The organism is Streptomyces sp. NPDC002623 (assembly GCF_053592635.1).
In genome coordinates this window covers 56,087-112,969 of the sequence record NZ_JBSFWB010000012.1, presented here as the reverse complement: position 1 = coordinate 112,969, position 56,883 = coordinate 56,087, and the positions used below count along the sequence as shown (strand labels likewise).

Sequence of the window (56,883 nt, the reverse complement as noted above, 5' to 3'; positions counted from 1 at the left end):
ACGGAGCACGCGGCCGCGATCGCGGCCCTGTTGTCGCTGGCGAACGACGGTCTTCGGACCGCGTCCGACTCCACCGAGTACATCTATCTTCTGGAAGCCGTACTGAGCTTCGAAGGCGTGGAGGGCTGGGGCGAGGATCTGGCCTGGGGGCTGGTGAACGAGGAGTATCAGGTTTCCTGCCCCGGCTGTGAAACAGATCTGTTCATCGTCATCGGTGAACGCGGTTACTTCGCCTGCAGTGCCGACTACGCGTTGGCGGACGACGACGAAGACGTCGAGAGCAGGCCCCTGCGCCCGGCGAACCCCGCGGAGCTGGACGGCATCGGTCGTCGCCTCCACGATGTCGCCCTCGCCGACGGTCAGCACGAGGTCGCCGGCGCGCTGACCTACGTCTTCGGTGACGGGACATGCCCTGATTGCGAGGCGGACTTCTCGGTGGCCGCGCAGATCGGTGAGCACTGGTAGGTCTAGGTCGTCCAGGAGTTCCACAAACGGTTCCACAACCGTTCCACGCGCGGATCCGTATGTCGAACCCATGTTCGATTCCGTGCGCTGATCGCCGGGATCGTCCGGTGTGCGTGCTGATGCGAGTTGTGAGGGGTGTGTCTACCGTGGCTCGCATGGGCGATGCGGTGGAACTGGAAGTGGCCGGCCGGACGGTACGGCTGTCCAGCCCCGACAAGGTCTTCTTCCCGGAGCGTGGCTTCACCAAGCTGGACCTCGCCCGCTACTACCAGGCGGTCGCCCCCGGCATCCTGCGCGCCCTGCGCAACCGCCCCACCACCCTGGAGCGCTACCCGGACGGCGTGACCGGCGAGTCCTTCTTCCAGAAACGGGCGCCGAAGAACATGCCCGACTGGATTCCCACCGCCCACATCACCTTCCCCAGCGGACGCAGCGCCGACGAGATGTGCCCGACAGAACAGGCGGCCGTTCTGTGGGCCGCCCAGTTCGGCACCCTCACCTTCCACCCCTGGCCGGTGCGCCGCACCGACGTCGACCGCCCCGACGAACTGCGCATCGACCTCGACCCGCAGCCCGGCACCGACTTCGACGACGCCGTCCGCGCCGCACACGAACTACGCGCCGTCCTCGACGAGTTCGGCGGACTGCGCGGCTGGCCCAAGACCTCCGGCGGCCGCGGTCTGCACGTCTTCGTGCCCATCGAACCCCGCTGGACCTTCACCCAGGTCCGGCGCGCCGCCATCGCCGTCGGCCGGGAGATGGAACGGCGGATGCCGGAGCGGGTGACGATCAAGTGGTGGAAGGAGGAACGCGGCGAGCGGATCTTCCTCGACTACAACCAGACCGCCCGTGACCGCACCATCGCCTCCGCCTACTCCGTGCGCCCCCGCCCGCACGCCCCCGTCTCGGCGCCGCTGCGCTGGGAGGAGGTCGGTGCGGCCCACCCGCGCGACTTCGACCTCGCCACCATGCCGACGCGCTTCGCCGAACTCGGCGATGTGCACGCCGACATGGACGACCACGCCTTCTCCCTCGACGCCCTTCTCGACCTCGCCCGACGCGACGAACACGAACACGGCCTGGGCGATCTGCCGTATCCGCCGGAGTACCCGAAGATGCCGGGTGAGCCCAAGCGGGTGCAGCCGAGCCGGGCCCGGCACGAGAAGTCCCCGGATGAGCCGGAGGCGTCCTAGGGCCGCCCGCCCCTGGAGGGCGGTCGCCTCGGACGCCTCCGGCCTCGCTCACAGTTCCTTGATCCGGATGTCCCGGTACGAGACGACGTCCGTCGTGCCGTGCACCTGGAGTCCGATGTAGCCGGAGGCGAACCGCCGCCCGTCCGTGCCGGGGTCGTCCGCGCGTGGCGGGGTGAACGCCTGGCCGCCGGTGTTGTCGAACTCGTTGATCAGTACGCCGTTGCGGTAGACCGAGTAGTGCTGGTCGACGACCCTGATCTCGTAGTCGTTCCAGGTGCCCTTCTGCGTGACGCCGGCCCCGGCGAGCCCGACGCGGTCGAAGCCGTACACCGACCCCGTCTTGTACATGTCGCCGTCGGGCCGGTCCAGGACCTGCACCTCGTGCCCGTACTTGATGGCGACCCACTCGGGCCGGGACTCCTCGGGGTGGTCATGGACCCACGGGAAGCGCACGAACACACCGGAGTTGGCGTTGCCGGTGCCCGGAGCGTCGTCGCGCCACTGGAGCTTCAGCGAGAAGTCGCCGTACTTGCGCTGCGGGAACCAGAGCATGCCCAGGCCCTGTTGTGTGGTGCCGCTGGTGATCGACCCGTCGGGGTTCAGTCCGAACGAACCGCCGCCCACCTGCTGCCACTTGGCGAACGAGGTCGCGCTGCCGTCGAGGATCGTGCGGTAGCCCTCGGTCTGGCCGGGCCTGCCGATCCCGGACTCCCCGGCGGCCTCCTGGATCGCGTCGTACTCGCGCTGGTCGACGATCCCCTCGTCGAACAGCTTGTCCAGGACCGTCCTCACATGCTTGAGGAACAGGGCGTGGGATGTCCACTCCTTCTCGTCTTCGATCAACTCGTTGATCCGGCACCGGCTGTCGGTCAACCGGTTCCGCACCCCCGAGTCGACCGTGCCGACGATCACCGTCAACCGCTCGTCGTACTCAGGGCAGTTGGGGGCCGGGACCTGGCTCGACACCACGGTGAAGGTCACCGTGCGCGCGGCGGAGGTGTTGCCCGCCTTGTCGACGGCACGGTAGGCGAGGGTGTGCGCCCCCGAACGGTCGACGACCACCGGAAGGCTGTATGCAATATACGGTCCACCGTCGAGTGAATACTCGATCCGGTCGACACCCGACCCGCCCCCGTCGGTCGCGCTCACGGCAACCTTGGCGTTGCCGACATACGCCCCGTCGGAGTTCCTGGTGCCCTCGACGCTGACGCCGGTCACCGGCGGGGTCGTGTCCTGCGGGGTCGCCGCGACCACGGTGAACCGGGCGGTCTTCTCCGGGGACGCGTTGCCCGCCTTGTCGGTGGCCCGGTACCGCACGGTGTGCGTGCCGACCTGGTGCACCATTACGGGTGCGGTGTACGGCTGCCAGGCCCCCGTGTCGACGGCGTACTCGATGGTGTTGACCCCGGATCCGGTGTCGGAGGCCGACACGGTGACCGTCGCCATGTCGATGTACGTCCCGTCGGGGTTCTGCTCGCCGGTCACCGTCGCGGAGGTCTCCGGCGCCGTCGTGTCGTCGGAGGGTGGGGCGACGACCGTGAACTCGGCGCTCCTCTCGGCCGAGACGTTGCCGGCCTTGTCGAACGCCCGGTAGCGGATCTTGTGGGTGCCGACCTGGTCGACGACGACCGGCGTGGTGTACGGGATCCAGTCGCCCGACCCGCCTGCACTGTCGACCGCATACTGAATACGGTCGACGCCCGACCCGCCGCCCTCGTCCGTTGCGCTGATCGCGACACTCGCCGAGCCGACGTACTCGCCCTTCGCGTTCTGCGCGCCGGTGACCTGCGCGGTTGCCGCGGGCGCAGTCGTGTCCTCGCCGGTGCCCTCGGTCACCACGAGGATGCCCTGCATCTGCCCGTGACCGGGGATCGTGCAGTGGTAGAAGTAGCGGCCCGGGGTCAGGGTGACCTCGGCGGTGTGGCGGCCGCCCATGTCGTCGTTCGGGTTGGCCAGGATGTTCAGTTCGACGTCGTCGTTGAACTCGGGATCGCTGGTCACGAACGTCAATGTGTGCGGCATGCCGATGGTGTTGCCGGTCGCCACGCTGTTCTCGAAGACGATCGTCGCCTGACCCGCCACCGCCGTCGTGGGCGCCGACACGTACTTGGTGATGTCGTCGCCCGCGGTCCACGTGAGGACCTGGGCCGCCTGGGCCGCGCCGGCCTGTTCGGGCTGCGCCGCGCTGGGTGCCGCCTGCAGCCCGAGCATCATCAGCACGGCGGCCAACAGGGCCGTCAGGACTCTTCGTTGCCGTGTCACTCGCCCTGCCACTCGCGGTGTCACCTGCCGTGTCACCTGCCGTGTCACCTGTCGTGTCGCCGACCGGATCGCCTGCCGTCTCACTGGGTCCCCCTCGCCAGCAGTCCGACCGCCGGGGTCGGGCCGCCGCCCGTGTAAGTGACCTTCCACAGCGCCGACTTGGCGTCCGAGGTGAAGAAACCGCGGCCGTAGTCGAGGACGTACAGGGCGCCGTCGGGTCCGAACTTCCAGTCCATGAGGTTCTTGATGCCGTCGTTGCCGACCGGCACGATCTTCTTCAGCGACTCCGAGTGCACGGGCAGACCGCCCGTGCCTTGCGTCTTCGGGTCCATGACCACCGCGTTGCGCGGCTGGTCGGCGTCGTAGAAGTCGCCGACGAACCACTTGCCGTCCCAGTACGCGGGCCACTTGGCCGCGCTCGCGGTCGTGGCGTCGTAGCGGTAGACCGGCCCGTTCATCGCCGCCTGGCCGCCGCCCTTGAGCCACGGCAGCCGGTAGGTGGCCTGGTCCTTCCGGTAGGAGGGGACGCCGTTCGCATCGCGCGGGTAGTCGGGCGCGCCGCCCTGCGGTGAGTACCAGATGTTGTTGCCGGTGACCGGCGGCAGGTTGACCAGGCCGTCGTTGTTCGGCGACTCGTTCTTCGGGTGGTCGCAGTCGTACCAGCCCAGCGGCTGCGTCGGGTCCGGCAGATTGCGGTCCCGGTAGGGCTGCTTGTTGCCCATGCAGTAGGGCCAACCCCGGTTGCCCGCCTGGGTGATGACGGCGAAGGTGTCGTACTTCGCCGGTCCCCACGTCGTCGACGGCTCGCTCGCGTCCGGGCCGACCCAGCCCGCGTACAGGGCGTCGGTCGTGCGGTCGACGAAGATGCGCGCGGGGTTGCGGACGCCCATCACATAGATCTCGCCGCGGGTCTTGCCACCGCCCTCCTCGGTCTCCCGGCCCGTGAAGAGGTTCCCGGCCGGAAGCGTGTACGTGCCGTCTGCTTCCGGATGGATGCGCAGGATCTTGCCGTTGAGGTTGTTGGTGTTTCCGGCGGTGCGGCGCGCATCGGCGAAGGAGACGCCCTTGAAGTTCGGCTGCGGGTTGTTGCCGGAGTAACCGCCGCTGAAACCACTGGAGTTGTTGTCACCGGTCGCGATGTACAGGTTGCCCTTGGAGTCCCAGGCCATCCCGCCGCCCGCGTGACAGCAACTGTGCACCTGAACCGGCCACTTGAGCAGCACCTTCTCGCTGTTGAGGTCGAGCCGGTTCGTGGCGGGGTCGAGCGTGAAGCGCGAGACGCGCCGCTCGGCCATCCGGGTCTCGCGGTTGACGCCCGAGTGCGGCGTGTAGTGCAGGTACACCCAGCCGTTCTGTGCGAAGCGCGGATCGAGCTCGATGCCGAGGAGCCCCTCCTCGACCTTGATGAGCTCGTCGCCCCCGCCCTTGTTGCCGAAGACACTCAACTCCCCTGCGAGAGTCACCTTCTTGGTCGCCGGGTCGTAGACGTGGAGCTGTCCCTTGCCCTTGCCGACGTCCGGGTTGTTCCAGTCGGTGACGACCGGCTGGGAGGAGTCGGCGCCGCCCCGGCCGATGTACAGGACGCGACCGTCCGGCGCGGTGACCAGGCCGTGCGGTTCGCCGATCTGGTCGTTCCTGCCCGGCTGGTTGGCGGGGGTCAGGCGCTCGGCCTTGTAGTTCCCGGTGATGGTCGCCTTGCAGTCGGCCTGCACCAGCCGGGTCGTCCACAGCAGGGCGCCGCGCAGATGCGCACGGAAGTCCGTCTCGTCGTACGACGACACCGTGCCGCCCATGCCGGTGTAGAACGAGCGGCCGCCGTCGTAGTCGCGGCACCAACTCACCGGGTGGTCCCAGCCGTTGGCGCTCGCACCCGGCTGGTACGTGGACTCGCGCACCCGGGCGACGGTGTGCACCTCGCCGGACGGGTTCTTCACCCAGTTCGACCACACGTCCGGGCGCTTCCATTCCAGCGGCAGCTCCTTGGTGGCCGGATGCTGTCGGTCGCCGATCTCAACGGTCGCCCGCTGGACGGTCGTCGGGCTCGACGCGGCCGGACGGGCGCCGATCAGACCGGTGAACCAGTCCGAGTACGGCTCGGCGCGAGCCGCGTCATGGAGGCCGACGAATCCGCCGCCGGCCTCCATATAGGCCTCCAGGCCCGCCTCCTGCTCCGGATCGAGGACGTCGCCGCCCCCGGTCAGGAACACGACGGCGTTGTAACTGCCCAGTCTCGTCGCGCTGGTGAAGACCGAGGCGTCGTCCGTGGCCTCGACCTCGAAGCGCTGGGCGGTCGGACCGGACAGACCGATCCGCTCGACGGCCTCGATGCCGGCGTTGACGACCGGCGACTCGTCCCCGGCCGCGGCCGACCCGTGGAAGACCAGGACGCGTACATCGGCACTGCCCGGCGGCGACTTGACGGACATCGTTGTCAGGGGTGGTTCCGGGACAGGGCGTGCGTCCGCGGCAGGGCCGGACAGCAGTCCGGCGACGAGCGTCCCGCACGCCACGGTCGTCACCCGGATTCGTCTTCTCGTGCTCAATCCTCGTAAGTGCATGGGCACCTCCTCGGTCACGGCGGCAGCGCCAAGGAAGCTAGACGTCTTTGCGCGGCCCGCCAATACCTATGACCGCAATGGCACGAACTTTGTCCTGGGTGTGGAGAAACAGCGGAACGACCGGTACCGTCGCACAGGTTCATCACAGGCTCGATCACGGGCTCGTCTTCTTCATCGTCGCAAATTCCGTACCAGGGTGGGGAGTTCGGCATGGATAGACGCGGGTTCAACCGGCGAGTGCTGCTGGGCGGCGCCGCGGTCGCGACATCGTTGTCCCTGGGGCCGGAGGCGGTGAGCGCCGAGGAGCCGGCGAAGACCGCGCCGGCCGGGGGAGCGGTCAGGCACCTCAAGCTGTACGCCGAGAAGCTTGCCGACGGGCAGTTCGGCTACGGCTTCGAGAAGGGGACGGCCTCGATCCCCGGGCCGCTGATCGAACTCGACGAGGGCGACACCGTGCACATCGAGTTCGAGAACACCCTGGACGTGGCCGCGAGTCTGCACGTTCACGGCCTGGACTACGAAGTGTCCAGCGACGGAACGAAGTTGAACCGCAGCGACGTCGAGCCCGGCGGCACCCGCACCTACACCTGGCGCACCCATGCCCCCGGCCGCCGCGCCGACGGCACCTGGCGGGCGGGCAGCGCGGGCTACTGGCACTACCACGACCACGTCGTGGGGACGGAACACGGCACGGGCGGCATCCGCAAGGGCCTGTACGGCCCGGTGATCGTCCGGCGCAAGGGCGACGTCCTGCCCGACGTCACCCATACGATCGTCTTCAATGACATGACGATCAACAACAGGCCCGCCCACTCGGGCCACCAGGGCCCCGACTTCGAGGCGACCGTGGGCGACCGGGTCGAGTTCGTGATGATCACGCACGGGGAGTACTACCACACCTTCCATATGCACGGTCATCGCTGGGCCGACAACCGCACCGGTATGCTCACCGGCCCCGACGACCCCAGCCAGGTCATCGACAACAAGATCGTCGGCCCGGCCGACTCCTTCGGCTTCCAAGTCCTCGCGGGGGAAGGCGTGGGCGCCGGCGCTTGGATGTACCACTGCCATGTGCAGAGCCACTCCGACATGGGCATGGTCGGCCTGTTCCTGGTGAAGAAGCCCGACGGCACGATCCCCGGCTACGAGCCGCACGAGCCGCATGAGGCGAGCGAGACGAGCGAGATCGACGAGACGAACGAGACTCACGAGCGCTGAGGGCGCTTCTCTGCGGTGAGAGCGCTCTCACCGCCTGTCTCCTCCGGAGTTATCCTGAGCCGCAGTCGGCCAGGAGGAGCTCTGCAGTGACCGAGACAGCGTCGCGCCCCACGTTGGAGGCCGTGGCCGCGCGGGCCGGGGTCTCACGGGCGACCGTGTCGCGGGTCGTCAACGGCGGGGACGGTGTCCGGGAGCCGCTCGTCGAGCGGGTCAGGAGGGCTGTGGAGGAGCTGGGCTACGTCCCGAACCAGGCCGCGCGCAGCCTGGTGACGAAGCGGCACGACGCCGTCGCCGTCGTCATCGCCGAACCGGAGACGCGGGTCTTCGCCGACCCCTTCTTCGCGCTCCAACTGCGCGGTATCAGCAAGGAACTGACCGCCCGTGACAACCAGCTCGTGCTGCTGCTCACCGAGGGCCGCGACGACCACGCCCGCGTCGCCCGTTATCTCGCCGGCGGCCATGTCGACGGGGCCCTGGTCTTCTCGCTGCACCTCGACGACCCGCTCCCCGGCCTGATCCAGGGCGCCGGTGTCCCCACCGTGTTCGGCGGCCGTCCCGGCTGGAGCGACGGCACCCGGGACGTGGTCTACGTCGACAGCGACAACCGCGGCGGCGCCCGCGAGGCCGTGCGCCACCTGGCAGGCCTCGGCCGCACCCGTATCGCGCACATCACCGGGCCCCTCGACCAGACCTCCGCGGCGGACCGGCTCGACGGCTACCGGGAGGTCATGGGCGACACCGACCCAAAGCTCGTCGTCGAGAGCGACTTCACTCCCGGCGGCGGCGAGCGGGCGATGCGGGAACTCCTCGGCCGCTGCCCGGACCTCGACGCCGTGTTCGCCGCCAACGACCTCACGGCCTCGGGCGCGCTGCGCGTCCTGCGCGAACACGGACGGCGGGTCCCCGAGGACGTCGCCGTGGTCGGCTTCGACGACATGCTGCCCGTCGCCGAACAGACCGATCCGCCGCTGACGACGATCCGTCAGGACATCGAGGAGATGGGTCGCATCATGGCCCGCCTCCTGCTGCGCCGCCTCGACCGACGCATCGCCGACGACGAGGCCGGCGGCGTGGTCCTGCCGACCACCCTGGTGCGCCGGGCCTCCGCCTAGAGGTCTTCCGGCTGCGCGCTCTTGATCACCGCGAAGCGTGCCCCGTAGGGGTCGGCGAGTTTGGCGATGCGGCCGACGCTCTCGACGTCCGTGGCGGGCATCCGCACTCTGCCGCCCAGCTCCTGCGCCTTGCCGACGACCGTGTCCACGTCGGTGACCTCGAAGTACGGCAGCCAGTACGCCCCCGTCTCGGCCTCCGTGGGATCGTCGGCCAGCGGCACCATCCCGCCGAACATCGCGTCCTCCCCGGCGTCGGCCGGGTTGACGCAGGTGTACGTGCCGCCGGGGAAGGAGACGGCCGAGGTCTCCAGGCCCAGGGTCTTGTTGTAGAAGGCGGCCGCGGCGGCGATGTCCGGTGTGTACAGCTCGACCCAGCACAGCGAGCCGGGGTCGCCCGCCACGTCCACGCCCTTGGTCTGCGCGGGCTCCCAGAGGCCGAACCCGACGCCCGCCTGGTCGGCGAGGATCGCCATCGTGCCCTGGCCCATCACGTCCATCGGGGCGTAGAGCATCCTGCCGTGCGCCTGCTCGGCCGCCTTGGCCGTGGCCTGCGCGTCCGACGTCCGGAAGTACACCGTCCACGAGGGCGGGCCCTGCTCGGGCGTGGTCTGCATGCCGCCCGCCACGGTCTTCCCGTCCAGCTGGAAGAAGCCGTAGCCGCCGGCGTCGGGGCCCGCCGACTCGAACCGCCAGCCGAAGAGTGCGCCGTAGAAGGAGCCGGCGCCGTCGATGTCGGACGTGCCGACGTCGATCCAGTTCGGAGCGCCGTCGACGAAACGGGTGGTGAGCATGATGGCCCTCCTCGAAGGGGTCCCGTCCTCTGCCTCTGCTCTGCACTGCTCTGCCGAGTCTTGCACCGACCACTGACAATCGCTGCCGGAGCACGCCGACGGCCGCGAGCCGCCCGCACGGTCACTGTCGGTGACTGTTGGACACCGGTGCGGTGCAGGGTCGTCGATCGCGTCGCGTCTTCCGCGCGCCGCCGTGCGTCGCGGTGCCCGCCGGGGTCATCATCGAGGCGGTCGGGGCCCCGGTGCGTTCGCACGTATATCCGGCGTTGATCGAACGTTTTTCGCCGCCGGGCACGATTCTCGCCATGTACACCGACACGATTCCCACGCCCGAGCTCACCTGGCAGCGAGAGGCGTTGTGCGCACAGACAGGGGCGGAGTTCTTCTTCCCCGAGCCCGGCAGCTCGGTGCGGGAGGCGAAGCGCATCTGCGGCATGTGCGAGATGCGCCCCGCCTGCCTGGAGTACGCCCTGGCCAACGACGAGCGCTTCGGCGTCTGGGGCGGCCTGTCCGAGAAGGAGCGCCTACAGATCAGACGCACGGCGAACTGACCGTCGAAGTCGCGCTGTTCCTCGGATAATTCAGACGACCGCGTCGCGGGGGTGCGGTTAGGATCCGGGGGCGCGTCCGGACGTAGCGCAGAGGCAGGCGCATCGCCCTGTCAAGGCGAACAACGCCGGTTCGAATCCGGCCGTCCGGATGCGTGCGCGGTCCCGTAGAGCAGTGGCAGACTCGCCACCTTCTCAGGGTGGATACGCCGGTTCGATTCCGGCCGGGACCACAGTTCGACGAGGGCGGGGCGGGGACGCATGGGCGAGGAGAACCAGGGGGCGGCGGTCACCTCGCCGGTCACCGAGGCGGAGTTGGCCGCCTTCCACGAGGTCGTGGGCAAGCTGCGCACCCTGCCCGTCGACGATCCCGTACGACTGCGGGCCGAGCATGTCGCCGCGTCCTTCGCACGCGACGGACGACTGCGGCGGCGCAGGGCCCGAGGCGTCGAGGCGTCGGCCGCCGACGCGGCGACGATGGCCGCGACCGCGACCGGCGCCCTGGACCGGCGCGAGGACGCAGCCCTGGCGGACGGCGGCCGAGGCGGCGCCTTCCGTCGGCCGCGGAGCTGCTACGTCTGCAAGACGCCCTATCGAGAAGTCGACACCTTCTACCACCGCCTGTGCCCGGAGTGCGCCGCCGACAACACGCGCCGCCGCTCCCTGAGCACCGACCTCGGCGGACGCCGGGTCCTGCTGACCGGCGGCCGGGTGAAGATCGGCTTCCGGCTGGCGCTGATGATGCTGCGCGACGGTGCGGAGACCGTCGTCACCTCACGCTTCCCGCATGACACCGTCCGTCGCTTCCGCGCCGAGCCGGGCAGTGCGCAATGGCTGGACCGGCTCACCGTGCTCGCCGTCGACCTGCGCGACCCGCGCCAGGTGCTCGGCCTGTGCGAGGAACTGCGCCAGGAGGGCGAGCCGTTCGACATCCTCGTCAACAACGCGGCGCAGACCGTGCGCCGTCCGCCGCAGTCGTACGCCCTGCTGGCCGCCGGAGAGCACGACGCGCTGCCCGAGGGCGCGCGCCGGGCACCCGGGTTCACCTCGATGCGGATGCTGGAGGGGCTCGGGGGTTCCGTCTCCGCGCTGCCCGCCGCCCTGCGCGAGGCCGACGAGGCGGGCCTGCTGCCCGACCCCTCCCCGGCGAACTCCTGGTCGGCGCGGCTCGGCGCGCTCGACCCGGCCGAGGTGCTGGAGACCCAGCTCGTCAACGCCCTCGCCCCCGCGCTGCTCTGCGACCGTCTGCTGCCGCTGCTGCTCGCCTCCCCGCATCCGCGCCGGTACGTGGTCAACGTGACCGCCGTCGAGGGCCGGTTCGCCGTGCGCAACAAGATGCCCGGGCATCCGCACACCAACATGGCCAAGGCCGCCCTCAACATGCTCACCCGGACCAGCGCCGCCGCCCTCGCCGAGCAGGGCGTGCACATGTGCGCCGTGGACACCGGCTGGATCACCGACGAGAACCCGGCGCCGAAGAAGGCCCGGATGGCGGGCGCGGGGTTCCGTACCCCGCTGGACATCGTGGACGGCGCGGCACGCGTGTACGACCCGATCGTGCGCGGCGAGGCCGGGCATCCGGTGTCGGGCGTGTTCCTCAAGGACTACCAGGAGGCCCAGTGGTGAGCGAGGGGACCGAGGCCGCAGCCGGGCCGGCCGGTTTCGCCGGAGTGCCGCACGTCGCCCCGCGCCCCCTCGCCGATCTCGCCCCGCTGCTCGACTGGCTGCGGGCCGGGCGCCCGGCGGGTGAGCGGCTGGACTTCGCCGCGGGGAGTGCGCTGCCCGACGGACGGCTGGACCTGTGCAAACAGGGACTCGGGGCGGCGGGCGCGGCCCTGGTCGCCGAGGCGCTGGCCGCCGGGCCCTCGCCCGTACGGCATCTGCTGCTGGGCACCGACGCCCTCGGGGACGACGGCGCCGTCGCCGTCGCGGGTACGGACGCGCCCGTCGAGACGCTCTACCTCGGCTGCAACGGCATCACGGCGGGCGGCGCCTGCCGTATCGCCGACCAGCTTCGGGCCTCGCCGCAGGTCGTCACCGGAGTCTGGCTCAAGCGCAACCCGCTGGGCGGGGGAGGGGGCCGGGCGGCAGCCGAACTCGTCGAGTCGGCGCGGACGTTGCGCACCCTCGACCTCGTCCAGACCGGGCTCGACGGGGCCGGCGCGACCGTGCTCGCCGACGCGCTGCTCGCCGCCGCGGACGAAGGGCGGCGCGTGGAGCGGCTGTTCGTGGGCGGCAACCCGCTGGGGGAGCGGGGCGCGGAGGCGCTCGCGGCCGTGGTCGCGGCCGGTGCGATCGACGAACTGTACGTGTCCGCCGCCCGGTTGGGCGACGCGGGCGCGCACCGGCTCGCCGACGCCCTGGAGCGGGCGGCGTACGGGCGGCTCGCTCGGCTGTCGGTGGCGAGCAACGGCATCGGGCCCTCGGCCGCCGCCCGGCTGGTCGGCGCCGCCACCGCCGCCGGCGTCACGCTGCTGGACCTCGGCCGGGTCAGGGCCGCGGCCGTGCTCGGCGCGGCGGACAACCGGCTGGACCTGGCCGCCGCCGAGACCGTCGGGCGGACGTTGGCGGCCGCCGAGCATCGTCTCGCCCATCTGGTCCTGCGCCACACCGGCCTGCACAGCCGCGAGGCCCATCGCCTCCTCGACCACGCGCCCCGCGCGGTCACGGCCACCCGCTTCGTCCTCGGCCAGGGCGTCGCCGCCAGCGTCAAACAGCGTCTGGCGGCACTCAGCGCCCATGTGCCGGCCTTGACCGTGCCTTCCGACGTGGCGGCCGTACGCAGTGTGCACCGCTAGCCGACGCGGCCGGCGCGGGCCGGGCTACCCTCTGCGGCAAGGGCGGGGTCGTAGCGCAGAGGCAGGCGCGCCGGGTCTCCAAAACCGGGTCACGCTGGTTCGAATCCAGCCGCCCCGCCCCCTGCGCCGGGCGCGATCAGCCCGCGGCGCGCGCGGCCATGCGGGCCTTGCGCGTGGCCAGCTTCTCGTCGAACTTCGAGGCCTCCGAGTCCAGACCGCCCATGTACAGGCCGATCTCCTCCTGCGCCTTCTGTCCCTCGGGGCCGAGACCGTCGATCTCCATGACCTTCAGGAAGCGCAGCACGGGCTGGATGACGTCGTCGTGGTGGATGCGCAGGTTGTAGACCTCGCCGATCGCCATCTGCGCGGCGAACCGCTCGAAGCCGGGCATGCCGTGACCGGGCATGCGGAAGTTGACGAGGACGTCGCGCACGGCCTGCATGGTGAGGTCGGGGGCGAGCTCGAAGGCGGCCTTCAGCAGGTTGCGGTAGAAGACCATGTGGAGGTTCTCGTCGGTCGCGATACGGGCCAGCATGCGGTCGCAGACCGGGTCGCCCGACTGGTGGCCGGTGTTGCGGTGCGAGACGCGGGTGGCCAGCTCCTGGAAGGCGACGTACGCGACCGAGTGCAGCATCGAGTGCCGGTTGTCCGACTCGAAGCCCTCGCTCATGTGCTGCATCCGGAACGCTTCCAGCTTGTCCGGGTCCACCGCGCGCGAGGCGAGGAGGTAGTCGCGCATCACGATGCCGTGGCGGCCCTCCTCGGCGGTCCAGCGGTGCACCCAGGTGCCCCATGCGCCGTCGCGGCCGAAGAGGGAGGCGATCTCGTGGTGGTAGCTGGGCAGGTTGTCCTCGGTGAGCAGGTTCACGACGAGCGCGATCCGGCCGATCTCGGTGACCTTGGACTGGCCCTTCTCCCAGGCCTCGCCGTCCTCGAAGAAGCCGGGGAAATTGCGGCCGTCGCTCCACGGCACATACTCATGGGGCATCCAGTCCTTGGTGACCTTGAGATGCCGGTTGAGTTCCGTCTCGACCACTTCCTCCAGGGCGTACAGCAGCTTGGCGTCGGTCCAGACGGCGGGGCTGCCGAGGTGCGGGGAGGTGATCGTCACGGGAACTCCAGAGGGGACGTGAAGCGGAGTGGAACAATCCGGCGAGCGAGGCCGGCAACTTACGGGATCGTAGGCTACGTACCCGTAGGTTACGAAGCCGTAGGTTAAGTTCCCTGTAAAGATCGCTGATCAGCCGCGTTTCGTCGGGCAATTCGGGGCATGCCGAGCAGCCCCGGGATCCGCAGGTCCCAGGGCTGAAGAGGTGATCGGTTCACCCGGTCAGGCGTACAGTTCACGCAGTCGGACCGAGAGGCATGTCACACAGCCTTCGAGTTTCTCGAACTCGCTGATGTCGACCACGACGGGCTCATGACCGAGATCGGCGAGCATTTCCGCCGTCTTGGGCGCGCTGGCCGCGATGAGGACGTGCGGGCCGCCGAGCAGCACCACGTGCGAGCCGGCCTCCTCGGGCACCGACAGGAAGCGCGGGAACAGCGACGGCCGGTCCACCTTGGGGATGTGGCCGATCACCGTGCCGTCGGGCAGCGCCGTGACCGCCGACTTCAGGTGCAGCACCTTGCTCACCGGCACGGCCACGACCTGCGCCCCCAGCGGCTCGAAGGCGGCCCGCACCTGCTGCACGCCGGCCGCGTTGGTCCGTCCGCCCCGGCCGACGTAGATCGTGTCGCCGATCTTGAGCACATCGCCGCCGTCCAGCGTGCCCGGCTCCCAGATCCAGTTCACCGAGCAGCCCAGGCGGGCCACGGCCTCCTCGACCCCGATGGTCTCGTCGCGCCGGGACTCGGCGCCGGAGCGCGCGATCAGGGCGACGTTCTTGTACATCACCACCGTGTCCTCGACGAACACGGAGTCGGGGCAGTCGTCGGCCGGATCGACCTCGACGGTCTCCCAGCCGTGCGTCCGCAGCGTGTCGGCGTACGTCTCCCACTGCTCCTGGGCGAGCTCGACGTCGACCTTCTCCCGCTCGACGTGCGTCACCAGGCCTTCGGCGAGGCGCGGGCTGGGGCGGCGGATGAGGGCCTTCTTGCTGGGCACGTCCAGGTCTCCGAATCGGGTGGCACAACCGGCGCCTCGGACGCGGCGCCGGTCAGCCATCATGCAGGGCGCGACCATGAGCACAAAACCCCGCAGTAACAATGTGCCCTTCCTGAGACCCGCGCCGTACGCCGGGCCCGGCGCACGGCGCTATGCCGGATCCGCCACCTCCGCCGCCGTCGTCTCGCGCAGTTCCCCGTCCAGCAGCAGCCACCGGGTGATGCCGATCGACTCCAGGAACGGCAGGTCGTGACTGGCCACGATCAGGGCGCCCTCGTACGACTCCAGGGCCGTGGTGAGCCGGCGCACGCTCGCCATGTCCAGGTTGTTGGTCGGCTCGTCCAGCATCAGCAGCTGCGGCGCGGGCTCGGCCAGCATCAGGGCCGCCAGGGTCGCCCGGAAGCGCTCCCCGCCGGAGAGCGTCGCCGCCTTCTGGTCGGCGCGGGCGCCCCGGAACAGGAAGCGGGCCAGCCGGGCCCGGATCCGGTTGTTGGTGGCGCTCGGCGCGAACCGTGCCACGTTCTCGGCGACCGTGCGCTCGTCGTCGAGGACGTCGAGGCGCTGGGGCAGGAAACGCAGCGGCACGTGCGCGTGCGCCTCGCCCTCCTCGGGCGCCAGCTCCCCGGCGATCGTGCGCAGCAGCGTCGTCTTGCCCGCGCCGTTGCGCCCGACCAGCGCCACCCGTTCCGGACCGCGCAGGTCGAAACCGCCCGCCACGCGCGTGCCGTACGCGAGCCGGAGGTCCTGGAGCGTCAGAACCTCCCGCCCCGGGGGTACGGCCGTGTACGGCAGGTCGATGCGGATCTCGTCGTCGTCCCGGACGGCCTCCGCGGCGTCGTCGAGCCGCTCCCTGGCCTCGGCGAGCTTCTCCTCGTGCATGATCCGGTGCTTGCCCGCCGACTCCTGCGCCGCGCGCTTGCGCGCCCCCATGACGATCTTCGGCTCGCGTTTCTGGTCGAACATCTTCTGCCCGTACCGCTTGCGGCGGGCCAGCTTGACCTGGGCGTCGACCAGTTCGCGCTTCTGCTTCTTCAGATCGGCCTCCGCGACGCGCATCATGCGCTCGGCCGCCTCCTGCTCGGTGGCCAGGGCCTCCTCGTAGGCGGAGAAGTTGCCGCCGTACCAGCTGATCCCGCCGCCGTGCAGGTCGGCGATCTGGTCGACGAGGTCCAGCAGCTCCCGGTCGTGGCTGACCACGACCAGCACGCCGGGCCAGGACTCGACGGCCGCGTAGAGCCGCCGTCGGGCGTACAGGTCGAGGTTGTTGGTCGGCTCGTCCAGCAGCAGGATGTCCGGCCGGCGCAGCAGCAGTGCGGCCAGTCGCAGCAGGACCGACTCGCCGCCCGACACCTCGCCGATGGTGCGGTCGAGGTCGACATGGCCGAGCCCGAGCTCGCCGAGGGTGGCCAGGGCGCGCTCCTCGACGTCCCAGTCGTCGCCCAGGGTCTCGAAGTGCGCCTCGGACGCGTCTCCCGCCTCGATGGCGTGCAGGGCGGCCCGCCGCGCGGCGATGCCGAGCGCGTCGTCGACCCGCAGGGCGGTGTCCAGGGTGACGTTCTGCGGGAGGTGGCCGACCTCGCCCGCGAGGCGCACGGCGCCGTCGGCGGGGGCGAGTTCGCCGGCGATCAGTTTCAGCAAGGTCGACTTTCCGGAGCCGTTGACGCCGACGAGTCCGGTCCGGCCGGAGCCGAAGGCGACGTCGAGCTCTTCGAAGACGGCGGTGCCGTCGGGCCAGGAGTAGGCGAGGGAGGTACAGGTGATGGAGTGGGTCAAGGCGGGCCTCGCGGTTGCGTGTGCGGTCAGGGCGACACGTGTCGAGACACCGCAGGACGGCGACCACCGCGGCGGCGCGAGGGCATGAAGAAGGCCCTGCTCCGCAAGGACGGCATGGACGGCTCGAAGGCCGAGGTCGCACGCGACGCACACACCTGACAGGTGTGGCGCGGTGTCTCAGGACCTCAGACGAGCAACGTCCTTCTCCAATCGGCGGCAACAGAACCGCTTCACACCGTAGGAGGGCCCGGGAGAGCCGTCAAAGGATTAAACGGATCGGCAGACCTCGGCAGACCTCAGCAGGCGTCGCGCATCAACTCCGCCAGATCGTGGTCGAGGTCGAGCTGCAGGTGCTCGGTCCCGACCGGCACCAGCGCGCTCGAGGCCTGCAGGAAGCGGCGGATGTCCGCCGAGTGCACGTGCACGACGGCGGTGCCCTCGGGCGCGTGGAACTCCAGCACCGTGCGGTCGTACCCGTAGGGGCGCACCCGGACGTCGCCGTGGCCCTCGGCCGTGTGCTGGCCCGCGGCGAGCAGCTCGCGGGCGAAGGTCCAGCAGACCTCGACGCCCTCCAGGGTGGCCGGAGCGGGGAAGGTCATACGGACGGCGAAGGGATCCCGGCGGTCGTAGTGCAGTGTGGCGGGGATGTTCGGCATCCGTGGCGCGGCGGCGACAAGACGGGCCTCTACGGGCTGCTCGATGACGATGGACAACGCCTTGCTCCCTCGTGACGGCGGGACGAACTTCCGGGCGGTGGGTCCGGACACTGGAAGAGACGCCGGAACCGGTCGATCCGTGCACACCGATTTCGAGTGACCTCGGTCACCGCGATTCATGCACGGGAGTGACTCAGCTCTCCTCCCGTGCCCCTAGGAGCAGTTGAGGAGATCGAGGGCGTCTGGACGCCACCGAGAGCCGTGGGCTAGCTTCCCCCGCCATGAGGCGCTTGGGGAAGACGCGACGCACGGTACGAAACACACGGGGGAGCGGGCGAGTGGCGGCGGCGGTCTGCGGGGCGGCGCTCGCCGTCCTCACCGCCCTGCCCGCCCAGGCCCACACACAGCGGCCCGCGGCGCCGCGCTGGGACCTCAAGGACACCGGCGCCGCCGCCGTACGGTTCCGTGGCCTCGCGGCCGTCGACCGTGACACCGCGTGGGTGGCGGGCAGTCAGGGCACCGTCCTGCGCACCGCCGACGGGGGCGAGAGCTGGCGGGACGTCTCGCCGCCCGGCGCGGCCGACCTGCAGTTCCGGGACATCGAGGCGTTCGACGGGCGCCGCGCCGTGGCGCTGGCCATCGGCGAGGGCGAGGCCTCGCGCGTGTACCGCACCGAGGACGGCGGCAAGACCTGGACGGAGGCCTTCCGCAACACCGACTCCCGCGCCTTCTACGACTGCATGACCTTCTTCGACCGCCGCCACGGCCTCGCCATGAGCGACCCGGTGGACGGAAAGTTCCGCATCCTGTCGACCAGCGACGCGGGCCGCTCCTGGAAGGTGCTGCCCGACGCGGGGATGCCGGCCGCCCTGGCGGGCGAGGCGGGCTTCGCCGCAAGCGGCCAGTGCCTGGTCGCCGCCGGGGCGAAGGACGTCTGGCTGGCGACCGGCGGGGCCGCACGCGCGCGTGTGCTGCACTCGTCCGACCGTGGACTGACCTGGACGGCCACCGACGCCCCGATCCCCGCGGGGGACCCCGCGCGCGGGGTCTTCGCCCTCGCCTTCCGCGACCGCGCCCACGGCCTCGCCGTCGGCGGCGACTACCGCGCCGACCAGCCGTCCCCGCAGGCCGCCGCCACGACCGGCGACGGCGGCCGCACCTGGCGGACCGCAGCCACACCGCCGCCCGCCTACCGCTCCGGCGTCGCCTGGCTCCCGCACAGCCGCACCGCGGCCCTCGCGGTCGGTCCCACCGGCACCGACCTGACCACCGACGCCGGACGCACCTGGCGCACCCTCGACACCGGCTCGTACGACACCGTGGACTGCACCCCCGACCTCGGCTGCTGGGCGGCCGGCGAACAGGGCCGGGTGGCCCGCCTGGAGAGCTGAACCGTCTGCGGGGTACCCGGCGGGGCGCGGCGCGAAAGGAGGCTCCGGCGCGCCCTGGACCCGCCGGACGAGCCGACGCGAGTCGTACGCTCGTCCCCACCATGACGATCGTGAACATTCCCGCGGGCTGGCCCGCGACCGAGGAAGAGGCCTGCGCCGTCCAGGACGAACTGCGGACGCGAGCCGTGCTCGACGAGCCGGGGCCGCCGCCCGGGACGGGCTGGGTGACCGGCGTGGACGTCGCCTACGACGACGAGCGGGACGTCGTCGCCGCGGCGGCCGTCGTGCTGGACGCGGCGAGCCTCGAAGTCGTCGCCGAGGCCACCGCCGTCGGGCGGATCTCCTTCCCGTACGTCCCCGGACTGCTGGCCTTCCGCGAGATCCCCACCGTGCTGGCCGCCCTGGACGCCCTGCCCCGCCCGCCGGGCCTGGTCGTCTGCGACGGCTACGGCGTGGCCCACCCGCGCCGCTTCGGCCTCGCCAGCCACCTGGGGGTCCTCACCGGGCTGCCCACGATCGGCGTCGCCAAGAACCCCTTCACCTTCACGTACGACGACCCGGACGCCCCGCGCGGATCGGCGTCCCCGCTGCTGGCGGGCGACGAGGAGGTGGGGCGTGCGCTGCGCACCCGCGCGGGGGTGAAGCCGGTCTTCGTGTCCGTCGGCCATCGCGTCGCCCTGGACACCGCCTGCGCCCACACCCTCGCCCTCACCCCGCGGTTCCGCCTTCCGGAGACGACCCGCAGGGCGGACTCACTGTGCCGCAGGGCGCTTCAGGAGGCGCTTGAGGAGACGCCTCCTGAAGCGCCTCCGGAGGCGACGATCCGCCACTGACCCACTTCCTTGTACGCGGAGTCGTAGACCGCCGAACCGTCCCCGGCCTCCAGGGCGTAGTGCTTCAGAGTGCCTCCCCAGTACCGCAGGATCCGCCCCAGCTCACCCACCCGGTCCTGGGTCGACGCGCCCTCGTCCACCGTGACTTCGAGAACGAACTTCATGCTGCTCCCCTTCCCCTCCGGTTCCGCTTCGGTCCTGTTCCGATCAGGTGCTTCAATCGTTTCATTGAATTGCTTCTTGGCACTTGGGAGCGCCTGGGAGCGCCTGGGAGCAGGGAATGAGCGCCGGGCGGCACCGAAAGTCCCCAATGGGGGGCAAGGGGACCGGCCGGCGGCGGGCGCGCGCCTGAGTACGTCGTCTGAGTACCTGTACGGATGTGCGCCCGGCGGCCCGCTCGGCAGGCTGGGCCGCATGACCACGCACCGTGCTCCGAAGCCCCTCGCCGACCCGAACCGATCCGTCGAGCGTGCCGTGAACGCCGCGCTGATCCTCGCCGTCCTGGCGGGGCTCGGCTGGATCGTCGGGATGATCTACACGCTCGTGCAGTGGCCGGTCTGAGGCCGCAGCCGCAGCCGAAGCCGCAGCCGAGGCCGGGGGACGGTCAGCGGCGGGCCGCGACGCGGAAACGGAGGCCCGCCCGGATCAGCCGCTCGGTCAGCGCGGCGCCCATCGCCACCGCCGTCGTGACCTGCCCCGCGGTCGGCGGAAGGTCGTCGCAGGCCAGGGCGAGCGCCGCCTCGGCGAACATCTTCGCCGTCTCGTCGTAGCCGGGGTCGCCGCCCGAGACCTCGGTGCACACCCGTCGGCCGCCGCCCTCGCCGACGAACCGGACGGAGAACCAGCTCCGCGCCCGCTTGTCGGCGCTCGGCCCCTCCCCGGGCTTGAGCCGGTCCGACAGCCAGCGCCGGGCGGGCGGCAGTTGGGCCGCCGCGACGAGGGCGCCGACCGCCGCGATCCCGCCCACGGCGACGGGCAGCCGCCGTACGGCCGCGTAGTGCCGGTAGCGGAAGTCGGGCCCGTAGCGCTGCAGCGACCTCGCCGAGCGGAGCACGATCTGCGGGTCGATGGTCGGCAGCGGCAGCGCCCAGGCGCCGACCTCCGGGGCGAACCGGGGCGCTCCCAGCGGCGCGGCGGCCCGGCGGCCCATGAGCCGCGGTTCGTGCCGTCCTCGCTCCCGCGCGGCGGACGCCATCTGCCGGCCGCGGGCGAACTGGCCCAGGGCGGAGGCGAAGGTGCCGCCCGAGAAGGTGGCGTCGGCGGTCACGAAGCCGTCCACGGCCAGCGGCACGCCCTCCGGGAGCTGCTGGACGGTGAAGTACACGCCCAGGTCGTGCGGGACGGAGTCGAAGCCGCACGCGTGGAGCAGCCGCGCACCCGTCTCACGCGCGCGTGCGTCGTGCCGGACGTACATCAGGTCCACGAACTCCGGCTCGCCGGTGAGGTCGAGGTAGTCGGCGCCGGTGTCCGCGCAGGCCGCCACGAGTTCCTCGCCGTACGTCACATAGGGGCCCACGGTCGTGGCCACCACGCGTGCGTGCTCCGCGAGGGCGCGCAGCGACGCCGGGTCCGAGGAGTCGGCCCGCAGCACCCCGACGTCCACGCCGAGCCGTTCGCGCAGCTCTTCCAGCTTCTTCTCGTCGCGGCCGGCGATCGCCCAGCGCAGCTCGGCGGGCGCATGCGCGGCGAGGTACTCCGCGGTGAGCGTTCCGACGAAGCCCGTGGCCCCGAAGAGCACGATGTCGTACGGACGGTCCGACCTTTTCAGCCTGCTCATGACATCCCTTCGCCCTGCAGCCCGCGCCGCTGTCGGTGGCTGAGGCTAGCGTGAGGAGTGCGGAGGCCGACGACGAGCCCGGAGGCAGCAGGTGACCGTGGACAGGAACGCCCTGAGGAAATGGGAGAAAGTGCGCGAGTTCGCGCTCGGACTGCCCGGCGTGACCGAGGAGTTCCCCTGGGGCGAGACGGTGGCCAAGGTCGACAAGAAGGTGTTCGTCTTCCTCGGCGTCGACGACGGCAGTCACCCGCTGGGCGTCACTCTCAAGCTCGCGGAGGAGACGGCGCACGCCCATGCGCTGGCCGCGCCGGGAGCCGAGCCCGCCGGATACGGCCTGGGCAGGTCGGGCTGGGTGAGCCTGCCGCTGGAGGAGAAGGGCGCTCCCGGGGCCGAGCTGCTCTGCGACTGGGTGGAGGAGAGCTACCGCACGATCGCTCCCAAGCGGTTCATAGCGGAGCTGGAAGCGCGCTGAGCCGGTCCGGCGACGGCGGAACGGCGCTACGGCGACCGGCGGTACGACGGGCGGCGGTGCGGGCATACTGGCTAAGCGCTTGCTTGTTCTGCTCTTGTGTCCACCGGAACGTGTTCCTAACATCACTGGTGTTACATCGGTTGTGTCACAGCAAGGGGGCTGGATGACAACGGGACGGACGACCGGGCAGGGCCCGCTGACCGGCGTGCGCGTGGTGGAGCTCGCCGGGATCGGCCCCGGCCCCTTCGCGGGCATGCTCCTGGCCGACCTCGGCGCCGATGTCGTCCGCGTGGACCGCCCCGGCGGCTCGGTCCTCGGCGTCGACCCCGCCCATGACGTCACCAACCGCAACAAGCGCTCGGTGATCGTCGACCTCAAGTCGCCGGACGGCCCCGCGCGCGTGCTCGACCTGGCCGCCCGCGCCGACGTGCTCATCGAGGGCAACCGGCCGGGCGTCGCCGAGCGCCTCGGCGTCGGCCCCGAGGCCTGCCACGCCCGCAACCCCCGACTGGTCTACGGCCGGATGACCGGCTGGGGCCAGCAGGGCCCCCTGGCCCACCGCTCCGGCCACGACGTCTCCTACCTCGCCGTCACCGGCGCCCTCGGCATGATCGGCGCCCCGGACCGGCCGCCGCCCGCCCCCGCCAACCTCCTCGGCGACTACGCGGGCGGCTCCCTCTACCTCGTCGTCGGCGTCCTCGCCGCCCTCCACCACGCGCGCGTGAGCGGCGCCGGCCAGGTCGTCGACGCGGCCATCGTCGACGGCGCAGCCCACCTCTCCGCGATGATCCACGGCATGCTCGCCGCCGGCGGCTGGCAGGACCGGCGCGCCGCCAACCTCCTCGACGGCGGCTGCCCGTACTACGGCACCTACGAGACCGCCGACGGCGGGTACATGGCCGTCGGCGCCCTGGAGCCGCAGTTCTACGACGAGTTCGTCGACCTGCTGGGCGTTGCGGAGTTCCGGGACGCCCGCAAGGACCGGACGCGCTGGGGCGAGCTGCGCGAGGCCGTCGCCGCCCGCTTCAGGTCCCGCACCCGCGACGAGTGGACGGCCCTGTTCGAGGGCTCCGACGCGTGTGTCGCGCCCGTGCTGTCGCTGCGCGAGGCCCCGCACCATCCGCACCTCGCCGCCCGCGGCACCTTCACCGACCACGGCGGCATCACCCAGCCGGCCCCGGCGCCCCGCTTCTCCGAGACGCCCACCGCCGTGCGCACCGGGCCCGCGCGACCCGGCGCCGACACGCGCGAAGTGGCCCGCGACTGGGACATACCGGGGCTCGTGACGGATCTTGTGAAGACCCCCGAGAGCACTCTCGCGCCCGAGACCGCTTTCGCGCCCCGGAACGACTTCCCGTCCCGGAACGACCTCCCGCACCAGGGCGACTGACCCCGCCCCGCTCGGCCCACCTCCCGAAAGGCCTGCCAGTGAGCACCGAAGCGTACGTGTACGACGCGATCCGCACCCCACGCGGCCGCGGCAAGGCGAACGGCGCCCTGCACGGAACGAAGCCCATCGACCTCGTCGTCGGCCTCATCCACGAGCTGCGAAGCCGCTTCCCCGGCCTCGACCCGGCCGCGATCGACGACGTCGTGCTCGGCGTCGTCGGACCGGTGGGCGACCAGGGCTCCGACATCGCGCGCATCGCCGCGATCGCCGCCGGTCTGCCGGACACCGTGGCCGGCGTCCAGGAGAACCGCTTCTGTGCCTCGGGTCTGGAGGCGGTCAACCTGGCCGCCGCCAAGGTCCGTTCGGGCTGGGAGGACCTCGTCCTCGCGGGCGGCGTGGAGTCGATGTCCCGGGTGCCGATGGCCTCGGACGGCGGCGCCTGGTTCAACGACCCGATGACCAACCTGGCCGTCAACTTCGTGCCCCAGGGCATCGGCGCCGACCTCATCGCCACCATCGAGGGCTTCTCCCGGCGCGACGTCGACGAGTACGCGGCCCTGTCGCAGGAGCGGGCGGCGACGGCCTGGAAGGAGGGCCGCTTCGACCGCTCGGTCGTCCCGGTGAAGGACCGCGGCGGTCTCGTCGTCCTCGACCACGACGAGCACCCGCGCCCCGGCACCACCGCCGACTCCCTCGGGAAGCTCAAGCCCTCCTTCGCCGACATCGGCGAACTGGGCGGCTTCGACGCGGTCGCGCTGCAGAAGTACCACTGGGTGGAGAAGATCGACCACGTCCACCACGCGGGCAACTCCTCCGGCATCGTCGACGGCGCCTCCCTGGTCGCGATCGGCTCCAAGGAGGTCGGCGAGCGCTACGGCCTCACCCCGCGCGCGCGGATCGTCTCCGCCGCGGTCTCCGGCTCCGAGCCGACGATCATGCTCACCGGCCCCGCGCCCGCCACCCGCAAGGCCCTCGCGAAGGCCGGCCTGACCATCGACGACATCGACCTCGTCGAGATCAACGAGGCGTTCGCGGCGGTCGTCCTGCGCTTCGTCAAGGACATGGGCCTGTCCCTGGACAAGGTCAACGTCAACGGCGGCGCGATCGCCCTCGGCCACCCGCTCGGCGCCACCGGCGCGATGATCCTCGGCTCGCTCGTCGACGAGCTGGAGCGCCAGGACAAGCGCTACGGCCTCGTCACGCTCTGCGTGGGCGGCGGCATGGGCGTAGCCACCGTCGTCGAGCGCGTCTGACCACCCCAGCGGCAGCCCAAGACTTCTACGGAGACCCCGTCATGACACTGAGCACCACCATCCGCTGGGAACAGGACCGCACCGGCCTGGTCACCCTCGTCCTCGACGACCCGGATCAGTCCGCCAACACCATGAACGCGGCGTTCCGCGCCTCGCTCGCCGCGGTCGCCGACCGCCTTGAGGCCGAGAAGGACTCCGTCCGGGGCATCGTCATCACCTCCGCCAAGAAGACCTTCTTCGCCGGCGGCGATCTGCGCGACCTCATCCGCGTCACCCCCGAGACCGCCCAGGAGCTGTTCGACGGCGGACTGGAGATCAAGCGCAACCTCCGCCGCATCGAGACCCTCGGCAAGCCGGTCGTCGCCGCGATGAACGGCGCGGCCCTCGGCGGCGGTTACGAGCTCGCCCTCGCCTGCCACCACCGGGTCGCCCTGGACGCGCCCGGTTCCAAGATCGGCTGCCCCGAGGTCACCCTCGGCCTGCTCCCCGGCGGTGGCGGCGTCGCCCGCACCGTGCGCCTGCTGGGCATCACCGACGCCCTCCTCAAGGTCCTCCTCAAGGGCACCCAGTACAGCCCCCGGCAGGCTCTGGAGAACGGCCTGATCCACGAGGTCGCCGCCACCCCCGACGAACTCCTCGCCAAGGCCCACGCCTTCATCGACGCCCACCCCGAGTCCCGGCAGCCCTGGGACGAGCCGGGCCACCGCATCCCCGGCGGCACGCCCGCCCACCCGAAGTTCGCCGCCAACCTGCCCGCCTTCCCGGCCAGCCTGCGCAAGGAGACCAACGGCGCCCCCTACCCCGCGCCGCAGCGGATCCTCGCCGCCGCCGTCGAGGGCGCCCAGGTCGACTTCGAGACCGCCCAGGTCATCGAGGCCCGCTACTTCGTGGAGCTGGCCGCCGGGCAGACGTCGAAGAACATGATCCAGGCGTTCTTCTTCGACCTCCAGGCCGTCAACTCCGGCGTCAACCGCCCCAAGGGCGTCGCGCCCCGCCAGGTCCGCAAGGTCGCCGTCCTGGGCGCCGGGATGATGGGCGCCGGCATCGCCTACTCGTGCGCCCGCGCGGGCATCGACGTCGTGCTCCGGGACGTCTCCGCGGAAGCGGCCGCCAAGGGCAAGGCCTACTCCGAGAAACTCTGCGCCAAGGCCGTCTCCCGGGGCCGTGTCAGCCAGGAGAAGGCGGACGCCCTGCTCGCCCGCATCACGCCCACCGCGGACCCGCAGGACCTGGCGGGCTGCGACGCCGTCATCGAGGCAGTGTTCGAGGACACCTCCCTCAAGCACAAGGTCTTCCAGGAGATCGAGCACATCGTCGAGCCCGACGCCCTGCTCTGCTCCAACACCTCCACCCTCCCCATCACCGTCCTCGCCGAGGGCGTCGAACGCCAGAACGACTTCATCGGGCTGCACTTCTTCTCGCCGGTCGACAAGATGCCGCTCGTCGAGATCATCAAGGGCGAGCGCACCGGGGACGAGGCGCTCGCGCGCGCCTTCGACCTGGTCCGGCAGATCAAGAAGACGCCGATCGTCGTCAACGACTCGCGCGGCTTCTTCACCTCGCGGGTGATCGGCCACTTCATCAACGAGGGCGTCGCCATGGTCGCCGAGGGCATCGAGCCCGCCTCCGTCGAACAGGCGGCCGCCCAGGCGGGCTACCCCGGCAAGGTGCTGTCCCTGATGGACGACCTGACGCTCACCCTCCCGCAGAAGATCCGCAAGGAGTCGAAGCAGGCGGTGGAGGAGGCGGGCGGCACCTGGCCCGGACACCCCGCGGAGGCCGTCATCGACCGGATGGTCGAGGAGTTCGGCCGCCCCGGCCGCAGCGGCGGCGCGGGCTTCTACGAGTACGGGCCCGACGGCAAGCGGGGCGCGCTGTGGCCGGGCCTGCGCGAGCACTTCACGCGCGCGGGCGCCGAGATCCCGTTCGAGGACATGCAGGAACGCATGCTCTTCGCCGAGGCCCTCGACACCGTCAAGCTCATCGAGGAGGGCGTGCTGACGTCCGTGGCCGACGCCAACATCGGCTCCCTCTTCGGCATCGGCTTCCCCGGCTGGACCGGCGGGGTGCTCCAGTACATCAACGGCTACGAGGGCGGGCTCCCCGGATTCGTGGCACGCGCGCGTGAACTCGCGGAGCGCTACGGCGACCGCTTCACCCCGCCCGCGCTGCTGGTGGCGAAGGCGGAGCGGGGCGAGACCTTCACGGACGCCCGCTGAACCACCGGCCGACCACCCTCAAGGGGAGTCGTCGTCCGTCGGCGGCTCCCCGAGCCACTCCCGCAGCTCCTCCGTCAGCGACCGCTGGAAGGCCGTCAGCAACGCCTGCACGACCAGGGGCTGCATATGCGCCGAAAGCGACCGCACCGCCTGCGCGTCGCGCTCCGGCACCTCCTCGCGCAGCAGCCGCGACAGCTCGTGCGCCGCGCCGCGCGCATGGTCGAGGAGGACGGTCCGGGCGGCACGGATCGACTCCGGCGACAGCGGCACGTCGAGCAGCCGGACGCCCAGCCTGAGCAGCCCCGGATCGACGCGGTACGCGTCCGCGCCGACCGGGTCCTCGGCGTGGGCCTCGATCACACCCATCGCGACGAGCCGGTCCACGTCCTCCTCGCCGAGCGTCCGCCCCGCCCGCTGCCGGAGCTCCTCCCGCGTCACGGTCTCCACGGCGTCCGGCGCCCAGGAGGCCACGACGGCCCGGTGCACGGCGAGGTCGTGGGCGTCGAGACCCGGCGGCAGCCGGTCCAGGTAGCGCTCGATCGCCGCCAGCGTCAGGCCCTGCCGCCGCAGTTCCTCGATCAGCGCGAGGCGTGCGAGATGCCCGGCGCCGTAGTGCCCCACCCGGCGCGGACCGATGACCGGCGGGGGCAGCAGCCCCTTGGTGCCGTAGAAGCGCACCGTCCGCACCGTGACCCCCGCCCGGGCGGCCAGCTCGTCCACCGTGAGGGCCGGCTCCGCCGTCTCGCTCGTCATGCGCAGCAGTATCGCTGCCGCGCCCCGGGGAGCGGCGGCTCGGGGCCGTTGTCAGTGGCACCGCCTACGGTGGCGTCATGTCGGAGATCACTTATGTCAGGGGTGACGCCACCGTTCCGTCGGTGAAGGGCGTCAAGGTGATCGCCCATGTCTGCAACGACATCGGGGGATGGGGAAAGGGCTTCGTCCTGGCGGTGTCCCGCCGCTGGCCGGAGCCGGAGGCCGCCTACCGCGCCTGGCACCGCGAGCGGGCCGCCAACGACTTCGGCCTGGGCGCGCTCCAGCTCGTCCAGGTGGAGCGGTACGTGTGGGTCGCCAACATGGTCGGCCAGCGAGGCGTCCGCACCGGCAGCAAGGGCGTCCCGGTGCGCTACGAGGCCATCGACACCGCGCTGTCCCGGCTCGCCGACCGGGCGGTCGAACTCGGCGCGTCGGTGCACATGCCACGGATAGGCTGCGGACTGGCCGGCGGCAAGTGGTCCCGCGTCGAGCCGCTCGTCACCGAGCGGCTGGTGCGGCGGGGCGTCGCGGTGACGGTGTACGACCACGGGGAGGGGTAGCGCGCATGCACGGGGACAGGCACGGGGACATCAGCGAGAACACGGTCGGGGACATCGACGTCCTGGTCCTGGGCGGGGCCGGCGTCGACACCATCGTGTACGTGCCGGAGCTGCCGCTCCCGTACGCCGACAGCTACATGATCGACAGCGGGATCCGGTCCCGCGCCGGACAGACCGGCGACTTCGTCGCCCTGGGCCTCACCGCCCTCGGCCTGCGCACCCACCACCTGGACTTCCTCGGCGACGACCCCGAGGGCGACCTGGTCCGCGCCCTGCACGAGAAGCACGGCATCGCCCTCACCGCGATCCCGCAGCCCGCCGGCACCAAGCGCGCGGTCAACCTGGTGAGCCCGGACGGCCGGCGGCTCTCGCTGTACGACACCAGCCGCGGGCGCCCGGACGACCGCATCCCCGAGGACACCCTGCGGGCGCTGGCCGCGGCGAGCCGCCACGCGCACGTGTCCATCACACAGCCCTGCGCCGATGCCCTGCCCCTGCTGCGCGAGGCGGGGATCGGCATCTCCACCGACCTGCACGACTGGGACGGCGAGAACCCCTACCAGGAGGCCTTCGCCCACGCGGCGGACGTCGTCTTCGTCTCCGCGGCGGCGCTGACCGACCCGGAGGCGACCATGCGCCGCATCGCCGAGCGGGGCCGCGCCGAGGTCGTCGTCGCCATGGCGGGCGCGCAGGGCGCGTATCTGCTCTCCGACGGCGAGCTGACCCGCATACCGGCCGCCACCCCGCCCGCGCCGGTGGTGGACTCCAACGGCGCGGGCGACGCCTTCGCGTCCGCCTTCCTCTTCGGCCGCCTCAGCGGCGCACCGCCGCGCCGGTGCGCCGAGTACGGCGCACTGGCCGGGGCGTACGCGTGCACGGTGCCGGCCACGGAGAGCGCGGCCATCGCGCGCGACGCGCTGCTGGCCCGAGCCGGATCCTGAGCGGGCGCGCCGGGCCTACTTGCGCCTGGCCGCCGTGAGGCCGATCAGACCGACGAGGACGACGACCGCCCCCAGCAGGGACAGCACGGGAATCCCGGCGATCAGCCCGATGCCGACCCCCAACGACCCGATGCCTGCCGTCGCTCTCCACCCGACCTCGTTGCTGTTCTGCGCACCCGCCATGACCGTTCCCCCGCTCCGTCCGTGATCCCTTCACGCCTTGTTACCCAAAGTCGCCCGGAATCAGACGGGAGTTCGGGTCAGTGTTCGTGCAGGTCGTTCGTCGCCGCGATCTTCTTCCAGGACTTCGGCGGCACGGGAGCGACGCGAACGGCGGCAGCGGCCTTCGTGGCCGGCGCGCCGGCAGCAGCCTGCTGCGTCGGTGTCGTCGGCTTGGTCGGCTCGAACAGCCAGGTGTCGAACAGCGCGCCCAGCGGCTTCCCGGAGACCTGCTCGGCGTACGCCTGGAACTCGGCGATCGTCGCGTTGCCGTACGCGTGCTCCTGCGGCCAGCCCTTCAGGACGGCGAAGAACGCGTCGTCGCCGATCTCGTTGCGAAGCGCCTGCACCGCCAGCGCGCCCCGGTCGTAGACGGCGATGTCGAACTGGTGCGCGGCGCCCGGATCGCCGGGCTTCACCGTCCAGAACGCGTCGTCGGCCGGGTGCGCGGCGTACACGTAGTCCGCGAGCTCCTGCGCCGTGCCCTCGCCCTCGTGCTCGGACCACAGCCACTGCGCGTACCGCGCGAAGCCCTCGTTGAGCCAGATGTCCTTCCAGCCCTTCACGGACACCGAGTCGCCGTACCACTGGTGCGCCAACTCGTGCACCACCACTGAGGTGTTGGAGCCGCTCGCGAACTGCCGCGGGCTGTAGAACACGCGGCTCTGCGTCTCCAGCGCGTACCCGGTGGTGGTGTCGGGGACATACCCGCCGGCCGTGCTGAACGGGTACGGCCCGAAGTAACCGCTCAGCCAGTCGACGATCTCGCCGGTGCGCTCCACACTCGCCCGCGCGCCCCCGTCGTTGTCCCCGAGGTTCCTGCTGTAGGCGTTGAGCACCGGCACGCCGCCCTCGGACGTGCTCGTCGTGACGTCGAACCTGCCGAGCGCCAGAGTGGCGAGATACGTCGCCTGAGGCTTGTTCTGGCGCCAGGTGTAGCGCGTCCAGCCCAGGCGTGAAGTCGTCGACTGGAGTGTGCCGTTGGAGATGGCCTGGGTGCCGTCCGGCACGGCCACCGACACGTCGTAGGTCGCCTTGTCGAGCGGGTGGTCGTTGCTCGGGAACCACCACCAGGCCGATTCGGGCTCGTCCGCCGCGACCGCGCCGTCCGGGGTGCGGTGCCAGGTGGAGAAGCCGTACGCGCTCTTCGTCGACGGCACCCCGCTGTACCGGACGACGACCGTGACGGACGTCCCCTTCGCCAGCGGGCTCTTCGGGGTGACCACCAGCTCGTGCTCGCCGGAGGCGGTGAACGCGGCCGTGGCGCCGTTGACGCGGACCTCGCTGACGTCCAGCAGGAAGTCCAGGTCGAAGCTCGACAGGTCCTCGGTGGTCCGCGCGAGGATCGTCGCCGTCCCCGCCAACTCGTCCGTGGCCGGCTGGTAGGTCAGCCGCAGGTCGTAGTGGGAGACGTCGTAGCCGCCGTTGCCGTAGGCCGGGTAGTAGGGGTCGCCGATGCCCGACGCGCCGGGGGAGTGGCTCGCGGCGGACGCCGGGATCGCCAGCAGCACGGACGCGGCGGCAAGTGCGCCGGGCGCGATGAGTCTGCGGTGCACGAAAGCTCCAAGTCGTGGGGGACGGAGATCTGTTCGGAGCCTATTGAGTCCCCGTGCGCGCAGGGGTGTCCACCGCCGCCCCTGTCACACGATCGCCATTCGGCCGTCACGGCGCACCCCCGCACATCCCCGCGCACTCCCTCCCCAGGGAGGCCCTCGTGTCACAGCCGGCGCACAGCGGCCCTCTTCTGCACAGGAGTTGACCGGGGTAGCGTCCCGCGCATGTCGACACGCATGCGCTTCACGATCTGGAGACCGCTCGCGACCGCCGTCATCACCCTTCTGACGGCCGCCTTCCTCACCCCGACCGCGGCCCACAGCGCCTCCGACGCCGCCGGCTTCTCCGGCGCCGCGCGCGAGAGCAGGCCCGTCTACTCCTACGAGAACGCCGTCCGCGAAGCCGTCTGGGTCGACACCGGACTCGACGGCGACGGCGACGGGAGGACCGACCGCGTCGCCGTCGACGTCGTCCGCCCCCGCGAACCCGCCGCCCAGGGCCGCAAGGTGCCCGTCATCATGGACGCGAGCCCCTACTACTCCTGCTGCGGACGCGGCAACGAGAGCCAGCGCAAGACCTACGACGCGGCCGGGAACGTCGTCCGGATGCCGCTGTTCTACGACAACTACTTCGTGCCGCGCGGCTACGCCTTCGTAGGCGTCGACCTGGCCGGCACCAACCGCTCCGACGGCTGCGAGGACGTCGGCGGCCGCAACGAGGTCCGGTCGGCGAAGGCCGTGATCGACTGGCTGAACGGCCGCGCCAGGGCCTACACCACCCGCACCGGCAGCGCGACCGCGAAGGCGGACTGGACCAACGGCAGGACCGGCATGATCGGCAAGAGCTGGGACGGCACCATAGCCAACGCCGTCGCCGCCACCGGCGTGCGGGGCCTGAAGACCATCGTCCCGATCAGCGCCATCTCCTCCTGGTACGACTACTACTTCGCCCAGGGCGCGCCCCTCTACGACTCAGGACCCGACCGGCTCGCCGACTACGTCGACAGCCCGGAGTCCCACGCCAGGTGCACGGCCGTCCAGCGGCGACTGGTCGACGAGGCCCCGCGCACCGGCGACCTGACATCGCTGTGGGCCGAGCGCGACTACGTCAAGAACGCGCACAACGTCAAGGCCAGCGTCTTCCTCGTCCACGGCCTGCAGGACCTCAACGTCCGCACCAAGCACCTCGGCCAGTGGTGGGACGCCCTCGCGAAGAGTGGCGTGGAGCGCAAGATCTGGCTCTCCCAGACCGGCCACGTCGACCCCTTCGACTTCCGCCGTGCCACCTGGGTGGACACCCTGCACCGCTGGTTCGACCACGAGCTCCTCGGCTACGACAACGGCATCGACCGCGAGCCCATGGCCGACATCGAACGCCACCCCGACCAGTGGGTCACCTCCAAGGTCTGGCCGCCGAAGGGCACGCAGACCGCGACCCTGCGCCCGACCGCCGGCGTCCAGCCGGGCGTCGGCGCCCTCGGCCTGCGCAAGGGCACGGGCACCACGACCTTCACCGACGACCCGGGGCTCGGCGAGACCGACTGGGCGGCGCAGATCGACGCGGCGACCCCCGAGAAGGCCGGGTTCGTCACCGGCGCCCTCACCCGCGACCTGCGGCTGTCCGGCTCCTCCAAGGTCACCGTCACCGCCACGCCCGGCACCGCGACGGCGCATCTGACCGCCGTCCTCGTCGACGTCGGCCCCGACGTCATCCGCGACTACGCGGCGAGCGGCGAGGGCATCACCACCCTCGCCGACCGCACCTGCTGGGGCGAGAGCACCGCGGGCGACAGCGCCTGCTTCAAGGAGACGACGGCGAGGACGGCCGACGTCGGCCAGACCGTCGTCAGCCGCGGCTGGGCCGACCTGGGCACCTACGCCGACCCGGGCAAGGGCGTCCCGCTCACCCCGGGCAAGGCGTACACGATCACCCTCGATCTGGCGGCCACCGACCATGTCGTGCCGGCCGGGCACCGCCTCGCGCTGATCGTCGCGGGCACCGACAGGGACCTCATCGACCCGCCCGCCGACATTCCGACCCTCACCCTGGACCTGTCGCGCACCTCGGCCCGGGTCCCGTTCGTCGGAGGCGCCGCGGCCTTCGTCCGCGCCACCTCCGGATCGGCGGCCCGCACCCCCTACGCCGGGCCCCTCGCCGGCGTGGGGACACCGCACCACACGTACCGGATTCCGTAGGCCTTCCGGCTAAGGGGAGGCGGCCGAGCACACGAGCTCGGCCGCCTCCTGCGCGCAACCCCAGGCCACCGTCACGCCCGCCCCGCCGTGCCCGTAGTGGTGCACCACCGCCCGCCCGTCCGGCAGACGGGTCCGCTCCAGCCGCACCGCGGCCCGGGCCGGCCGCAGCCCCACCCGGTGCTCCAGGATCCGCGCCCCGCCGACCTCCGGCCGCAGGGCCGCACAACGCCGGACGATCGCCTCGGCCGTCTGCGGGTCCGGCTCCTGCGACCACACGCCGTCCTCCGCGGTGCCGCCCAGCAGCAGCCGTCCGGGCTGCGGGAAGAGACAGGCCATCTCCCCGTCCGGGCCGGTGGCGACGAGCCAGGTGTCGATCCCGGGGTTCTCCACGACGACGAGCTGCCCCCGCACGGGCCGCACCGACGCGTCCGCCGCCAGCTCCCGGGCGCCCAGCCCGGTGCAGTTGACCACGACCGGCGCCTCGGCCTCCGCCAGATCGGTCACCGTGCGCTCCTCGACCGTGCCGCCCGCCCGCAGCAGCCGCTCCCGCAGCCACGGCAGATGCGTCGCCATGTCGATCAGCGGCAGCCGCGCCCGGATGCCGGTCCCGGCGCCGTACTCGCGTGCCGTGGACCGGCGCAGCCCGGCCAGCCGGCCGACGGCCCAGCTCTCGACGTCGGCCAGGTCCGTCCCGCCCATCACCCCGTCGACCAGGCGCACCCCGGTCTCCTCGGGCCGCGCGGCGAGCCGCTCGTAGATCTCCAGGGACCGCAGCGCCCACGCCCGCGCCGACGCCATCGGCTCGATGCGGTACGGCCACCACAGCCCGCCGGCCACGGCCGAGGTGGTCCGCTCGGCCGGTTCGCGCGTCCACACCCGCACCCGCAGGCCGCGCTCGGCGAGGACCACGGCCGTCGCCAGCCCGATGACCCCGCCGCCGACCACGATCACATCGCCGTTCAACCGAGTGTCCACGCCCGGACGTTAACCGACCGCGCGGCCGAAGAGCGAGACAGCGGGGGACCGCGGGGGCCGGGCCCCCGTACGGCGACTAGGATCTACGACCTGATGACTGCCACTCTCGTCGCCAAGAACCTCGCCGCCGGGCACGGCGACCGCTCCCTCTTCTCCGGGCTCGACCTCGTCGTCGCCCCCGGAGACGTGATCGGGCTGGTCGGTGCCAACGGTGCGGGCAAGTCCACCCTGCTGAAGCTGCTCGCCGGGCTCACCACGCCCGAGCAGGGCGAGCTCAGGCTCTCCCCGCCGACCGCGAGCGTCGGCCATCTGCCCCAGGAACCGGAGCGCCGCCCGGGGGAGAGCGTGCGCGAGTTCCTCGCCCGCCGCACCGGCGTCGCCGAGGCGCAGCGCACGATGGACGAGGCCACCCAGGCCCTGGTCGACGGCGCGCCCGGCTCCGACGACGCCTACGCGGAGAGCCTGGAGCGCTGGCTCGACCTCGGCGGCGCCGACCTCGACGAGCGCGCCGCGGAGGTCGCCGACTCGCTGGGCCTCGGCGTGGACCTCGACCAGCCGATGACCGCGCTGTCCGGCGGCCAGGCCGCCCGCGCGGGCCTCGCCTCCCTCCTGCTGTCCCGCTACGACGTCTTCCTCCTCGACGAGCCGACCAACGACCTCGACCTGGACGGCCTGGAGCGCCTCGAACGCTTCGTGACCGGCCTGCGGGCCGGCACCGTGGTCGTCAGCCACGACCGCGAGTTCCTCACCCGCACGGTCACCAAGGTCCTCGAACTCGACCTCGCCCAGCAGCAGATCCACCTCTACGGCGGCGGCTACGACGCCTACCTGGAGGAACGGGACGTGGCCCGTCGGCACGCGCGCGACGACTTCGAGGAGTACGCCGACAAGAAGGCCGCCCTCCAGGACCGTGCGCAGATGCAGCGCGGCTGGATGGACAAGGGCGTCAAGAACGCCCGTCGCAAGGCGAACAACGACAACGACAAGATCGGCCGCAAGTTCCGCAGCGAGGCCAGCGAGAAGCAGGCCGCGAAGGCCCGCCAGACCCAGCGGATGATCGAACGCCTCGACGTCGTCGAGGAGCCCCGCAAGGAGTGGGAGCTGCAGATGGAGATCGCGGCCGCCCCGCGCTCCGGCGCGGTCGTCGCCACCCTGCGCGAGGCCGAGGTGCGGCGCGGCGACTTCACCTTCGGGCCGGTGACCCTGCAGATCGACTGGGCCGACCGGGTCGCCGTCACCGGCGCGAACGGCGCGGGCAAGTCGACCCTGCTCGGCGCGCTCCTCGGCCGGATCCCGCTGGACGCCGGACAGGCCGGCCTCGGCTCGGGCGTCCTGGTCGGCGAGGTCGACCAGGCGCGGCAGCTGTTCCACGGCTCCGAGTCGCTGCTGGACGCGTTCCGCGCGGCCGTCCCGGACACCGAACCGGTCGAGGTGCGCACCCTGCTGGCCAAGTTCGGTCTGAAGTCGGACCATGTCGTGCGCTCGGCGGCCACCCTGTCACCCGGTGAACGCACCCGCGCCGCCCTCGCGCTGCTCCAGGGCCGGGGCGTCAACCTCCTCGTCCTCGACGAGCCGACGAACCACCTCGACCTGCCGGCCATCGAGCAACTGGAGTCGGCCCTCGACGCCTACGAGGGCACGCTGCTCCTGGTCACCCACGACCGCCGCATGCTGGACGCGGTCCACGTCACCCGCCGCCTGGAGGTCGCGGACGGCAAGGTCACGGAACGCTAGCGGCTCGATCCAGGGAGAGGCCATGGGCACATCGGCGAAGCGGTCGGCCGTGCGGATCGCGCACGAACAGGACGTGGTCGCGCGCATGCGCGGGACCCAGGACCGGATCGCGGACGCGATCACCACCTTTGCCGGGACCATGGCGTTCGTCTATCTGCACGCCCTGTGGTTCACGGTGTGGATCGTGTGCAACGAGGGCGTGTTCGGCGAGGCGGCGGTCTGGGACCCGTATCCTTTCGGGCTGCTCACCATGATCGTCAGCTTGGAGGCGATCTTCCTGTCGACCTTCGTCATGGTGAGCCAGAACCGCCAGGCGGCCCGCGAGAACGTACGCGCTGACCTCGACTTCGAGACCAATGTCCGCTCGGAGGTCTGGGCCGTCCACATGGGCCAGGCCCTGGGAGTCGACCCCGTGGAGGTCGAGCGACGGGTCCAGGAGCTCCTGGCGGAGAACCGTGCACGCATGAACGGCTCTGGTGGCGCTCCCCGTTAGGGGCGCGGGGGAACTGCGGGACCAGCCACAACGGGCCCGCAGTTCCCACGACCTGATCGGCGCAGCCGTCAGCGCTTGCCCTTCTTCGGGTCGACCAGGCCTGCCCGGCGCAGTGCGTCGGCCATCGCGCTGTTGGCCGGCGGGGGAGCCTGGCGGGCCGCCCCGCCACCCGCTCCGTCGCCGCCCGCTCCGCCGCGCTGGCCGCCCTGCTGGCCCTGACGGCGTTGCTGCGGCGCGCGTCCGCCGCCCCGCTGCCGACTGCCGCCGGAGGGCCGGCCCTGGCCGTCCTGCGGGGCCGCCTCGTCGTCCAGGCGGAGCGTCAGCGAGATCCGCTTGCGCGGGATGTCGACGTCGAGGACCTTCACCTTGACGATGTCACCCGGCTTGACGACGTCCCGAGGGTCCTTGACGAACGTCTTCGACAGCGCGGAGACATGCGCCAGACCGTCCTGGTGGACGCCGACGTCGATGAACGCCCCGAAGGCCGCCACGTTCGTCACGACCCCCTCCAGGACCATCCCGGAGGACAGGTCGGAGATCTTCTCCACACCCTCCTTGAAGGTGGCCGTCTTGAAGGCGGGCCGCGGGTCGCGACCGGGCTTCTCCAGCTCCCTGAGGATGTCGCCGACGGTCGGCAGACCGAACGTCTCGTCCACGAAGTCGTTCGGCCGCAGCGAGCGAAGGACACCCGTGTTGCCGATCAGGGACGCCACCTCCTGGCCGGAGGCCTTCACCATGCGCCGCACCACCGGGTACGCCTCCGGGTGCACGCTGGAGGAGTCCAGCGGGTCGCTGCCGCCGCGGATGCGCAGGAAGCCCGCGCACTGCTCGTAGGCCTTCGGGCCGAGCCGGGCCACCTTCTTCAGCTCGGAGCGGGAGGTGAAGGGCCCGTTGGAGTCCCGGTGCGACACGATGTTCTCGGCGAGGCCCGAGGAGATCCCGGACACGCGCGACAGGAGCGGCGCCGAGGCCGTGTTGACGTCCACGCCCACGCCGTTCACACAGTCCTCCACCACCGCGTCCAGCGAACGCGACAGCTTCACCTCGGACAGGTCGTGCTGGTACTGGCCGACACCGATCGACTTCGGGTCGATCTTCACCAGCTCGGCGAGCGGGTCCTGGAGCCGGCGCGCGATCGACACGGCGCCGCGCAGCGACACGTCCATGTCCGGCAGCTCCTGCGAGGCGAACGCGGAGGCCGAGTACACCGAGGCGCCGGCCTCGGACACCATCACCTTGGTGAGCTTCAACTCCGGGTGCTTGTCGATGAGTTCACCGGCGAGCTTGTCGGTCTCGCGGGAGGCCGTGCCGTTGCCGATGGCGACCAGGTCGACCGCGTGCTCCTTCGACAGGCGCGCCAGCTTGGCGATCGCCTCGTCCCACTTGTTCGCCGGGACGTGCGGGTAGATCACGTCGGTCGCGACGACCTTGCCCGTCGCGTCGACGACGGCGACCTTCACGCCGGTACGGAAACCGGGGTCCAGTCCGAGCGTCGCGCGCGTGCCGGCCGGGGCGGCGAGCAGCAGGTCACGGAGGTTCGCGGCGAACACGTTCACCGCCTCGTCCTCGGCGGCCGTGCGCAGCCGCAGCCGCAGGTCGATGCCCAGGTGGACGAGGATGCGGGTGCGCCACGCCCAGCGGACCGTGTCCGTCAGCCACTTGTCGCCGGGGCGGCCCCGGTCGGCGATCTTGAACCTGGACGCCACGATGGGCTCGTACGACGAAGGTCCGGGCAGCTCGGAGGGCTCCTCCGGCTCCAGCACGAGGTCGAGGACGTCCTCCTTCTCGCCGCGCAGCATCGCCAGGATCCGGTGCGAGGGCAGCGCGGTGAACGGCTCGGCGAAGTCGAAGTAGTCGGCGAACTTCGCGCCCGCCTCCTCCTTGCCCTCGCGCACCTTGGCCGCGAGCCGCCCGCGCGCCCACATGCGCTCGCGCAGCTCGCCGATCAGGTCGGCGTCCTCCGAGAACCGCTCGGTGAGGATCGCCCGCGCGCCGTCCAGCGCGGCCTGCGGATCGGCGACGCCCTTGTCGGCGTCGACGAACGCGGCGGCCGCCGCGAGCGGATCGACCGACGGGTCGCCGAGCAGCCCCTCGGCGAGCGGCTCGAGGCCCGCCTCGCGCGCGATCTGCGCCTTGGTGCGCCGCTTGGGCTTGAACGGCAGGTAGATGTCCTCGAGGCGCGCCTTGGTCTCGGCCCCGCGGATCTGCGCCTCGAGCGCGTCGGTCAGCTTGCCCTGCTCGCGCACCGACTCCAGGATCGCAGTCCGCCGCTCCTCCAGCTCCCGCAGATAGCGCAGCCGCTCCTCGATCGTGCGCAGCTGCGCGTCGTCGAGCATCTCGGTCGCTTCCTTGCGGTAGCGGGCGATGAAGGGCACCGTCGAGCCGCCGTCGAGCAGCTCCACGGCGGACCTCACCTGCCGCTCCCGTACGCCGAGCTCCTCGGCGATCCTGCCTTCGATGGACCCTACTTCGATGGACCCGGGTGTCGTCACGATCCCGTACCGCCTTCTCCACTGAGGTTGCGCGGCAATTGTGGCAGGTGACGCCGACACCCGGGCATCAGGGCGCATCCCCGGCGGGGCTTCGGGCCCGGGACGGCGGCGGCGCCGCGGTGGCCGGCGCGCACGGCCCGCGGCGGCTTCAGCCCGACGTCGTCCAGGTGAAGCGCGGCTCCCTGCGCTCCAGGAACGCGGCGACGCCCTCCGCGGTGTCGCCGGCCGCGCGCGCCTGTGCCTGCCAGTGGGCGTCGCGGTCCGTGCGTCCGTTCGCGAACTCCTTCGCGGCGGCCTGCGTCAGCTGCGAGCGGGACACCAGCACGCGCGTGAACTCCGCGACGCGCTGGTCGAGTTCGTCGGCGGGCAGCACCTCGTCGACCAGCCCCGTGCGCAGCGCCCGCTCCGCCTCTATCAGCTCGCCGGAGAACAGCAGATACTTGGCGGTGGCCGGGCCCACCAGGGACACCAACCGCCGGGTGGCGGACGACGCGTAGACGATCCCGAGCTTCGCCGGCGTCACCCCGAACAGCGCGCCCTCCTCGGCGAACCGCAGGTCGCAGGCCGCGGCGAGCTGGGCGCCACCGCCCACGCAGTGGCCCCGGACCGCGGCGAGCGTCGGCTTGGGGAACGCGGCCAGGGCCTCCTCGGCCCGTACCGACAGCCCCTGCGCCTCCTCCGGCGACCCCTGCAGCGTGGAGATGTCGGCCCCGGCGCAGAAGGTGCCGCCCGCACCGGTCAGCACCAGCGCCCGCACTCCGGGGTCGGCGGCCAGGGCGTCCAGCAACGGGGGCAGCGCCGCCCACATCGCGGCCGTCATGGCGTTGCGCTTCGCCGGGTGGTGCAGGACGACGGTGGCGACCGCGTCGGTGACGCCGTGCAGCAGTTCGGGCTCCATGCTCAGGATCTAATCACCCGACGGGCTCCATGATCGAGACGGCCGATGTGAGAGGGGCGACACCGGCGTCAAAGGGAGTCAAAAGGGAAGAGCGGTGCCGTCGAACCCGTACAACCCGAAGAGTGCGCGAAGGCGGCGCGGAGAGGACAGAAACGGTCCTGCAGTCGACCGTGGCCGCCATGGGCGGTCGGAAGCGCTCGATAACTGCTGACTTCTGTTCAGTCATCCGGTCGGAAGCACCTCGTTACCAACACTCGACGTGTGGTGACAATCGAGCGCGAGGGTGGCGACCGGACGATGGACGATCAAGGGCGCGGGCCCGACCCACGCCCAGAGGACGGCCCGGGCTCGGGCGCACCTCCCGAATCCCTCGGGGAGAGCGTGCCGCGACCGCTGCCCTACGAGGGCGTCTGGCGGTTCACCGCGGCCGCGGTGGACGCCTCGGTCCCGCAGGCCCGGCACGCCGTCCGGGACCTGCTGTACCGCCAGGGCGTGCCCGTCTCGGACGACCTGGCCCACGGGATCCTGCTGATCGTCTCCGAGCTGGTGACCAACGCCGTCCGGCACGCGGCGGTGCTGTCGCCGATGCTCGCGGTGGAGATCGCCGTCGGAGCCGAGTGGGTACGGGTGTCCGTGGAGGACGGACACCCCTACCGCCCGACCGCCCTGGAGGCCGACCACGGCCGGACGGGAGGCCGGGGACTGCTCCTGGTGCGGGAGATCGCCAGGGAGGCCGGCGGGGTGTGCGACGTCGAGCACACGACGAGCGGCGGCAAGGTGATCTGGGCCGCCCTGCCGCTCAAGCCCGTGCCCGCGCTCTGACGGCCGGCGCGCCCCGCGGGTCACCAGCCGGCCGAGGGACCCGTCAGCTCCCGGACCGCCGGCCGCGCCGTGTCCAGCACCGTCATGAACCAGGAGGAGAAGGTGTCCTTCGCGTGCCGCTCCGCCAGCTCGGCGGGCGTCACATAGGCCGTGTCGCCGACCTCCGCCGCGTCCGGCCGCAGCGGCGCCTGCACCAGCCCGACGAACAGGTGGTTGTACTCCTGCTCCACCAGGCCCGAGTCCGGGTCCGGGTGGTTGTAGCGGACCGTGCCCGCCTCGGCGAGCAGCGACGGGGAGACGCCCAGCTCCTCGAAGGTGCGCCGGGCGGCCGCCGCGAACGGCGCCTCGCCGGGGTAGGGGTGACCGCAGCAGGTGTTGGACCACACGCCGGGGGAGTGGTACTTGCCGAGCGCCCGCTGCTGGAGCAGCAGCCGGCCCCGCTCGTCGAAGAGGAACACCGAGAACGCGCGGTGCAGCTGCCCCGGCGGCTGATGGGCGGCGAGCTTCTCCGCGGTGCCGATCGTGACGCCGTTCTCGTCGACCAGCTCCAGCAAGATCGCGTCCGCGGTGCCGTTCGAAGAGTTGTGTGTCGCGGTGGCAGGTGTGATCGGCATACCCATCCTTAGCATCGGTCCTCGCGCCCCCAAGTCTGCCGCACGCGCCCGGCACTCCCGGCACTTCGCGCGAAAGCGCGCATGTCCCGGGTGCGGAGAGGGAACCCGTAGGCGATCTTGCCCGGCGTGCCGGGCCAGGAACCGCCCGGAACGTGTGTGCGGACGCCCCCGCCAGGACGAGGCGGGCGCACGCTCAGTGACAGAGCCGCGCCTCGTGCTCCGCGTGTCCGATCGGCTCCAACTGGAAGGTGCAGTGCTCCACGTCGAAGTGGTCGCCCAGGCAGCCCTGGAGCTCGTGCAGCATCTTCTCGTGCCCTATGGCGTTCAGCACGTCCGAGCGCACCACCACGTGCGCCGACAGCACCGGCATCCCGGAGGTGATCGTCCAGGCGTGCAGATCGTGGACGTCCTCCACCCCGTCGAGGGCGAGTATGTGGGTGCGGACCTCCGCCATGTCGACGTCCTTGGGAGCCGACTCCAGCAGCACGTCGAGCGTCTCGCGCAGCAGTTTCACGGTCCGCGGCACGATCATCAGGCCGATGACCAGCGAGGCGATCGGGTCAGCGGTCTGCCAGCCGGTGGTGAGGATCACCACCGCCGAGATCAGCACCGCCACCGAGCCCAGCGCGTCCGCGGCCACCTCCAGGAACGCCCCGCGCACATTGAGGCTCTCCGCCTGACCGTGCATCAGCAGCGAGAGCGAGATCATGTTCGCGACCAGGCCGATCGCGCCGAACCAGATCATCAGCCCGCCCTCGGTGGCGGCCGGCGTGAAGAACCGCTGGATCGCCTCGTACAGGACGTAGCCGCCCACCCCGAGCAGCAGCAGACAGTTGGCGAGGGCGGCCAGGATCTCGGCGCGGGCGAGCCCGAAGGTGCGCTTCGCGCTCGGCGGCCGGCTCGCGAAGTGGATCGCCAGCAGCGCCATGCCCAGTCCCAGCGCGTCCGTCGCCATGTGCGCCGCGTCCGCGATCAGCGCCAGGGAGTCCGCGAGCAGCCCGCCCACGATCTCGACCACCATCACGCCGAGCGTGATCGACAGGGCGACGCTCAGTCTGCCGCGGTACGCCGCCGTGGCCGTACCGGTGGTCGGAGCGTGCGTGTGGCCGTGGTCGTGCCCAGCCCCCATGGAAACAGCCCTTCTATGGTCCGTCGCGGGCCGTGGTGTTCTGCCCCGGGATCACAGTGAACTACGGGTGGGGGGTATCCGGCAATGCGGCACTGAACACCGTTGTCATGTGCCCTGACCTGCGGAAACGAATCGCAGGTCAGGGCACCCTCACCGGAGGTTCAGGAGTGGTGCAGCCGCCAGCCCCGCCACGCCGAGTCGACCATCTCGCGTACCCCGCGCCGGGCCGTCCACCCCAGTTCCCGGGCCGCCAGCTCCGCCGAGGCCACCGCGCGCGGCGCGTCCCCGGGCCGGCGCCCCTCGACGACCGCCGGCCGGGTGTCGCCGGTGACCTCGCCGATGAGGGTGACCAGCTCGCGCACCGAGACGCCCTCGCCGCGGCCGATGTTCACCGTCAGATCGCCCGTCGCGTCCGGCGCGGTCAGCCGCCGGGCCGCCGCGAGATGCGCCTCGGCCAGATCCGCGACGTGGATGTAGTCGCGGACGCAGGTGCCGTCCGGCGTCGGGTAGTCGGCGCCGAAGATCCGCGGCGCCTCGTCCCGGGTGAGCCGGTCGAAGACCATCGGGACGATGTTGAAGACGCCGGTGTCGGCCAGCTCGGGCGCCGCCGCCCCGGCCACGTTGAAGTAGCGCAGGCACGTCGTCGCGATGCCGTGCGCCTGTCCCGCCGCCCGGACCAGCCACTCGCCGGCGAGTTTGGTCTCGCCGTACGGGTTCACCGGCGCGCACGGGGTGTCCTCGGTGATGAGGTCCACGTCCGGGTTGCCGTAGACGGCCGCGGAGGAGGAGAACAGGAACCGCCGGATGCCGGCCTCGGCGACCGCTTCGAGGAGGCCGGCCAGGCCGCCCACGTTGTCCCGGTAGTAGCGGGCGGGCTGGGCCACGGACTGGCCGACCTGCTTGTGCGCGGCCAGGTGCACCACACCTGTCACGTCGTGCTCGGCGAGGACCCGCGCGACCAGCTCGGTGTCGAGTGCCGAGCCCTTCACGAGCGGCACGTCCGCTCCGAGGCGCGCGGCGGCCCCGGTGGAGAGATCGTCCAGGACGACGACCCGCTCCCCGGCCGCGGTCATGGCCCGTGCCGCGTGCGCCCCGATGTAGCCGGCTCCGCCGGTGATCAGCCATGTCATGGCTCCAAACCCTATGCCGACGGGCGCGCAGACCCCCGCCCGGGGCAATGTCCCGGATGTCAGGTCTGGGGGGCGCGGTTTGTCGGCCGGGGTGCCGATCACCGATGATGATCTCGGCAAAGGGCGGTTCAAACGGAGTTCAAGCCGCGCTGCGAGGCCAGGTCGATCGTGCCTGAACGGGCGGTGAACACGGGCTTCCCGGCATCCGATAGCCTCTGCCGAATGCCGCCCGCCTGGAGCAGTCACCGGTGAAGTCGCCGGTGCGACCAAGGGGCGCCCCTACCGTGTACATGACCGGCGTTTGACGCGCCGGACCCAGGGAGTGAGTTCGGTTGTCGACCGCCATCCTCACCGGCTCGCCGGTCCCCGGATCGTCGATCGAGGGCGATCTGCGGTCCCTCGGCTTCGAGATCCGGACCGCTTCCGACGCCGCCGAGGCCGAGACCCTTCTCGCCGCCGTCCCCGGCGACCGGCGCGTCGCCGTCGTGGACGCCCGCTTCGTGGGCCACGAGCACGCGCTGCGCCTCGGCCTCACCGACCCGCGCTTCCCGCTCGCCGCGATCCCGGGCGCCGTGACCGCACAGCCGGCCGGCCGCCAGGCCCTGACCCGCGCACTGGCCCGGGAGAACTCCGCGACCGGCGCCACCGCGCTCGCTGTGGACAGCCTTGCGGACCGAGTGATCACCGTCCTGGACGCCGAGGGCGCCGAGGTGCACCACCCCGAGCTGGGCAGCCTGGTCGCGGAGGTCCCCGCCGACCCGCAGGCCCGCAACGAGGCACGGCAGGCCGTCGCCGCCGTCGACGACGAGGCCGTCCGCCTGAAGTCGGCCGTGAAGGCCCGCGACGGCTTCTTCACCACCTACTGCATCAGCCCGTACTCCCGCTACATCGCCCGCTGGTGCGCCCGCCGCGGCTTCACCCCGAACCAGGTCACCACCGCCTCGCTGATCACCGCGCTGATCGCGGCGGCCTGTGCGGCCACCGGCACCCGCGGCGGCTTCGTCGCGGCCGGCGTCCTGCTCATAGCGTCCTTCGTACTGGACTGCACCGACGGCCAGCTGGCCCGCTACTCGCTGCAGTACTCCACGCTCGGCGCCTGGCTCGACGCCACCTTCGACCGGGCCAAGGAGTACGCCTACTACGCCGGCCTCGCGCTCGGCGCGGCCCGCGGCGGCGACGACGTGTGGGCCCTCGCCCTGGGCGCCATGGTCCTGCAGACCTGCCGGCACGTCGTGGACTTCTCCTTCAACGAGGCCAACCACGACGCCACCGCCAACACCAGCCCCACCGCCGCCCTCTCCGACAAGCTCGACAGCGTCGGCTGGACGGTCTGGGTGCGGCGGATGATAGTCCTGCCCATCGGCGAACGATGGGCCATGATCGCCGTCCTGACCGCGGCCACCACCCCCCGCATCACCTTCTACGCGCTGCTGATCGGCTGCTCCTTCGCCGCCGTCTACACCACGGCCGGGCGCGTGCTGCGCTCGCTGACCCGCAGGGCCAGCCGGACGGACCGGGCGGCGAAGGCGCTCGCGGACCTCGCGGACAGCGGCCCGGCCGCCGAGTTCCTCGCCCGCACCCTGCCGAACAGGCACCGCGTCCCGGCCCCCGCCTTCGCCCTCGTCGGCGCCGTCCTGCTGCTGCTCGCGGCCTGGATCGACGGGCCGAGCCTGTCGGTCGTCATCGGCGCCGCGGTCTACGTGCTGCTGTCCGCCGACGCCGTGTCCCGCCCCCTCAAGGGCAGCCTCGACTGGCTGGTCCCCCCGGTCTTCCGGGCCGCCGAGTACGGCACCGTGCTGATCCTGGCCGCACGAAGCGATGTGAACGGAGCGCTTCCGGCAGCTTTCGGACTCGTGTCCGCCGTCGCCTACCATCACTACGACACGGTGTACCGCATCCGCGGCAACGCCGGAGCGCCGCCGGCCTGGCTGGTGCGCGTGATCGGGGGGCACGACGGTCGGACGCTGCTGGTCGCCGTTCTGGTGTGGGTGCTGACCGGCGAGCAGTTCGCCGTCGCCCTCACGGTGCTCGCCGTGGCCGTCGCGCTCGTGGTGCTCGTCGAGAGCACCCGCTTCTGGGTCTCCGCAGGGGCCCCAGCCGTACACGATGAAGGAGAACCCGCATGATCGGCCTCGTGCTGGCGGCCGGCGCCGGACGGCGTCTGCGCCCCTACACCGACAGCCTGCCCAAGGCACTGGTGCCGGTGGGGCCTGCGGGCATAGAGGGCGAACCCACGGTTCTCGACCTCACCCTCGCCAACTTCGCCGAGATCGGCCTGACCGAGGTCGGGATCATCGTCGGGTACCGCAAGGAGGCCGTGTACGAGCGGCAGGCGGCGCTGGAGGCGAAGTACGGCCTCAAGCTCACCCTCATCGACAACGACAAGGCCGAGGAGTGGAACAACGCCTACTCCCTGTGGTGCGGCCGTGACGCCCTCAAGGACGGCGTGATCCTCGCCAACGGCGACACCGTGCACCCGGTCTCCGTCGAGCGGACGCTGCTCGCCGCCCGCGGCGACGGCAAGAGGATCATCCTCGCCCTCGACACCGTGAAGTCGCTCGCGGACGAGGAGATGAAGGTCGTCGTCGACCCCGAGCAGGGCATGACGAAGATCACCAAGCTGATGGACCCGGCCGAGGCGACCGGCGAGTACATCGGCGTCACCCTCATCGAGGGCGACGCGGCACTCGAACTGGCCGACGCGCTGAAGACCGTGTGGGAGACCGACCCGCAGCAGTTCTACGAGCACGGCTACCAGGAGCTGGTCGACCGCGGCTTCCGCATCGACGTGGCACCGATCGGCGACGTCGCGTGGGTGGAGATCGACAACCACGACGACCTCGCCCGTGGACGGGAGATCGCGTGCCAGTACTGACCCGGCTGATCCCCTCGCCGGTCGTCGTGGACATCCGCCCGGGTGCCCTCGACGACCTGGTCGGGGTGCTCGCCGACGAGCGCATCTCGCACTCCGGCAAGCTCGCGATCGCCGTCAGCGGCGGCTCGGGCGCCCGGCTGCGCGAGCGCCTCACCCCCGCCCTGCCCGGAGCCACCTGGTACGAGGTCGGCGGCGGCACCCTCGACGACGCCGTCCAGCTGGCCGGCGACATAAAGGCCGGGCACTACGACGCCGTCGTGGGGCTCGGCGGCGGGAAGATCATCGACTGCGCCAAGTTCGCCGCGGCGCGGGTCGGCCTCCCGCTGGTCGCCGTGCCGACGAACCTGGCGCACGACGGCCTGTGCTCGCCGGTCGCCACCCTCGACAACGACGCCGGCCGGGGCTCCTACGGCGTCCCGAACCCGATCGCCGTCGTGATCGACCTGGACGTCATCCGCGAGGCCCCGGTCCGCTTCGTGCGGGCCGGCATCGGCGACGCGGTGTCGAACATCTCGGCCATCGCGGACTGGGAGCTCGCCCACCGGATCAAGGGCGAGAAGATCGACGGCCTCGCCGCCGCGATCGCCCGCCAGGCCGGCGAGGCGGTCCTCAGGCACCCCGGCGGCATCGGGGACACCGACTTCCTCCAGGTGCTGGCCGAGGCGCTGGTGCTCAGCGGCATCGCCATGTCGGTGTCGGGCGACTCCCGCCCGTCCTCCGGCGCCTGCCACGAGATCAACCACGCCTTCGACCTGCTCTTCCCCAAGCGGGCGGCCGCCCACGGAGAGCAGTGCGGACTCGGCGCGGCCTTCGCGATGTACCTGCGCGGCGCCGTCGAGGAGTCGGCCTACATGGCCCAGGTGCTGCGCCGGCACGGACTGCCGGTCCTGCCGGAGGAGATCGGCTTCACGGTGGACGAATTCGTCCGCGTCGTGGAGTTCGCCCCCGAGACCCGGCCCGGCCGCTACACGATCCTCGAACACCTCGACCTCAAGACCGAACAGATCAAGGACATCTACGCCGACTATGTCAAGGCCATCGGTAGCTGAACTCAGACCGGTCGTGCACCCCCCGGGGGTGAAGGACCGGCGCAGCGGTGAGCACTGGATGGGACGCCTCTACATGCGTGAGGTGTCCCTGCGGGTCGACCGCTACCTGGTGAACACCAGGGTCACGCCCAACCAGCTCACGTATCTGATGACCGTCTTCGGCGTGCTGGCGGCCCCGGCCCTGCTGGTGCCGGGGATCACGGGCGCGGTGCTCGGCGTGGTGTGCGTCCAGATGTACCTGCTGCTGGACTGCGTGGACGGCGAGATCGCCCGCTGGAAGAAGCAGTACTCGCTCGCCGGCGTCTACCTGGACCGGGTCGGCGCCTATCTGACCGACGCGGCCGTGCTGGTCGGCTTCGGACTGCGCGCCGCCGACCTGTGGGGCAGCGGCCGGATCGACTGGCTGTGGGCCTTCCTCGGCACGCTGGCCGCGCTCGGCGCGATCATGATCAAGGCCGAGACCGACCTCGTCGGCGTCGCCCGGCACCAGGGCGGGCTGCCGCCGGTCAAGGAGTCGGCGTCCGAGCCGCGCTCCTCCGGCATGGCGCTGGCCCGCCGGGCCGCCGCCGCCCTCAAGTTCCACCGGCTGATCCTCGGCATCGAGGCGTCGCTGCTGATCCTGCTCCTGGCCGTTGCCGACCAGATGCGCGGCGATCTGTTCTTCTCCCGGCTCGGCGTCGCCGTACTGGCGGGCATCGCGCTGCTGCAGACCCTGCTGCACCTGGTGTCCATCCTCGTGTCGAGCAGGCTGAAGTGAGCGCGCCCGTCAAGGTCGGCGCGGTCGTCATCACCATGGGCAACCGCCCCGACGAGCTCAGGGCCCTGCTCGACTCGGTGGCCAAGCAGGACGGCGACCAGGTCGAGGTCGTCGTGGTCGGCAACGGCTCGCCCGTCCCGGACGTCCCCGAGGGCGTCAGGACGGTCGAGCTGCCCGAGAACCTCGGTATCCCCGGCGGCCGCAACGTGGGCATCGATGCCTTCGGCCCCAGCGGCCGCGACGTCGACGTCCTGCTGTTCCTCGACGACGACGGCCTGCTCGCCCAGCACGACACGGCCGAGCTGTGCCGGCGGGCCTTCGACGCCGATCCGAAGCTGGGCATCGTCAGCTTCCGGATCGCCGACCCGGACACCGGCGTCACCCAGCGCCGCCATGTACCCAGGCTGCGCGCCGCCGACCCGATGCGCTCCTCCCGGGTCACGACCTTCCTCGGCGGCGCCAACGCCGTCCGTACGAAGGTCTTCGCAGAAGTCGGCGGACTTCCGGACGAGTTCTTCTACGCTCATGAGGAGACCGACCTGGCATGGCGCGCTCTCGACGCGGGCTGGATGATCGACTACCGGTCCGACATGGTGCTGTACCACCCGACGACCGCGCCGTCGCGGCATGCGGTGTACCACCGCATGGTCGCCCGCAACCGCGTCTGGCTGGCCCGCCGAAACCTTCCCGCTCCGCTGATCCCGGTCTACCTCGGGGTCTGGCTGCTGCTCACGCTGGCGCGCCGCCCCTCGGGGGCCGCGCTGAAGGCGTGGTTGGGCGGTTTCCGGGAAGGCTGGAGCACCCCGTGCGGGCCGCGCAGGCCCATCAAGTGGCGTACGGTATGGCGGCTGACCCGGCTGGGCCGGCCGCCGGTGATCTGACAAGCTCGTCCCTGAGGGCCCCCGGGCCGTACCGCGGGCTCCCCGGCTCATGCCAGCCTCGTCAAGGCTGCGCATCCCGAAGACGAAAGTTTCCTACTTGTGAGTGAGACAACGCATGACGTCGGAGTCGCGGTGAGTGCGCCTCCGTCGCCCGACGAGGGCCTCACGGCGGCGCAACTGGCCGCCAAGTACGGGCTGGCCGTCAGCGGCGCCCGGCCTCCGCTGCGCGAGTACGTCCGCCAGCTCTGGGGGCGCCGTCACTTCATCCTGGCGTTCTCCCAGGCGAAGCTGGCCGCCCAGTACAGCCAGGCGAAGCTCGGCCAGCTGTGGCAGGTGGCCACGCCGCTGCTGAACGCCTTCGTGTACTTCATGATCTTCGGTGTGCTCCTCGACGCCAGCAGGGGGATGTCCAAGGAGGTGTACATCCCCTTCCTGGTCACGGGCGTCTTCGTGTTCACCTTCACGCAGACCTCGGTGATGAGCGGCGTCCGCGCGATCTCCGGGAACCTGGGCCTGGTTCGCGCCCTGCACTTCCCGCGCGCCTCGCTGCCGATCTCCTTCGCGCTGCAGCAGCTCCAGCAGTTGCTGTACTCGATGCTCGTGCTGTTCCTCGTGGTGATCGGCATGGGCAGCTACCCGGACGCGTCCTGGGCGCTGATCGTCCCGGTGCTGGTCCTGCAGTTCTGCTTCAACACCGGCCTGGCGCTGGTGTTCGCCCGGGCCGGCGCGAAGACCCCCGACCTGGCGCAGCTGATGCCGTTCGTGATGCGGACGTGGATGTACGCGTCCGGCGTGATGTTCTCCATCCCCGTCTTCCTCGCGGACAAGCCGCAGTGGGTGGCGAACGTCCTGCAGTGGAACCCGGCCGCCATCTACATGGACCTGATGCGCTTCGCGCTCATAGACGAGTACGGCGCCGAGAACCTCCCCGACCATGTCTGGGCGGTCGCGGGCGGCTGGGCGGCGCTGGTGGCCATCGGCGGCTTCGTGTACTTCTGGAAGGCCGAGGAGAGGTACGGCCGTGGCTGAGCCGCTCGCGGGGCAACGGTCGGGACAGCACGTCCCGACCGTCATCGCCGACGAGGTCCACATCGTGTACCGCGTCAACGCGGCCAAGACCGGCAAGGGCAGCGCGACCGCCGCCCTCAGCCGGATCGTCAGGCGCGGCTCCGACGACGAGCAGCGCGGGGTGCGCAAGGTGCACGCCGTGAGGGGCGTCTCTTTCGTCGCCCACCGCGGCGAGGCCATCGGCCTGATCGGCTCCAACGGCTCCGGCAAGTCCACGCTGCTGCGCGCCATCGCCGGTCTGCTGCCGCCGGAGAAGGGCAAGGTCTACACCGACGGCCAGCCCTCCCTCCTCGGCGTCAACGCGGCCCTGATGAACGACCTCACGGGCGAACGCAACGTGACGCTCGGCGGTCTGGCGATGGGCATGTCCCGCGAGCAGATCAAGGAGCGCTACCAGGAGATCGTCGACTTCTCCGGCATCAACGAGAAGGGCGACTTCATCACCCTGCCGATGCGCACCTACTCCTCCGGCATGCAGGCCCGGCTGCGCTTCTCCATCGCCGCGGCGAAGGACCACGACGTGCTGATGATCGACGAGGCCCTGGCCACCGGCGACGCGAAGTTCCGCAGGCGTTCCGAGGCGCGGGTGCGGGCGTTGCGCGAGCAGGCCGGCACGGTGTTCCTGGTCAGCCACAGCAACCAGTCGATCAGGGACACCTGCGACCGTGTGCTCTGGCTGGAACGCGGCGAACTGCGCCTGGACGGACCGACCGAAGAGGTCCTCAGGGAGTACGAGAAGTTCTCCGCCAAGTAGGACAGGCAGGGTAGGCGGTGTGATGCGGGCCAGGGCCTCGCCGGAACTGTCCGGCGGGGCCCTGCGTCTGCAAAGGAAGCGTCAACTCCGCGGCGCCTTAGGAATCTTGACGCCAATCGGTGTGTTGTTGTGATGTGCAGGACACCCCCGCGAACCGCACTCCGTTGTACAACGTAAGCTGGACCGGTCCCCAAATGCATCAAGTGGGGCGATAATGCGCGACACCCATGGTCCGGGCCGCCGCGCGGGCGGCCGGGCGGCGTGTCCGAAATAGTGCGTATTAGGTCCGCAGTGTAGAACGGGAGATGTGACGGCAATGGCTACGGAAACTCCCCAGCTCGACGCAGGCCGTGCCGTCCCCGCCCCGGGCGGCCGACGATGACGGCGCCGGTCGCGCCACGCACCGGCGACCCCGAACGCGGCACGCTCGACAAGGCCGCGCACGAGAACTTCCCCGTGGCCCCGTTCTTCCTGCCCAGGGCCTGGCGCGACGATCTGATGGCGGTCTACGGCTTCGCCCGGCTCGTCGACGACATCGGCGACGGCGACCTGGCCCCGGGCGGCGCCGACGCCCGGCTGCTCGGCGTGTCGGCCGCCGAGGCCGAGGACCGCCTGGTCCTGTTGGACGCCTTCGAGGCCGATCTGCACCGGGTCTTCGGCGTGTTCGACGGCACCCCCCGCCACCCTCTGCTGCGCCGCCTCCAGCCGACCGTGCGCCGTCACTCGCTCACCCCCGAGCCCTTTCTCGGCCTGATCGCCGCCAACCGGCAGGACCAGCTCGTCACCCGCTACGAGACCTACGACGACCTGCTCGCCTACTGCGAACTGTCGGCCAACCCCGTCGGCCGCCTCGTCCTCGCGGTGACCGGCACCTCGACCCCCGAGCGGATCCGGCTCTCCGACGCGATCTGCACCGCACTGCAGATCGTCGAGCACCTGCAGGACGTGACCGAGGACCTCGGTCAGGACCGTGTCTATCTGCCCGCCGCGGACATGAAGCGCTTCCACGTCCAGGAAGCCGATCTCGCCACCGCAACCGCGGGCGCATCGGTGCGCGCACTGGTCGCGTACGAAGCGCAACGCGCCCGCGATCTCCTGAATGAAGGTGCCCCCCTGGTGGGTAGCGTCCACGGCAGGCTGAGGCTGCTGCTCGCAGGGTTCGTGGCGGGGGGACGGGCGGCGATCCACGCGATCGCCGCCGCCGAATACGACGTACTTCCCGGCCCGCCCAAGCCCGGCAAGCTGAAATTGCTGCGCGAGGTGGGCGTGACCCTGCGAGGAGAGGGGTGATCCGGACCGTGGAGTCGTCACCGCACGTGTCCGCACCGGTACTCGCCGCCTACGGCTACTGCGAGGCCGTCACCGGACAGCAGGCCCGTAACTTCGCGTACGGCATCAGACTGCTGCCCACGCCCAAGCGCCGCGCGATGTCGGCCCTGTACGCGCTCTCGCGCCGTGTCGACGACATCGGCGACGGCGCGCTGGACGACGACGTCAAGATCGCCAGGCTCGAGGACACCCGCGCGCTGCTCACCCGGCTGCGTGCGGGCGAGGTCGAGGAGGACGACACCGACCCCGTCGCGGTCGCCCTCGCGCACACGGCCCGGGTCTTCCCGGTCCCGCTGGGCGGGCTGGACGAGCTGATCGACGGCGTGCTGATGGACGTGCGCGGCGAGACCTACGAGACCTGGGACGACCTGAAGGCGTACTGCCGCTGTGTGGCGGGCGCCATCGGGCGACTCTCGCTCGGGGTGTTCGGCACCGAGCCGGGGGCGCGCGGCGTCGAGCGCGCGCCGGAGTACGCCGACACGCTCGGGCTCGCACTCCAGCTCACGAACATCCTCAGAGACGTCCGTGAGGACGCGGCGGGCGGCCGGACCTATCTGCCCGCCGACGACCTCGCCAAGTTCGGCTGCTCGGCCGGGTTCGACGGACCGAAGCCGCCGGAGGGCTCCGACTTCGCGGGCCTCGTCCACTTCGAGGTGCGCCGGGCCCGCACCCTGTTCGCCGAGGGCTACCGGCTGCTTCCCCTGCTCGACCGGCGCAGCGGCGCCTGTGTCGCCGCCATGGCCGGCATCTACCGCCGTCTCCTCGACCGCATCGAGCGCGACCCCGAGGCGGTGCTGCGCGGCCGGGTCTCGCTGCCCGGCCGGGAGAAGGCCTACGTCGCCGTGCGCGGCCTGTCGGGACTGGACGCCCGGCATGTGTCACGGCAGACCGTCAGGAGGCACACCTGATGGACGCGGCGGGCGACACAGTGGGCCAAGGTGATTCCACCGGCGAAAAGCGGCGCGCAACCCTCCGGTGCGGCGCGGCGTCCCTGACTGCGACGGCCTGCGGTGCAAAGTTCAAGCACCATGGCCGGCCTGCACGGGAGGGTGCACGATGAACGACGAGCAGCTCGCGGACGCCGAGGGGGCGTCCGGTCCCGCAGGACGCAGCGCGGTCGTCGTCGGGGGCGGGCTCGCCGGGGTGACCGCCGCACTCGCGCTCGCGGACGCGGGCGTACGCGTGACGCTGCTCGAAGGCCGGCCCCGGCTGGGCGGCCTGGCCTTCTCCTTCCAGCGCGGCGAACTGACCGTCGACAACGGACAGCACGTGTATCTGCGCTGCTGCACCGCCTACCGCTGGTTCCTCGACCGGATCGAGGGCGCCGCGCTGGCGCCGTTGCAGAACCGCCTCGACGTGCCCGTCGTCGACCTCGCCAAGCCCGAGGGGCGGCGGCTGGGCAGACTGCGGCGCGACGCACTGCCCGTGCCCCTGCATCTGGGGCGCAGCCTCGCCGCGTATCCGCATCTCTCCCTCGCCGAACGCGCCAGAGTGGGCCGGGCCGCGCTCGCGCTCAAAGGGCTCGACCTCGCCGATCCGGCCCTGGACGCAACCGACTTCGGCAGCTGGCTGACCGCGCACGGCCAGTCGGCACGCGCCGTCGAGGCACTGTGGGACCTGGTCGGGGTCGCCACCCTCAACGCGGTCGCGGGCGACTCCTCGCTCGCTCTCGCCGCGATGGTGTTCAAGACCGGTCTGCTGTCCGACCCGGGCGCCGCCGACATCGGCTGGGCGCATGTCCCGCTGGGCGAACTGCACGACCGGCTCGCCCGCAAGGCGCTCGACTCCGCGGGCGTGCGCACCGAGGTCCGTACACGCGTCACCTCCATCTCTACTGACGAGAACGGGACTTGGAGCGTTCAGGTTCCCGGCGAGACGCTCCGCGCCGACACGGTCGTGCTCGCCGTGCCCCAGCGCGAGGCCTACGACCTGCTCCCCGAAGGGGCGCTGGACGACGCGCGGCGGCTGCTGGAGATCGGCGTCGCGCCCATCCTCAACGTCCACGTCGTCTACGACCGCAAGGTGCTCGACAAGCCGTTCTTCGCGGCCCTCGGCACCCCCGTGCAGTGGGTCTTCGACCGCACCCATGCCTCCGGGCTGCGCACCGGCCAGTACCTCGCCCTGTCCCAGTCCGCCGCGCAGGACGAGATCGACACTCCCGTCGCCGCACTGCGCGAGCGCTACCTGCCCGAGCTGGAGAAGCTGCTGCCGGGCACGCGCGGCGCCGAGGTGCAGGACTTCTTCGTGACCCGGGAGCGCACGGCGACGTTCGCCCCCGCCCCCGGCGTCGGGCGTCTGCGGCCCGGCGCCCGCACCAGAGCCCCCGGCCTGTACCTGGCCGGAGCGTGGACCGCCACAGGGTGGCCCGCGACCATGGAGAGTGCGGTCCGCAGCGGCGTGAGTGCGGCCGACGCCGCGCTGAGCGCCCTCGGCCGGCCCCGACCCAGCCGACTCTTCGCATTCGAGGAGGCGGCGTGATGCTCGATCAGCACGGCTCGGCACACCCCCGCACCCCCTCCGGTACCGCAACAAGAGGAGAAACTGTGCCCACTGTGCCCCCGGCCATGCCGGCCGCTCGGAGGACGGCGGTGGACGTGACCGCGCTCCTGGAGCGCGGCCGCACCCTGGCCACACCGGTGCTGCGGGCGGCGGTCGACCGTCTGGCGTCGCCCATGGACACGGTCGCCGCCTATCACTTCGGCTGGATCGACGCCCAGGGCCGGCCGACCGACGGCGACGGCGGCAAGGCGGTGCGCCCGGCGCTCGCCGTGCTCTCCGCCGAGGTCACGGGGGCGGCCCCCGAGGTCGGCATCCCCGGCGCGGTCGCCGTGGAACTGGTGCACAACTTCTCGCTCCTGCACGACGACCTGATGGACGGCGACGAGCAGCGCCGGCACCGCGACACCGTCTGGAAGGTGCACGGCCCCGCCCAGGCCATCCTGGTCGGCGACGCCCTGTTCGCCCTCGCCAACGAGATCCTCCTCGAACTCGGCACGGTGGAGGCGGGCCGCGCGACCCGCCGCCTGACCACCGCCACCCGCGCCCTGATCGACGGCCAGGCCCAGGACATCTCCTACGAGCACCGCGACCGCGTGAGCGTCGAGGAGTGCCTGGAGATGGAGGGCAACAAGACCGGCGCCCTGCTGGCCTGCGCCAGCTCCATCGGCGCCGTGCTCGGCGGCGCGGACGAGCGCACCGCCGACACGCTGGAGAAGTACGGCTACCACCTCGGCCTGGCCTTCCAGGCCGTCGACGACCTCCTCGGCATCTGGGGCGACCCGGTCGCCACCGGCAAGCAGACCTGGAGCGACCTGCGCCAGCGCAAGAAGTCCCTGCCCGTGGTGGCCGCGCTCGCGGCGGGCGGCTCCGCCTCCGAGCGGCTCGGCGAGATGCTCGCCGCGGACGCCAAGAGCAGCGACTTCGAGACCTTCTCCGAGGAGGAGTTCGCGGCCCGCGCCGCGCTGATCGAGGAGGCGGGCGGCCGTGAGTGGACCGCCGAGGAAGCACGCCGTCAGCACACCGTCGCCATCGACTCCCTGAACGCCGTCGACATGCCCGAGCAGGTGCGGGACCGGTTCACGGCGCTCGCCGACTTCGTCGTCGTACGAAAGAGATGATCACTATCGGTCGAATAGCCCTCGCGTAGTCGCCGGCCGGTGTGCGAGGAGAGACAGCACCGGCCGACGGCGGACCCACAGCAGACGCAACGACATGCACACTGCACGAAGGGGAAGCCATGACAGCGACGACCGACGGAAGCACCGGGGCACTGCCGCCCCGCGCTGCCGCGGCCAGCGAAACCGACATCACCATCCCCGTGGCGGCCGGGGTACAAGAAGCCGCGGCCCGCGCCATGCAACGCGCCACCGACTTCCTGCTCGCCCGACAGGACGCCGAGGGCTGGTGGAAGGGCGACCTCGAGACGAACGTCACCATGGACGCCGAGGACCTGCTGCTCCGCCAGTTCCTGGGCATCCGGGACGAGGCGACCACCCGGGCCACGGCCCTTTTTGTCCGCGGGGAGCAGCGCGAGGACGGCACCTGGGCCACCTTCTACGGCGGCCCGCCCGACCTCTCCGCCACCATCGAGGCGTACGTCGCCCTCCGTCTGGACGGCGACGCCCCCGACGCACCCCATATGCACAAGGCCGCCGCCTGGATCCGCGACCAGGGAGGCATCGCCGGCGCCCGGGTCTTCACCCGGATCTGGCTGGCCCTGTTCGGCTGGTGGAAGTGGGAGGACCTGCCCGAACTCCCGCCGGAACTCCTGTACTTCCCCAGGTGGTTCCCGCTCAGCATCTACAACTTCGGCTGCTGGGCGCGCCAGACGATCGTGCCGCTCACCGTCGTGTCGGCGAAGCGCCCGGTGCGCCCGGCGCCGTTCCCGCTCGACGAGTTGCACACCGACCCCGCGAACCCCAACCCGCCGCGGCCCCTCGCGCCGGTGAACAGTTGGGACGGGCTCTTCCAGCGGCTCGACAAGGTGGTGCGCGGCTATCGGTCGGTCGCGGTGCGCCGGCTGCGCAAGGCGGCCCTGAACTCCGCCGCCCGCTGGATCATCGAGCGCCAGGAGAACGACGGCTGCTGGGGCGGGATCCAGCCGCCCGCCGTGTACTCGGTGATCGCCCTGCATCTGCTCGGCTACGACCTTCAGCACCCGGTCATGCGGGCCGGGCTGGAGTCCCTCGACCGGTACGCCGTGTGGCGCGAGGACGGCGCCCGGATGATCGAGGCCTGCCAGTCGCCGGTGTGGGACACCTGCCTGGCGACCATCGCGCTCGCCGACGCGGGGCTCCCCGCCGACCACCCGCAACTGGTCAAGGCCGCCGACTGGATGCTCGGCGA

General features: G+C 71.6%; 51 protein-coding genes and 3 tRNA genes (2 of these 54 only partly in view). 36 read left to right on the top strand and 18 right to left on the bottom strand.

Annotated features, from left to right (window positions below; translation table 11 throughout):
* Both ACWD4O_RS22980 and ligD read left to right on the top strand, forming a co-directional pair.
* Positions 1-465, top strand: the 3' portion of a protein-coding gene (locus ACWD4O_RS22980; protein WP_451282335.1) for a hypothetical protein. Its footprint begins 279 nt before the window's first position; only the last 465 of its 744 coding nucleotides appear in the window; its start codon lies beyond the left edge, outside the window; the stop codon is at positions 463-465.
* A gap of 155 nt (positions 466-620) precedes the next feature.
* On the top strand, positions 621-1,658 hold the full coding sequence (gene ligD / locus ACWD4O_RS22975) for a non-homologous end-joining DNA ligase (protein ID WP_450948006.1): 1,038 nt from the start codon (positions 621-623) through the stop codon (positions 1,656-1,658).
* 48 nt (positions 1,659-1,706) lie between these two features.
* On the opposite strand, the gene ACWD4O_RS22970 is transcribed toward ligD, so the two are convergent.
* Both ACWD4O_RS22970 and ACWD4O_RS22965 read right to left on the bottom strand, forming a co-directional pair.
* Positions 1,707-3,872, bottom strand: coding sequence for an OmpL47-type beta-barrel domain-containing protein (locus ACWD4O_RS22970; protein WP_451282570.1), 2,166 nt, complete (start codon positions 3,870-3,872; stop codon positions 1,707-1,709).
* A 128-nt stretch (positions 3,873-4,000) separates the two neighbouring features.
* Entirely contained in the window at positions 4,001-6,478 is a 2,478-nt protein-coding gene (locus ACWD4O_RS22965; protein ID WP_451282332.1) for a ThuA domain-containing protein, read from the bottom strand.
* Between the two features lie 210 nt (positions 6,479-6,688).
* Between ACWD4O_RS22965 and ACWD4O_RS22960 the strand changes: the two genes are divergently transcribed.
* Together ACWD4O_RS22960 and ACWD4O_RS22955 are read left to right on the top strand one after the other, a co-directional pair.
* A complete protein-coding gene (locus ACWD4O_RS22960) occupies positions 6,689-7,696 on the top strand; it encodes a multicopper oxidase domain-containing protein (protein WP_451282330.1) in 1,008 nt (335 codons plus the stop codon).
* An 86-nt stretch (positions 7,697-7,782) separates the two neighbouring features.
* The gene (locus ACWD4O_RS22955) at positions 7,783-8,808 is read left to right on the top strand and encodes a LacI family DNA-binding transcriptional regulator (protein WP_451282328.1); all 1,026 of its coding nucleotides are present in this window, start codon (positions 7,783-7,785) and stop codon (positions 8,806-8,808) included.
* Here ACWD4O_RS22955 and ACWD4O_RS22950 read toward each other — a convergent pair.
* Positions 8,805-9,599, bottom strand: a complete 795-nt coding sequence (locus tag ACWD4O_RS22950) for a VOC family protein (protein WP_451282326.1) — start codon at positions 9,597-9,599, stop codon at positions 8,805-8,807. The two genes, ACWD4O_RS22955 and ACWD4O_RS22950, sit on opposite strands and share 4 nt — an antisense overlap.
* Positions 9,600-9,904: 305 nt before the next feature.
* On the opposite strand from ACWD4O_RS22950, the gene ACWD4O_RS22945 reads away from it, so the two are divergent.
* The 6 genes from ACWD4O_RS22945 (at position 9,905) to ACWD4O_RS22920 (ending at position 13,064) form a co-directional block, all read left to right on the top strand.
* Positions 9,905-10,150, top strand: a complete 246-nt coding sequence (locus tag ACWD4O_RS22945; RefSeq protein ID WP_451045171.1) for a WhiB family transcriptional regulator — start codon at positions 9,905-9,907, stop codon at positions 10,148-10,150.
* A 76-nt stretch (positions 10,151-10,226) separates the two neighbouring features.
* Positions 10,227-10,299: transfer RNA gene (locus ACWD4O_RS22940), tRNA-Asp, on the top strand.
* A gap of 9 nt (positions 10,300-10,308) precedes the next feature.
* A tRNA-Glu gene (locus ACWD4O_RS22935) sits at positions 10,309-10,380 on the top strand.
* A gap of 28 nt (positions 10,381-10,408) precedes the next feature.
* Positions 10,409-11,773 (top strand): SDR family NAD(P)-dependent oxidoreductase, encoded by a 1,365-nt coding sequence (locus ACWD4O_RS22930; RefSeq protein ID WP_451282324.1) that lies wholly within the window; start codon positions 10,409-10,411, stop codon positions 11,771-11,773.
* Entirely contained in the window at positions 11,770-12,945 is a 1,176-nt protein-coding gene (locus ACWD4O_RS22925; RefSeq protein WP_451282322.1) for a ribonuclease inhibitor, read from the top strand. Before ACWD4O_RS22930 ends, ACWD4O_RS22925 begins: the two co-directional genes overlap by 4 nt.
* Positions 12,946-12,987: 42 nt before the next feature.
* A tRNA-Trp gene (locus tag ACWD4O_RS22920) sits at positions 12,988-13,064 on the top strand.
* A gap of 17 nt (positions 13,065-13,081) precedes the next feature.
* On the opposite strand, the gene ACWD4O_RS22915 is transcribed toward ACWD4O_RS22920, so the two are convergent.
* From ACWD4O_RS22915 to ACWD4O_RS22900, 4 genes are all read right to left on the bottom strand, one after another.
* Entirely contained in the window at positions 13,082-14,056 is a 975-nt protein-coding gene (locus ACWD4O_RS22915; RefSeq protein ID WP_451282320.1) for an acyl-ACP desaturase, read from the bottom strand.
* Positions 14,057-14,275: 219 nt separating this feature from the next.
* On the bottom strand, positions 14,276-15,052 hold the full coding sequence (ddaH, locus tag ACWD4O_RS22910) for a dimethylargininase (RefSeq protein ID WP_451282318.1): 777 nt from the start codon (positions 15,050-15,052) through the stop codon (positions 14,276-14,278).
* 150 nt (positions 15,053-15,202) lie between these two features.
* Positions 15,203-16,825, bottom strand: coding sequence for an ABC-F family ATP-binding cassette domain-containing protein (locus ACWD4O_RS22905; protein ID WP_451282316.1), 1,623 nt, complete (start codon positions 16,823-16,825; stop codon positions 15,203-15,205).
* 296 nt (positions 16,826-17,121) lie between these two features.
* Positions 17,122-17,538 carry an SsgA family sporulation/cell division regulator gene (locus ACWD4O_RS22900; RefSeq protein ID WP_450948017.1) on the bottom strand — a complete coding sequence of 139 codons (417 nt, stop codon included), beginning with the start codon at positions 17,536-17,538 and terminating at the stop codon, positions 17,122-17,124.
* Between the two features lie 224 nt (positions 17,539-17,762).
* Here ACWD4O_RS22900 and ACWD4O_RS22895 point away from each other — a divergent pair, with 224 nt between their 5' ends.
* Together ACWD4O_RS22895 and ACWD4O_RS22890 are read left to right on the top strand one after the other, a co-directional pair.
* Positions 17,763-18,872 carry a WD40/YVTN/BNR-like repeat-containing protein gene (locus ACWD4O_RS22895; protein ID WP_451282314.1) on the top strand — a complete coding sequence of 370 codons (1,110 nt, stop codon included), beginning with the start codon at positions 17,763-17,765 and terminating at the stop codon, positions 18,870-18,872.
* Positions 18,873-18,973: 101 nt separating this feature from the next.
* Complete coding sequence (locus tag ACWD4O_RS22890; RefSeq protein WP_451282313.1) at positions 18,974-19,705, top strand: endonuclease V; 732 nt, start codon at positions 18,974-18,976, stop codon at positions 19,703-19,705.
* On the opposite strand, the gene ACWD4O_RS22885 is transcribed toward ACWD4O_RS22890, so the two are convergent.
* Complete coding sequence (locus ACWD4O_RS22885) at positions 19,645-19,869, bottom strand: hypothetical protein (RefSeq protein ID WP_451282311.1); 225 nt, start codon at positions 19,867-19,869, stop codon at positions 19,645-19,647. The two genes, ACWD4O_RS22890 and ACWD4O_RS22885, sit on opposite strands and share 61 nt — an antisense overlap.
* Positions 19,870-20,119: 250 nt before the next feature.
* Between ACWD4O_RS22885 and mmpA the strand changes: the two genes are divergently transcribed.
* Positions 20,120-20,266 (top strand): morphogenic membrane protein MmpA, encoded by a 147-nt coding sequence (gene mmpA, locus ACWD4O_RS22880; protein ID WP_351920155.1) that lies wholly within the window; start codon positions 20,120-20,122, stop codon positions 20,264-20,266.
* A 43-nt stretch (positions 20,267-20,309) separates the two neighbouring features.
* Here mmpA and ACWD4O_RS22875 read toward each other — a convergent pair whose 3' ends face one another.
* On the bottom strand, positions 20,310-21,482 hold the full coding sequence (locus ACWD4O_RS22875; protein WP_451282309.1) for a saccharopine dehydrogenase family protein: 1,173 nt from the start codon (positions 21,480-21,482) through the stop codon (positions 20,310-20,312).
* Positions 21,483-21,573: 91 nt separating this feature from the next.
* On the opposite strand from ACWD4O_RS22875, the gene ACWD4O_RS22870 reads away from it, so the two are divergent.
* The 4 genes from ACWD4O_RS22870 to ACWD4O_RS22855 all read left to right on the top strand — a co-directional run bounded on the left by ACWD4O_RS22870 (position 21,574) and on the right by ACWD4O_RS22855 (position 26,816).
* Complete coding sequence (locus ACWD4O_RS22870; RefSeq protein WP_451282307.1) at positions 21,574-21,954, top strand: MmcQ/YjbR family DNA-binding protein; 381 nt, start codon at positions 21,574-21,576, stop codon at positions 21,952-21,954.
* A 163-nt stretch (positions 21,955-22,117) separates the two neighbouring features.
* Positions 22,118-23,344, top strand: coding sequence for a CaiB/BaiF CoA transferase family protein (locus ACWD4O_RS22865; protein ID WP_451282305.1), 1,227 nt, complete (start codon positions 22,118-22,120; stop codon positions 23,342-23,344).
* A 38-nt stretch (positions 23,345-23,382) separates the two neighbouring features.
* Positions 23,383-24,597, top strand: coding sequence for an acetyl-CoA C-acetyltransferase (locus ACWD4O_RS22860; RefSeq protein WP_451282303.1), 1,215 nt, complete (start codon positions 23,383-23,385; stop codon positions 24,595-24,597).
* 41 nt (positions 24,598-24,638) lie between these two features.
* A complete protein-coding gene (locus ACWD4O_RS22855; protein WP_451282302.1) occupies positions 24,639-26,816 on the top strand; it encodes a 3-hydroxyacyl-CoA dehydrogenase NAD-binding domain-containing protein in 2,178 nt (725 codons plus the stop codon).
* Between the two features lie 18 nt (positions 26,817-26,834).
* On the opposite strand, the gene ACWD4O_RS22850 is transcribed toward ACWD4O_RS22855, so the two are convergent.
* Positions 26,835-27,569 (bottom strand): MerR family transcriptional regulator, encoded by a 735-nt coding sequence (locus ACWD4O_RS22850; protein ID WP_451282300.1) that lies wholly within the window; start codon positions 27,567-27,569, stop codon positions 26,835-26,837.
* A 77-nt stretch (positions 27,570-27,646) separates the two neighbouring features.
* On the opposite strand from ACWD4O_RS22850, the gene ACWD4O_RS22845 reads away from it, so the two are divergent.
* Both ACWD4O_RS22845 and ACWD4O_RS22840 read left to right on the top strand, forming a co-directional pair.
* Complete coding sequence (locus ACWD4O_RS22845; protein ID WP_451282298.1) at positions 27,647-28,129, top strand: macro domain-containing protein; 483 nt, start codon at positions 27,647-27,649, stop codon at positions 28,127-28,129.
* Between the two features lie 5 nt (positions 28,130-28,134).
* Complete coding sequence (locus ACWD4O_RS22840) at positions 28,135-29,070, top strand: adenosine kinase (RefSeq protein ID WP_451282297.1); 936 nt, start codon at positions 28,135-28,137, stop codon at positions 29,068-29,070.
* 15 nt (positions 29,071-29,085) lie between these two features.
* Here the strand turns inward: ACWD4O_RS22840 and ACWD4O_RS22835 are convergent, their stop codons facing one another.
* Together ACWD4O_RS22835 and ACWD4O_RS22830 are read right to left on the bottom strand one after the other, a co-directional pair.
* Positions 29,086-29,253 (bottom strand): hypothetical protein, encoded by a 168-nt coding sequence (locus ACWD4O_RS22835; RefSeq protein WP_450948028.1) that lies wholly within the window; start codon positions 29,251-29,253, stop codon positions 29,086-29,088.
* Between the two features lie 77 nt (positions 29,254-29,330).
* Positions 29,331-30,845, bottom strand: coding sequence for a M1 family metallopeptidase (locus ACWD4O_RS22830; protein ID WP_451282294.1), 1,515 nt, complete (start codon positions 30,843-30,845; stop codon positions 29,331-29,333).
* 222 nt (positions 30,846-31,067) lie between these two features.
* Between ACWD4O_RS22830 and ACWD4O_RS22825 the strand changes: the two genes are divergently transcribed.
* Positions 31,068-33,038, top strand: coding sequence for a Xaa-Pro dipeptidyl-peptidase (locus ACWD4O_RS22825; RefSeq protein ID WP_451282292.1), 1,971 nt, complete (start codon positions 31,068-31,070; stop codon positions 33,036-33,038).
* Positions 33,039-33,047: 9 nt separating this feature from the next.
* Here ACWD4O_RS22825 and ACWD4O_RS22820 read toward each other — a convergent pair whose 3' ends face one another.
* Positions 33,048-34,013, bottom strand: coding sequence for an NAD(P)/FAD-dependent oxidoreductase (locus ACWD4O_RS22820; RefSeq protein WP_451282290.1), 966 nt, complete (start codon positions 34,011-34,013; stop codon positions 33,048-33,050).
* Between the two features lie 93 nt (positions 34,014-34,106).
* Between ACWD4O_RS22820 and ACWD4O_RS22815 the strand changes: the two genes are divergently transcribed.
* Complete coding sequence (locus tag ACWD4O_RS22815; RefSeq protein ID WP_451282289.1) at positions 34,107-35,747, top strand: ABC-F family ATP-binding cassette domain-containing protein; 1,641 nt, start codon at positions 34,107-34,109, stop codon at positions 35,745-35,747.
* A gap of 22 nt (positions 35,748-35,769) precedes the next feature.
* Positions 35,770-36,240, top strand: coding sequence for a DUF1003 domain-containing protein (locus tag ACWD4O_RS22810; RefSeq protein WP_451282287.1), 471 nt, complete (start codon positions 35,770-35,772; stop codon positions 36,238-36,240).
* A 68-nt stretch (positions 36,241-36,308) separates the two neighbouring features.
* Here ACWD4O_RS22810 and ACWD4O_RS22805 read toward each other — a convergent pair whose 3' ends face one another.
* The gene (locus ACWD4O_RS22805; RefSeq protein WP_451282285.1) at positions 36,309-38,732 is read right to left on the bottom strand and encodes a Tex family protein; all 2,424 of its coding nucleotides are present in this window, start codon (positions 38,730-38,732) and stop codon (positions 36,309-36,311) included.
* 148 nt (positions 38,733-38,880) lie between these two features.
* Positions 38,881-39,630 (bottom strand): enoyl-CoA hydratase/isomerase family protein, encoded by a 750-nt coding sequence (locus ACWD4O_RS22800; protein WP_451282283.1) that lies wholly within the window; start codon positions 39,628-39,630, stop codon positions 38,881-38,883.
* 297 nt (positions 39,631-39,927) lie between these two features.
* Between ACWD4O_RS22800 and ACWD4O_RS22795 the strand changes: the two genes are divergently transcribed.
* Positions 39,928-40,452 (top strand): ATP-binding protein, encoded by a 525-nt coding sequence (locus ACWD4O_RS22795; RefSeq protein WP_451282568.1) that lies wholly within the window; start codon positions 39,928-39,930, stop codon positions 40,450-40,452.
* Positions 40,453-40,472: 20 nt separating this feature from the next.
* On the opposite strand, the gene idi is transcribed toward ACWD4O_RS22795, so the two are convergent.
* From idi to galE, 3 genes are all read right to left on the bottom strand, one after another.
* A complete protein-coding gene (gene idi, locus ACWD4O_RS22790) occupies positions 40,473-41,066 on the bottom strand; it encodes an isopentenyl-diphosphate Delta-isomerase (protein WP_451282282.1) in 594 nt (197 codons plus the stop codon).
* A gap of 193 nt (positions 41,067-41,259) precedes the next feature.
* Positions 41,260-42,195: a cation diffusion facilitator family transporter gene (locus ACWD4O_RS22785; protein WP_450948036.1), complete on the bottom strand. Its 936-nt coding sequence runs from the start codon at positions 42,193-42,195 to the stop codon at positions 41,260-41,262.
* Between the two features lie 161 nt (positions 42,196-42,356).
* On the bottom strand, positions 42,357-43,325 hold the full coding sequence (gene galE, locus ACWD4O_RS22780) for a UDP-glucose 4-epimerase GalE (protein ID WP_451282279.1): 969 nt from the start codon (positions 43,323-43,325) through the stop codon (positions 42,357-42,359).
* Positions 43,326-43,657: 332 nt separating this feature from the next.
* On the opposite strand from galE, the gene ACWD4O_RS22775 reads away from it, so the two are divergent.
* The 13 genes from ACWD4O_RS22775 to shc form a co-directional block, all read left to right on the top strand.
* Positions 43,658-45,451 (top strand): DUF5941 domain-containing protein, encoded by a 1,794-nt coding sequence (locus tag ACWD4O_RS22775; protein WP_451282277.1) that lies wholly within the window; start codon positions 43,658-43,660, stop codon positions 45,449-45,451.
* A complete protein-coding gene (locus ACWD4O_RS22770; RefSeq protein ID WP_451282275.1) occupies positions 45,448-46,200 on the top strand; it encodes a phosphocholine cytidylyltransferase family protein in 753 nt (250 codons plus the stop codon). The genes ACWD4O_RS22775 and ACWD4O_RS22770 overlap by 4 nt, the downstream gene beginning before the upstream one ends.
* Entirely contained in the window at positions 46,188-47,249 is a 1,062-nt protein-coding gene (locus tag ACWD4O_RS22765) for an iron-containing alcohol dehydrogenase family protein (protein ID WP_451282273.1), read from the top strand. The genes ACWD4O_RS22770 and ACWD4O_RS22765 overlap by 13 nt, the downstream gene beginning before the upstream one ends.
* On the top strand, positions 47,227-48,006 hold the full coding sequence (locus ACWD4O_RS22760) for a CDP-alcohol phosphatidyltransferase family protein (protein ID WP_451282271.1): 780 nt from the start codon (positions 47,227-47,229) through the stop codon (positions 48,004-48,006). The genes ACWD4O_RS22765 and ACWD4O_RS22760 overlap by 23 nt, the downstream gene beginning before the upstream one ends.
* A gap of 35 nt (positions 48,007-48,041) precedes the next feature.
* Positions 48,042-48,887 (top strand): glycosyltransferase family 2 protein, encoded by an 846-nt coding sequence (locus tag ACWD4O_RS22755; protein WP_451282566.1) that lies wholly within the window; start codon positions 48,042-48,044, stop codon positions 48,885-48,887.
* A 99-nt stretch (positions 48,888-48,986) separates the two neighbouring features.
* Positions 48,987-49,916, top strand: coding sequence for an ABC transporter permease (locus ACWD4O_RS22750; protein ID WP_450948042.1), 930 nt, complete (start codon positions 48,987-48,989; stop codon positions 49,914-49,916).
* Positions 49,909-50,709 carry an ABC transporter ATP-binding protein gene (locus ACWD4O_RS22745; RefSeq protein ID WP_358804089.1) on the top strand — a complete coding sequence of 267 codons (801 nt, stop codon included), beginning with the start codon at positions 49,909-49,911 and terminating at the stop codon, positions 50,707-50,709. The genes ACWD4O_RS22750 and ACWD4O_RS22745 overlap by 8 nt, the downstream gene beginning before the upstream one ends.
* Before the next feature lie 378 nt (positions 50,710-51,087).
* Positions 51,088-51,999: a squalene synthase HpnC gene (hpnC, locus tag ACWD4O_RS22740; RefSeq protein WP_451282269.1), complete on the top strand. Its 912-nt coding sequence runs from the start codon at positions 51,088-51,090 to the stop codon at positions 51,997-51,999.
* Positions 51,996-52,946: a presqualene diphosphate synthase HpnD gene (hpnD, locus tag ACWD4O_RS22735; protein ID WP_451282267.1), complete on the top strand. Its 951-nt coding sequence runs from the start codon at positions 51,996-51,998 to the stop codon at positions 52,944-52,946. The genes hpnC and hpnD overlap by 4 nt, the downstream gene beginning before the upstream one ends.
* Complete coding sequence (locus ACWD4O_RS22730; protein ID WP_451282265.1) at positions 52,946-53,098, top strand: DUF6380 family protein; 153 nt, start codon at positions 52,946-52,948, stop codon at positions 53,096-53,098. The genes hpnD and ACWD4O_RS22730 overlap by 1 nt, the downstream gene beginning before the upstream one ends.
* The gene (hpnE, locus tag ACWD4O_RS22725) at positions 53,095-54,516 is read left to right on the top strand and encodes a hydroxysqualene dehydroxylase HpnE (protein WP_451282263.1); all 1,422 of its coding nucleotides are present in this window, start codon (positions 53,095-53,097) and stop codon (positions 54,514-54,516) included. The genes ACWD4O_RS22730 and hpnE overlap by 4 nt, the downstream gene beginning before the upstream one ends.
* A gap of 74 nt (positions 54,517-54,590) precedes the next feature.
* Positions 54,591-55,655 (top strand): polyprenyl synthetase family protein, encoded by a 1,065-nt coding sequence (locus tag ACWD4O_RS22720; RefSeq protein WP_451282565.1) that lies wholly within the window; start codon positions 54,591-54,593, stop codon positions 55,653-55,655.
* Positions 55,656-55,774: 119 nt separating this feature from the next.
* Positions 55,775-56,883, top strand: partial view of a squalene--hopene cyclase gene (gene shc, locus ACWD4O_RS22715; protein WP_451282262.1) — the 5' portion only. The gene runs 919 nt beyond the window's last position; 1,109 of the gene's 2,028 nt are visible here — the first part of the coding sequence; it begins with the start codon at positions 55,775-55,777; its stop codon lies beyond the right edge, outside the window.

Bases quoted from the DNA above. Each gene is read 5' to 3' on its own strand.
- ACWD4O_RS22730 (WP_451282265.1), top strand. From the start codon at position 52,946: ATGGACGCGGCGGGCGACACAGTGGGCCAAGGTGATTCCACCGGCGAA.
- ACWD4O_RS22895 (WP_451282314.1), top strand. From the start codon at position 17,763: ATGAGGCGCTTGGGGAAGACGCGACGCACGGTACGAAACACACGGGGG.
- ACWD4O_RS22945 (WP_451045171.1), top strand. From the start codon at position 9,905: ATGTACACCGACACGATTCCCACGCCCGAGCTCACCTGGCAGCGAGAG.
- ACWD4O_RS22950 (WP_451282326.1), bottom strand. From the start codon at position 9,599: ATGCTCACCACCCGTTTCGTCGACGGCGCTCCGAACTGGATCGACGTC.
- ACWD4O_RS22770 (WP_451282275.1), top strand. From the start codon at position 45,448: ATGATCGGCCTCGTGCTGGCGGCCGGCGCCGGACGGCGTCTGCGCCCC.
- ACWD4O_RS22800 (WP_451282283.1), bottom strand. From the start codon at position 39,630: ATGGAGCCCGAACTGCTGCACGGCGTCACCGACGCGGTCGCCACCGTC.
- galE (WP_451282279.1), bottom strand. From the start codon at position 43,325: ATGACATGGCTGATCACCGGCGGAGCCGGCTACATCGGGGCGCACGCG.
- ACWD4O_RS22835 (WP_450948028.1), bottom strand. From the start codon at position 29,253: ATGGCGGGTGCGCAGAACAGCAACGAGGTCGGGTGGAGAGCGACGGCA.
- ACWD4O_RS22815 (WP_451282289.1), top strand. From the start codon at position 34,107: ATGACTGCCACTCTCGTCGCCAAGAACCTCGCCGCCGGGCACGGCGAC.
- ACWD4O_RS22785 (WP_450948036.1), bottom strand. From the start codon at position 42,195: ATGGGGGCTGGGCACGACCACGGCCACACGCACGCTCCGACCACCGGT.
- ACWD4O_RS22970 (WP_451282570.1), bottom strand. From the start codon at position 3,872: ATGATGCTCGGGCTGCAGGCGGCACCCAGCGCGGCGCAGCCCGAACAG.
- hpnE (WP_451282263.1), top strand. From the start codon at position 53,095: ATGAACGACGAGCAGCTCGCGGACGCCGAGGGGGCGTCCGGTCCCGCA.
- ACWD4O_RS22755 (WP_451282566.1), top strand. From the start codon at position 48,042: ATGGGCAACCGCCCCGACGAGCTCAGGGCCCTGCTCGACTCGGTGGCC.
- ACWD4O_RS22850 (WP_451282300.1), bottom strand. From the start codon at position 27,569: ATGACGAGCGAGACGGCGGAGCCGGCCCTCACGGTGGACGAGCTGGCC.
- idi (WP_451282282.1), bottom strand. From the start codon at position 41,066: ATGCCGATCACACCTGCCACCGCGACACACAACTCTTCGAACGGCACC.
- ACWD4O_RS22965 (WP_451282332.1), bottom strand. From the start codon at position 6,478: ATGCACTTACGAGGATTGAGCACGAGAAGACGAATCCGGGTGACGACC.
- ACWD4O_RS22960 (WP_451282330.1), top strand. From the start codon at position 6,689: ATGGATAGACGCGGGTTCAACCGGCGAGTGCTGCTGGGCGGCGCCGCG.
- ACWD4O_RS22795 (WP_451282568.1), top strand. From the start codon at position 39,928: ATGGACGATCAAGGGCGCGGGCCCGACCCACGCCCAGAGGACGGCCCG.
- ACWD4O_RS22875 (WP_451282309.1), bottom strand. From the start codon at position 21,482: ATGAGCAGGCTGAAAAGGTCGGACCGTCCGTACGACATCGTGCTCTTC.
- ACWD4O_RS22855 (WP_451282302.1), top strand. From the start codon at position 24,639: ATGACACTGAGCACCACCATCCGCTGGGAACAGGACCGCACCGGCCTG.
- ligD (WP_450948006.1), top strand. From the start codon at position 621: ATGGGCGATGCGGTGGAACTGGAAGTGGCCGGCCGGACGGTACGGCTG.
- ACWD4O_RS22825 (WP_451282292.1), top strand. From the start codon at position 31,068: ATGTCGACACGCATGCGCTTCACGATCTGGAGACCGCTCGCGACCGCC.
- ACWD4O_RS22890 (WP_451282313.1), top strand. From the start codon at position 18,974: ATGACGATCGTGAACATTCCCGCGGGCTGGCCCGCGACCGAGGAAGAG.
- ACWD4O_RS22865 (WP_451282305.1), top strand. From the start codon at position 22,118: ATGACAACGGGACGGACGACCGGGCAGGGCCCGCTGACCGGCGTGCGC.
- ACWD4O_RS22885 (WP_451282311.1), bottom strand. From the start codon at position 19,869: ATGAAGTTCGTTCTCGAAGTCACGGTGGACGAGGGCGCGTCGACCCAG.
- ACWD4O_RS22845 (WP_451282298.1), top strand. From the start codon at position 27,647: ATGTCGGAGATCACTTATGTCAGGGGTGACGCCACCGTTCCGTCGGTG.
- ACWD4O_RS22810 (WP_451282287.1), top strand. From the start codon at position 35,770: ATGGGCACATCGGCGAAGCGGTCGGCCGTGCGGATCGCGCACGAACAG.
- mmpA (WP_351920155.1), top strand. From the start codon at position 20,120: ATGACCACGCACCGTGCTCCGAAGCCCCTCGCCGACCCGAACCGATCC.
- ACWD4O_RS22930 (WP_451282324.1), top strand. From the start codon at position 10,409: ATGGGCGAGGAGAACCAGGGGGCGGCGGTCACCTCGCCGGTCACCGAG.
- ACWD4O_RS22760 (WP_451282271.1), top strand. From the start codon at position 47,227: ATGTCAAGGCCATCGGTAGCTGAACTCAGACCGGTCGTGCACCCCCCG.
- ACWD4O_RS22840 (WP_451282297.1), top strand. From the start codon at position 28,135: ATGCACGGGGACAGGCACGGGGACATCAGCGAGAACACGGTCGGGGAC.
- hpnC (WP_451282269.1), top strand. From the start codon at position 51,088: ATGACGGCGCCGGTCGCGCCACGCACCGGCGACCCCGAACGCGGCACG.